This is a genomic window from Streptomyces sp. 3N207 (genome assembly GCF_052246355.1).
In the GTDB taxonomy this organism is placed as follows: domain Bacteria; phylum Actinomycetota; class Actinomycetes; order Streptomycetales; family Streptomycetaceae; genus Streptomyces.
The window spans coordinates 57,407-113,709 of sequence record NZ_JBQQBV010000020.1 but is presented as its reverse complement, the minus strand read 5'-3'; the positions used below and the strand labels follow the sequence as shown (position 1 = coordinate 113,709).

Below are 56,303 nucleotides of genomic sequence, written 5' to 3'. Positions count from 1 at the left end.
GAGGGTGAGGGCGTGCATGGCGGTGGCGGTCGGAGTGCGGGCCGCCATCTGTGCGACGGCGGTGCCCAGCCGGATGCGGGAGGTGTGCGCGGCGATCCAGGTGAGCGCGGTGAATGCGTCCGAGCCCCACGATTCGGCCGTCCACACCGAGTGGTAGCCCAGTTGTTCGGCCTGCCGGGCCAGTTCGAGATGGCGGGGGTCGGGGCCGCGCCCCCAGTAGCCGAGCGCCAGTCCGAGCCGCATCCGCCGTCTCCCCTCCACCGGCCGCTGAGCTGACGGGGTGTCAGTTCGCTGGTCCGGCAGCGTACGGCAACGGCCCCCCGCCCGGAAGGGCGAGGGGCCGCTGGGCTGCGGGCGGAGCCTGAGGGCTCAGCCGCGCTGAATGTTGGAGGTGTCCTGGAGGACGCCGCGGCGCCCGTCCTGCGTCTGTGCGATCAGCGTCTGACCGCGCTGCTCCACGGCCAGGTACCAGGTACCCGGCGCCAACTCGGCGATCGGCTGCGGCGAGCCGTCCTCCGGGAACAGCGGGCGCGCCATCGGGACGGCGAACCAGAACGGCTGGAAGTTCGGGTCCGGGGCGCCACCTGCGGCACCCTGCGCACCGCCCGCGGGCTGGCCGGGGCCGGGCTGACCGGGCTGACCGGCCTGCGGCTGGCCCGGCTGCTGGCCGTACGGCTGCTGGCCGCCCTGGGGCTGCGCACCGTAGGGACCCGGCTGGCCGCCCTGCGGGCCGCCCGGGTAGCCGTAGCCGCCGCCCTGCTGCGGGTACTGCTGGCCGTAGGGCGCGGCACCCGGGCCGGCGCCACCGGCGGGCACCAGCGGGGCCGCGAGGGCCGGAACGGCGGGGGTGACCATCGCGGCGGCTGCACCGATCAGTGCGGCGATCAGCCCGATGATGGCGCCGGGGCCCATGCTCGCCTCGTCCGGGGCGGACAACATCGACCACACCGCGGACCACAGCGAGATCACTATCAGGGTCGCGCCCGCTTGCGGTAGCGAGACGGCACCGAACTTGCGGCCCTCCGGCAGGAAACGGCCGGCGGCCACCAGTGCGGCCCCGAGGATGCCCGGCAGGAAGATCGTGGCCAGGACGAGCGGAAGCTTCTCTGCTTCCCAGGCGTTGGGCAGATCGATCTTGTCGCAGTAAGACGAGTCGCCGCAGTCGGCGGAGAAGTACTCGAGGAACGAAGCGATGAACAGCAGCACCGCTGCACCTATCACCGCGCCGTCGCCTCGGGTGAGCGAGCGGATGTTCACGTGGGGTCCTTAATCGGTCTTGTCATGGTTGAGGTCTGCCGGGGGTGAGCACCCCATCGTACGGATGACACTACGGGCCTCGCCGGGGGGTCGCCTGTCGGTTTCATCTTTCCCCGCCTCTCAGGCGAGGAATGCGGTGATCCCGTCCGCGACTCCACGCGCCGCCTTTTCGCGCCACTTCGCCGACGTGAGGAGTGCGGCATCGGCCGGGTCACGCATGTTGCCGCATTCGAGGAAGACTTTGGGAACTTTACTGAGGTTGAGACCGCCCAGATCGCCTCTGGTGTCCAAACCGTTGCCGTCGCCCAGGTAGTTGGAGGGCGGCACGTTGGCGGCCTTGCGGTACGCGTCACGCAGGTCGGTGCCCAGGCGCCGGGAGGGCCCCACGATCTTGCGGGTGTCGGCGTCGCCCTTGTGCACGGATGCGGGAAGAATCACATGGAAACCGCGGCTTCCGCTGGGTGCGCCGTCCGCGTGGAGCGAAATGGCGGCGTCCGCTTGTGCCTGATTCCCTTTCTTCGCACGCTCGTCCACACACGGTCCGTACGGGGCCTCTCCGTCATGGGTGAACTTCACGGTCGCGCCGCGTTCCCGTAGCTGTGTGCGGAGGCGGTGCGCCAGATCGAGAGTGAACTCGGCCTCGGAGTAACCGGAATTGGTCGAGGTGCCCGTGGTGTCGCATTCCTTCTTTCCCGTGCCGATATCGACGGGCCGGGAAATCTTGCCTGGCTGGTCGCGATTGTGCGGATTGTGGCCCGGATCGACGACGATCACCTTGCCCTTCAACGGCGACTTGGCGGGCTTGTGCGTCCCTTGCGGCCCGTCGTGGTCGCTGTTGCCGTCACCGTCGCCGTTCTTGCCGCCGTCCTCGCCGCCGTGCTTGCCGCCGTTCTCGTCGGCCCCGGCGGACGAGGAGCGGGACGGCTTTCCGCCCTCGTTCCCCTTGCCGTCGTCGTGACCGCCACCGAACGCCCCGCATCCGGCGGCCCCCAGCCACAGGGCCCCCGTGACCAGCACGGCCGCTGCTCGTCGGGCTGTCCGTCGCCGCGTCGCGAAGCATTCATATGACACGTGCGTAGATGCTAGGGCCTCCGCACGCTGCCGCATGCGGCCGGTTCCCGGATCGTCAGCCACGCCGCAGCACCCGCAGCGACCCGGTGGCGGGGCCCGGGGTGTAGTCGCCCGAGGCCAGGGCGCGTTCGTGGATGTGGTGCGGGGCCTGTCCGCCGTCGGCCGGGTCGGCGAAGACGTCGTGGATGACCAGCAGCCCGCCCGGCGCCAGGTGCGGCGTCCAGCCCTCGTAGTCCGCGGTGGCGTGCTCCTCGGTGTGGCCGCCGTCGATGAACACCAGCCCCAGCGGTGTGCCCCACACCGCCGCGACCTGGGGCGAGCGTCCCACCAGCGCGACCACATGCGCCTCCAGGCCCGCGGCGTGCAGCGTACGGCGGAACGTGGGCAGCGTGTCCATCCTCCCCACGACCGGATCGACGACCTCCGGATCGTGGTACTCCCACCCCGGCTGCTGCTCCTCGCTGCCCCGGTGATGGTCGACGGTGAGCGCCGGAACGCCGGTACGCCGCGCCGCGTCGGCCAGCAGCAGGGTGGAGCGCCCGCAGTACGTCCCCACCTCCAGCAGCGGCAGCCCGAGCGCACCCGCCTCGGCAGCCGCCGCGTACAGCGCCAGCCCTTCGTCCAGCGGCATGAACCCCTTCGCCGCCTCGAACGCGGCGAGCGTACTCGGATCGGGGGCCGGAGGGTTCATCGCTCGTTCCTCTGCTGTCGTCGGCGCGCTCCCGCATGCCGGGGCCGCTGTTCACCTGGGGCCGGTGGGCTGCTGCCATGCTGCCCTACCGATGTCCTCCGCCCGGGTGGCAGGTACCCTCACCCGAACTGCTACGGGTACGACGGGGGAGCGGAGTGACGGGAAGCGACAAGTCCGAGGCGCCCGCCACCTTGGCGCCCCGCCGCCGCAGGACCCTCGCGGTCCTGCTCGGCCTCGCCGTACTGGCCGGCGCCGGCCTGGGCACCTGGGCCACCGACACCTGGCCGTTCGCCAAGCAGAGCTTCTGCTGGGGCGCCTGGGAGGAGGGTGCCGGGAAGGACGTTTCCGATTTCCTCGCCGAGGACACCCACGGCGCCGACCGTACGAGCGAGCAGTCGGCCGCCCCGCGCAAGGGCAAGCGCGCCACCTGCTCGGTGACGCTCCGGACAAAGAGCGCCAGCTCTTCGGACACCGATGACGCGTACGGCGGGTCCTCCGATGCGGCCGACTCCTACGAGCAGACGGTCACCGCCGAGGTCGCGCCCGTACCGCGCGGTGCGGAGGCGCGGCGCGCCTGGCTGAGCAGCTTCCTGGACGCCCGGTCGGCGCCGCTGCCCGACGGACTGCCCGGCCTGGTGGGCAACAGCCGTGCCGCCTTCGTCCTCCCGGAGAAGTGCGATACCGCCGACGGGCGGCCCACCGTGGTGACCGTCGAAGGCTCCACGGACTCATCTCTCGGCGCGGCCGCTTTCGTGGGTTCCGAGAGGGAGGTCGCCGATCTGCTGCTCTCCCTCGCGAACAAGGCCGCCGGGCAGGCGGGCTGCGCGCCCGGCAAGCCGTTCGAGGCCGCCTCGCCGCTCGCCGCCGCCGACGGGGACGACAACCTGTCCGCACAGGGATCGGAGTTGTGCCGGATTCCCGGATTCCGGTTCGACCTGGGCAAGGACGACCGCTACCGGGCCCGGGTCGGGACTGTCGGTGACGAGCTGCAGACCTGCTCGGTGGCCGACGAGACGGACGTACGGAACCCCACCGAGGCCGCGCAGTTCGTGATGACCTCCCAGCCGAGGCTCGCAGCCCTCTTTGCGGGGCTGGCACACGACACGTCCCCGGGCAAGGGCTGGCGGGGCAAGGGCGAGGTCGGCGATGAGCAGGGGCTGCTGACCGCTTCCTGCGACGGCACGCCGACCCTCTTCTTCATGCAGCTCGACGACCTCGCGGCGGACCGCGCCGACCCCGACCCGCGCCGGGTGTTCGCGGCCACGGCCAACTCCGTCGCCGACCGCGTCGGCTGCCCCCCGGTGGCGCCGCGATCATGACCGACGAACAGCACAGCGAGAGGGACCAGATGCCCGAGGAGGAAAGGGACCCCGCCCAGGCCCCGAAGCCGGGTGCCACGGCCCCGAAGTCCGCTGCCACGGCCCCGAAGTCCAGCGCCACGGCCCCGAAGTCCAGCGCCACGGCTCCGAAGTCCGGTGACCCGCAGCGGCGGGGGCGGCTGCGGCGCTGGGTGCGGGGCAAGCCGGCCGTGGCCGTCGTCGGCGCCGTCGTGGGGGCGCTGCTGGCCGGGGGAACCATGGCCTGGCGCGCGGGGGAACTGCCGCTCCTGCCCCGGGACATGTGCTGGGGCTCGCTCTCCTCCGGCACGGTGGACCGCCTCTTCTCGGACGGGGACATACGGGCGAAGGAGACGCCGCTGGAGTCCGCGCTCAGCAGGGAGCGGCGCGCATCCGAGTGCCGCCTCCAGCGGTGGGAGGACGACGAGCTCAAGTGGGAGATCTCGGCCGAGGTACGGGATCTCGACTCGTTCCAGGCGTGGGACGCGCGCGAGTGGACGCATGAATTCCTCTCCCCGACGATGGCCCCGCTGGGCGGTGAGACGCCGGGCATGGTCTCCGCCACCCGTGCGTGGGTGGCGCTGCCCGCGAGCTGTACGGGCGGCAGGGCCGGTCACGAACCGCCGACGGTCGTCTCCCTCTCCTCCGGCTCCCTCGAATCGCACGAGGACGACGCCGCCGAGGAGCGCGGTTACCGGGCGGCGATGGCCGACGCCGTCGTCGAGCTGACCAACGGGGTGCTGGCCGAGAAGGGCTGCAAGGGCCGCTTCCCCGACCCGGGCGAGCTGCCCCGGACGAAGCAGCCGAAGGTTCTGGACGAACACGGCACGGCCGAGCTGTGCGGACTGAAGGGCACCCGGCTGCCCTCCTGGATGAAGGGCTCGGGCGACTACCCCCGTGCCATGCGCTCCACCCCCGGCACCTCGGGCCCCGCGCACTCGTGCGAGTACGGCCGGAACTTCGCCCTGGACGCGACCCGCTTCACCACCATCGAGGACCCGCGTCTCGCGCATCTCGTCGAGCCGCTGGCGCGCCGCAGTCCCGTGCGGTTCCGCGGTGACGGCTACGGCACCGTGTCCGGCGACCTGAGCGTCTACATGGCCAAGTGCCAGACCGGCGAGGTGGCCTTCCTGGCGCAGGAGGAGGACTTCTACGAGGAGCACGCGGCGACGATCGAGCTGCTGCCTTCCTACGTCGCCGCCGAGGCGAAGCGGATCGGCTGCGGGAAGGTGAAGGTCACGGGGCCGAAGCTGACCTCGTAGCCGGAGCCTTCCGCGCCTTCCCTCCCGCTGGAACGTGTTCTACCGTGCCCGCATGGGAATGGGCATCGGGATCACACAGGAACAGCGAGAGTTGGCCGATTCCGTGCGGGGCTGGATGGCGTGGGCCGTACCGGCCGAGGAGCGGCGGAAACTCCTGGAGAGCCCGCCGGGGCAGGGCCGGCCCGGCTTCTGGGACGGCCTCGCCGGGCAGGGGCTGTGCGGGCTCCAGCTGCCCGAGGCGGACGGTGGCGCGGACGGCTCGCTGCTGGACCTGGCCGTCGTACTGGAGGAGACCGGCCGCGCCGCTCTGCCGGGCCCGTATCTGCCGCACGCCCTCGCTGCGGAGCTGCTGCACACCGCCGGTGCCGAGGGCGAGCTGGTCCGTGCCCTCGCCACGGGTGAGCGGATCGGTGCCGTCGCCCTCGCCGCGGGCTCCCTCACCGCACGGGAGGGCGAGGACGGCTCGTGGACCCTGGACGGCACAGCGCCGCCCGTCCTCGGCGGCGCCCAGGCCGACCTTCTCCTGCTCGCCGCCGCCCGGACCCAGGGCGCGCCCGGCGGCCCCCGGTGGTTCGCCGTCGACGCCGCCGCGCTGGACATACGTACGCAGGAGAGCGCCGACCCGCTGCGCCCCACGGCCGAGGTCGCAGCGCACCGGGTGCGGGTCCCGGGCAGCCGCGTACTGGAGCTCGACAGCGAGCGGGTGGCCGACCTCGCCTGCGTCCTGTTCTCCGCCGAGGCGTGCGGCGTGGCCTCCTGGGCGCTGGAGACGGCCACCGAGTACGCGAGGACCCGCGAGCAGTTCGGGCGGCCCATCGGGCAGTTCCAGGCCGTCAAGCACCTGTGCGCCGACATGCTCGTCCGCGTCGAGCAGGCCCGCGCCCTGTCCTGGGACGCGGCGCGTGCGGCCCGCGAAGAGACGGCCACCACGCCAGTACGGGGCCTGACGGCGGCGCTTGCCGCCTCCGCCGCGCTGGAGGCGGCGTACAGCTGCGCGAAGGACTGTGTGCAGATCCTCGGCGCCATCGGCTTCACCTGGGAGCACGAAGCACATCTGTATCTGCGGCGGGCCGTGGTGGCGCGGCAGTTGCTCGGCACCGGTACCGCGCACCGGCTGCGCGCCGCCCGGCTCGCCCACAGCGGCGCGCGCCGCGAGGTGCGGATCCAGCTGCCGCCCGAGGCGGAGGCGTACCGCGCCGCAGCCCGCGAGGCCATCGCCCCCGCGCGGGGCCAGGACCCGGCCGCAGCGCGCCGCACACTGGCGCCCACCGGCTACGCCTCCCCGCACCTGCCCGAGCCGTACGGGCTCGGCGCGGGTCCCGTGCGCCAACTGGCCGTGCAGCGCGAGCTGGAGGAGGCCGGGGTGAAGGTCGCCGACCTGGGCATCGCCACCTGGGTGGTGCCCTCCCTGATCACCTACGGCACCGACGGGCAGCGCGACCGGCACCTCCTCCCGACCCTGCGCGGCGAGGTGCAGTGGTGCCAGCTCTTCTCGGAGCCGGGCGCCGGCTCCGACCTGGCGTCGCTGCGCACCCGCGCCGAACGCACCCCGGACGGCGGCTGGCGCGTCGACGGGCAGAAGGTGTGGACCTCGGCGGCGCAGTGGGCGGACTGGGGCATTCTGCTGGCCCGCACGGACCCGGAGTCGCCCAAGCACGAGGGGCTGACGTTCTTCCTCGTCGACATGAAGCACACCTCGGGCATCGAAGTACGCCCGCTCAAGGAGATGACCGGGGACTCCCTCTTCAGCGAGGTCTACTTCGACGACGTGCAGCTGCCCGCCGACGCGGTGGTCGGCGAGGTGAACGACGGCTGGCGGGTGGCCCGGCACACCCTGGGCAACGAGCGTGTCCACATGGCGGATCAGCTCACCTTCGGCACCGGCCTCGAAGCGCTGGTCCAGGGGCTGGAGGGCGCCGACGACACGGTGCGGGAACGGGTCGGCGCGCTGGCCGCCGAGGCGCACGCGCTGTCCTGTATCTCGCTGCGCACCACGCTCCAGCGCGTCGAAGGGCTGGACCCGGGCGCGGGCGCCAGCATCCGCAAGCTGATCCAGACCCCGCACCAGCAGAAGGTCGCCGAGCTCGTCCTCGAATTCCTCGGCCCGTACGGCGCGGTGCGCGAGGGTGCGGGCGAGCAGGCCGTGCACGGCCTGTTGATGTCCCGCTGCCTGACCATCGCCGGCGGCACCACCCAGGTCCAGCTCAACGTGGTCGCCGAGCGCCTGCTCCGCCTGCCCCGCGACCCCGAGCCCCGTCCCCTCATCTGACCTGACTTCAAGTCCCGACAGTCCTGACAAGTTCCGACAAGGGCCGGCACCCGGCGCCGCGGTGGTCACGCTGCCGCGTCGCTGACATGGCCCCTACAGGTGTCACACTACGCGCATGCCGCAGACCGCCCAGCCTGAGAGCTCCCGCTCCATATCCGGCTCCGCCGCCAAGACGCCGCGCCTGTGGGCGGTCGTACTGGCCGCGTGTGCCGGCCAGTTCCTCGTCGTGCTCGACGTGTCCGTCGTCAACGTCGCCCTGCCCTCGATGCGCGCCACCCTCTCCCTCTCGGAGACCGGTCTGCAATGGGTGGTCAACGCCTACACCCTCACCTTCTCCGGTCTGATGCTGCTCGGCGGCAGGGCGGCCGACCTGTTCGGGCGCAAGCGGGTCTTCCTGGCGGGGCTGGCGCTGTTCACCGCCGCGAGCCTGGCGGGCGGCCTCGCGCAGGAGCCCTGGCAACTGCTGGTGGCCCGCGGTATCCAGGGCATGGGCGCCGCGATCCTGGCACCGGCCACCCTCACGCTGCTGACGACATCCGTGCCGGAGGGCCCGGCCCGTACCAAGGCCATCGCCACCTGGTCGGCTGTCGGCGCGGGCGGCGGCGCCGCGGGCGGGCTGGTGGGCGGGGTGCTCACCGACGCACTGTCCTGGCGCTGGGTGCTGCTGATCAACGTCCCGGTGGGCGCGCTGGTACTGGTGGCGGCGGCCGTGTGGCTGACGGAGAGCCGCGAGGAGTCCGTACGCCGCCTGGACGTGCCCGGCGCGCTGCTGGTGACGCTGGGCCTGGGCGCTGTGGCGTACGGCATCGTCCGGACGGACAGCGCGGGCTGGACCGCGCCCAGCGCGCTGGGGCCGCTGGGCGGCGGGCTGGTGATGCTCGCGCTGTTCGTCGCCGTGGAGGCCCGGTCGGCGGAGCCGCTGGTGCCACTGCGGCTGTTCCGCAGCCGCGCCGTCTCCTCGGCGAACGTCGCCATCTTCATCAACGGGCTGGCGATGTTCGCCATGTGGTACTTCCTGTCCCTCTACACCCAGAACGTGCTCCACTACACCCCGCTCCAGGCGGGCTTCGCCCTGGTCCCGCACTCGCTGACCATCGTCCTCGGCTCCAAGATCGCGCCGTTCCTGATGGCGCGGATCGGCGACCGCCTGCTTGCCGTCGCGGGCGCCGCCATGGCGGGTCTCGGCTATGTGTGGCAGGGCTCCATGGAGGCCGACGGCGCCTATATGACGACGCTTCTGGGGCCCGGTGTACTGATGGCGCTCGGCGCCGGGCTGGCCGCGACGCCGCTGGCCACCATCGCCACGGCGACCGACGACCCGGGCGAGGCGGGCCTGCTGTCCGGGCTGTTCGGCACCGGCCGCACGATGGGCGGCGCGCTCGGCCTGGCCGTACTCTCCACGGTCGCCGCTGCCCGCACCGACGGCGCCGAGGACCCGGCCTCACTGGCCGCCGGATACGGCATGGCCTTCTACGCGGGCGCCGTACTCCTCGGCGCCTGCGTGCTGTTCATGCTTGTTGCGCTGCCGCGCACCGTGAAGGACTAGGCAGTCTCGTTCGGATCAGTCGGCCGTTGGTCCGGGTGTGTGTGCCGTCAACTGATGTGCCTCCACGCACTGCACGCACTGCACATGCACTGCACCGGACTCGGTCGCCCACTTCCCCTCTTGGCGCCGCGCAGCATCCGCGGCGGGGGTGGGCACGACCGTTCCAGGCCCCCGCCGCGTCGGCATGCCGCGCGTTTGCCCGGCTAACCCTCTCCGGCCTCGCGGTTCGCGCCTATGCCACCGTGGTCGGCGGCATAGGCGATACGCGCCCGCGCGTCTTCCTTCTCGTTGTAGTCCGGGTACATGACCTGGCCCTCGGGCGTACGGGTCCGGGCGAAGGACTTGTGCTCGTCGTACCACAGATCCGAGTACGCCCTGAGCTGCCTGTCGCGCAGCTCGCTGGCGCTCTGGTTGCTGAGAGTCGCCTCGTTGGCGATGCGGTCCTCCTCATCGAACTGCCACGCCTTGCTGGTCATCCACGCGACACGGTCGACGACGTTGGCCGCGTGGGTCGGCAGGAAAGAGGCGGCGGGGGCGGCGACGCTGATGAAGCCCACCGTGCTCTTCCAGCTCGCCTCCCTGTTGTCCGCTGCCTTCTTGTCGTCGACGGCCTGGAAGCGGGCCTCTTCCAGGAAACCGATGGTGTGCCCCGTGCGGCGCAGGGCCCCCGTGGGGTCACTTTCGGGCGCGCTCATGATGTCGTGCACCATCGCCCGGTTCATGGACTCATTGAGCAGGGCGTATCCCTCCGGATCCCGGGACACCTGCTTGCTGACCTCCAGCAGCTTCCTCTCATCGAGCGGCCCGCCCCCCAGCGGATCGCTCATCGACTTGTGTACGTCGTCGCCGTGGTTGCCCATCAGCTTCGCCATGTCGTCCCGCAGTTCGGGCATCATGTCGTCCCCCTTCGCCGCGAGACGGTTCAGGGCGCCCTTGAACACCGCGTCGTGCTCGGGCCGGTGCTCGACGAACTTCGCGTCCGTATCGTCGGGGTTCATGCCGCTGCCGGCTGCGAAGAGCGCGTCTCCCAGGGCCTCGGCCCCGCGGTTCTTGCTGCCTTCGAAGGCGTCCTCAGGTTCGTAGGCCCGGTCGGTGAGGTAGTAGTCGGCCGCTTCCTTGTCCTTGAGCAGTTCGGTCGCGAACTCCGGGTTGTGGCTGGCCGCCTTGAGGAAGCCGGTCATCGGGTCTGCGCTGCGTTCCCCCTGGCGGGCGGGATCGAGGTCGGTGTTCTGATTCATCGCGAGGGACCACTCCCTGCCCTTCCCATGCGCTTTGTCGAAGGTGCGGAGCTCCTTCTCGTAGTCACGCAGGAAGTCCGTGTCGAACTTGCCCTTGCCCATCAGGCTGCCCATGACCTGGAAGCCGAACGGGCCGTTGGGGAGGTCCTGGCCCGGGCGTCCGATCGGCTTGCCGCCCAGGTTGATGAGGTCCTGCTTCCACGCCATCATCTCCGAGCTCTTCTCCCGGGACGCGGTCGCGAGCGTCATGCCCAGGTTGTCCCGCAGCCGGGCCAGCTCCTTGCCCTGCGTGCTGTCGGCTTTGACCTCGATGCCGTCGCCGGGCATCATCCGCCAGAACTGCAGGATGCCCTTCGCCTCCATCTGCGTCGCGAAACGCTCGGCGTAGGCCGGGTTGGTGCGCTGGAGCAGGGCCAGGTCGTTGAGCTTGGCGAGCTTGGTGGGGCTGATGTCGCCGTTCTCGGCTCCTTTGGACAGCTCCTTGGCCAGGTCGACGGCTTTGTCGGCGTCGGCCTTGCCGACTGCCTTCCGGGCATCCTCGTAGCTGTCGTAGTCGGCGCCGGAGAAATCGTGCGGGGACTTGACCAGCAGGCGCAGCGCCTCGGCGAGGTTGTGCTCCGTGCGTGCCGCCGCCAGCAGGATCTTCTCGATCTCCCGCTTGAGCGCGTCGACCTTGCGGTCCGCTGCCTTCTGTTCGGCCTCGTCCTCATAGCACTGGGTGGCCGTGATGGAGCCGTCGCTCTGCACTATGACACCCTTGGCGTCCTCGACCAGTTTGTGCAGGTCTGCCTGATGTTTGTGCATCCGCGTACGGGAGAGCTTGATCATTCGGTAAATGCTCTTCGCGGAGCGCGCCGCGTCGTGGAATTCGCTGGCCACCTCGGTGACGAACTCTTTACCGCGGGTGGCGCCGACGCCCGACCAGTTGGCGCTTTTGGCCCGCGCCTCCAGGGTGGGGACGTCGGCACCGTCTCCCTCGCCCGTCGAGATGTCGCCGAACTCCTTGCTGATGCTCTTCCACTTCTTGATGGCGGCGTCCAGCGTGGCGAACTTCAGCTCGCTCAGGTCGCGGTAAGACATCATTGTCTTGGCCATGGGTACCCCGTTCATGCCGCTCTTTTGCGTCATCGGTGTGTGCTGATCGGAGGTCCTGGATGCATCGTCGCGTGTTCAGCGGCATCGTTCATGCCGAGGACTTTGTCCGCGCCTTGTGAGCGTGACTCCTGCGCGAGATGTCCAGGTGGCTGGAGATCGGTCCGAAGCCCTCCTTGAGGGTGCCGACCCGGTCGTCGTTCACCTTCAGGAGGGCGCCGGTCAGTCCGCCGAGACTGCCCTCACCGAGAAGACGGACCGCGATCGTGCGTATCCGTCACGAGCGCCGTCCGCCTTCTTAAATCCGGTCGTGCAGGCAGAAGGCAAATGTCGGCGACCGTCCCCAACTCGCCGACGTGTACAACGAGATCGGCCTTCAAGGCCCCGCTGCTGAGCATGGTGGTTCCTGTGGTTGCGTTCAGTTGCATCTGCGGTCGACTGCTCTGCTGCGGCCCCATGTTCTTCCCGCTCGTCCTTATGGGAAGAGCACTGCCCCTGACGTGCCCGCACGGGCAAATCGCGCACGCCGCGACAAGCCTGACGGCCTGCCAGGACAATGCTGTTTGGGGGAGTGCCGCTATATCTGGTTTCTCTGTTTCGAGCTCCGTTGGGATCTGTTGGGCCCAACGGCCTCAATTCCTCCGACGTCCCGGTGGAACGGGTCGAACGGGGTGACCACTGTGCCGGACGTGAGAAGCGGTGTCGAGCGGATCGAGGTTCCGGATTGTCTCTGCTTCGAAACGGTCTCGTCGGCGCCGCGCAACAGGGCGGATATTCCGGACGGGGCCATCAACGGGGCCCGCCCTGCGTCTTCGGTGAGCCCGAAAACCTACTGGCGGGTTGCTATTTCCCTGGTGTCCGGTCCAGGGCTGACAGGGCCTTATGCAACTGCGCTTGACTCCGCGGTGGACAGTTGCCGGTTTCGTTTGAATTAGTCGGTCATTGGTATAGGTGTGCCGTTAACTGATGAGCAATGGGCGCGAACCGAGCCGTTGTTCCCGGACCGGACACCGAGGCGGGGCTCCCATGGGCGCGCTCACCCGTGTCGCCCTCCGTGCCTGGCTTGCCGAGCGGCGGACACGCCGGCTGCACACCCTCAACCGGCACGTCCTGATCTCCCGGCAGACGGCGAACGGCACCAGTCCGGTCAGCGTGTACTTCCGAGACGGCGGAAGCGCTCGCTGCCCATCGCAGCTCGCCGATGAGCGAGGCCAGGCGGGGGTCCGTGATCAGCGCGGGTGCGTCGGCGACCAGGTCGAGGCACCCGCGTTCGGTCCCGTCGAGGCAGAGGCCGAGGGCGCGGGCGAGCGCGTCGAGGACCTGCTCGGAGGGCTGGGTCGCGCAGACCTGCTTCAGGCGTACGTAGTAGTCGACGCTGACTCCGGACAGGTGCGCGACCTCTTCGCGGCGCAGCCCTTCGATCGGGCGGCGGCTGTCGGGGAAATTCGGTGACTTCGAGATCCCCTCGCTGCGTCTGAAGGAGGGACTGGAGCCCGAGGGTCGTGGCGACGGTGCAGGTGAAACCCTGCACGCCTTGTGTCCCAACTCGCCAAGGGTCCTCGGCATACCGACCCTCCGGTATGGGCCGAGGCCGGGGGCGCAGCGGGCCTTCTCGGCCCCCTTCTCCGGTGTCGCCGGCACCCCGGGCCGAGCGAATGTCACGGGTCCGGGTCACAGGTTGCTGACGGTACGTCAGCTCTTCCCTTGCCCGGGGGTCTGCGTTATACAGGTAGCCGATCGGTTAGAACGTGTTTCATTACCGCCTCGGTTCGCGGGCGGCGTCTGGCCGGTCCCCAGCGGCCCTGGCCCGGCCGACGGTGCGGACGGCCGGGCCAGGGTCTTCGCACACTCCGGCCTGGAAAGCACCCGGGAAAGCCCGAGACGAAGCCCGAGAAGAAGCCCGAGAAACAAGGGAGCCCAGCCCCCGATGCCCATCGACGCAGCGAAGGCCCTCGCGGCCGAGCCCCGTAGTACCGAGATCTCCTGGGGCCACAAGGACGTCCAGCTCTACCACCTCGGACTGGGCGCGGGCGTGCCCGCCACCGACCCGGCCGAGCTGCGCTACACGCTGGAGAGCAAGCTGCACGTCCTGCCGTCGTTCGCCACCGTCGCGGGCGCCGGCATGGGAGTGGTCGGCGGGCTCTCCGCACCCGGTATCGAGGTCGACCTGGCCGCGGTGCTGCACGGCACCCAGTCCGTCGAGCTGCACCGCCCGATCCCCGTCGGCGGACACGCCACCGCCACCGCCCGCGTCGCCGACATCTACGACAAGGGCAAGGCCGCGATCCTCGTGCTGCGTACGGACGTCGCCGACGAGGACGGCCCGCTGTGGACCAGCGAAGCGCAGATCTTCGTCCGTGGCGAAGGCGGCTTCGGCGGCAAGCGCGGGCCCTCCGGACGGCTGGAGACGCCGGGCCGGGAGCCCGACTTCGCCACCGAGCGGCCCATCCGCGAGGAGCAGGCGCTGCTGTACCGCCTCTCCGGCGACTGGAACCCCCTCCACGCCGACCCGGAGTTCGCCAGGCTCGCCGGGTTCGAGCGGCCCATCCTGCACGGGCTGTGCTCGTACGGGATGGCGCTGAAGGCCGTCGTCGACGGCGTACTCGACGGCGACGTCGCCCGGGTCTCCTCGTACGCGGTGCGGTTCGCCGGTGTTGTCCACCCCGGCGAGACCCTCCGGATCCGGGCCTGGCGCCTCGACGAGGGCCGCCTCCAGTTGACCGCCACGGCGGTGGAGAGGGAGGACGCGGTGGTGCTGGGGGACGGCGTGGTGACGCACACGTAAGCCGCACCCGTACCCGCACCCGCACACGGCAACGCACCGCACTCATCAACCAGCGCTTCCGAAGGGAGCCGACGTGCGCGCAGCGGTACTGCAAGAGACCGGCCAGGACAAGCTCGAAGTCCTCGACGACATCGAACCGGCCGGGTTCGGACCCGGCAAGGTGCGGGTCCGCATCAAGGCGACGGGGCTGTGCCATTCGGATCTCTCCGCGATGAGCGGCGTACTGCCGCAACCCGCCCCGTTCGTGCCGGGCCATGAAGGCGCGGGCGAGGTCCTGGAGGTGGGGGAGGGGGTCACCCACCTCGGGCAAGGGGACCGCGTCGTGGTGTGCTGGCTGCCCGCGTGCAACAGTTGTCCCGCCTGCCGCCGCGGCCAGAGCCATCTGTGCCTGACCGGGTTCATGAACGCGGGCACGCCCAACTTCCGCCGCAGCACCGGCGGCAGTGAGGTGTTCGGCTTCGCCGGCACCGGGACGTTCGCGGAGGAGGTCGTCCTCGACGCACCCTGCGCGGTGCCCATACCCGACGACGTACCGTTCGAGATCGCCGCACTCATCGGCTGCGGCGTCACCACGGGGCTGGGAGCGGCTTTCAACACGGCGCGGGTGGAGGCGGGTTCGTCGGTTGCCGTCATCGGCTGCGGCGGCGTCGGCATCAGCGTGATCCAGGGCGCGCGGGCCTGCGGCGCCGCGCAGATCGTGGCGGTCGACCCGGTCGCCGGACGCCGCGAGGCCGCGCTGCGGTTCGGCGCGACGGAGGCGGTCGCGCCCGGCGAACTCGCCGACGCCAAGCGGCGGATCACCGCAGACGAGGGGTTCGACCACGTCTTCGAGGTCGTCGGCAGATCGGCGACCGCTCGCACCGCCTACGAGACCACCCGGCGCGGCGGCACGCTGTGCGTGGTGGGTGCGGGCGCCATGGACGACCGGCTCCAGTTCAACATGTTCGAGCTGTTCTTCGACGAGAAGCGCATCCTTCCCTCCCTGTACGGCGGCGGCGACGTGCTGCGTTCCTACGACCGTGCGGTGGCGCTGTGGCGTGCCGGGCGGATCGATCTGGAGGGGCTGATCACCCACCGGGTGCGACTCGGCGAGATCAACGAGGCCATCGACCAGATGCGCACCGGGGAGGCGCTCCGCACCAGCATCTCCCTCTAGCGCAGTGCGCCATCGAGGACGATGGCGAGAGAGGACCCGTATGTCTGTGCAGGGCTGTTTGCAGGGCAGGACCGCCGTCGTCACCGGTGCGGGACGCGGGCTGGGGCGTGCGGAGGCGCTGGAGCTGGCGCGGCTGGGTGCGCGTGTCGTCGTCAACGATGTCGCAGTGTCCGGGACGGAGGTACCTCCCGGGCGCCCAGGGCCTGGGGGAGGGGGCGGCGAGGCATCGGCGACGCCCGCCGAGCAGGTTGCCGCCGAGATCCGCGCCGCCCGAGGGGAGGCGGTCGCCCACCACGGCGACGTGGCCGACTTCGAGCGGGCCCGCGAACTGATCCGACTGGCGCTGGACACCTTCGGCTCGCTGGAGGTGCTGGTCAACAACGCGGGCATCCTGCGGGACCGGATGGTCTTCTCGATGACGGAGGAGGAGTGGGACACGGTCGTCCGCGTCCACCTCAAGGGCCACTTCAACACCACGCACTTCGCCGCTGCGCACTGGCGCGAGGCGTCCAAGGCGGCGGGCGGTCCCGTCTACGGGCGGATCGTCAACACCTCCTCCGAAGCGTTCCTGGCAGGCTCCCCCGGGCAGCCCAACTACGCGGCGGCCAAGGGCGGCATCGTCGGGCTGACCACCTCCACGGCGGGCGCGCTGGCCAAGTACGGGGTGACGGTGAACGCCATCTGCCCGCGTGCGCGTACCCGGATGACCGAGGACGTCTTCAAGGACTTCGAGGTACCGGCGGACGGTCCCGACCCGCTGGCGCCCGCCCATGTCTCCCCGCTGGTGGGCTATCTGGCCTCCCCGGCGGCGGCCCGGGTCAACGGGCAGCTGCTGGTGGTGCACGGCGGCATGGTGGCGCTGCTGGAGCGGCCCAGGGTGGCGGCGAAGTTCGACACCGCCAAGGACGTGTTCACCGTCGAGGAACTGGACGAACAGCTGACCCCGTTCTTCGCCGAGCGCTCCGCGCAGGAGAGCTTCGCAGCGGTCGAGGTGCTCGGCCTCAAGAAGGGCTGACACAGAACGGCTGACACAGAACGGCTGACACAGAACGGCTGACACAGAACGGCTGACCTACGGCGAAGCCCCGGCCGCCGCTGGTCAGGCGGTGGCCGGGGCTCCTGTGGGCAACTCGCCGTGCGTGCCCGGTGCGGGCCGGCGGCTACTGCTCCTCGGCTGCTGCTGTGCGTTCTCGGCTACTGTGCGGGCTCCGGGCGGCGGTGGCGGCCCTGCGCGGGTACGGTCTGCTCCTCATGTGCGGCGGCTTCCCCCCTGTGCTTCCCCCGGTGAGTCCCCTCGCCGGCCGTCTGCGTGTTGCTGGGCGTCTCGGTCTGGGTGTCCGACATCGTGATGTCACTCCGTCAATCTCTTGCTCTGCCGTCGTACCCAGCGGAGTTTATCGATTCGAAGTGACGCCGCTCGGACCGTTTTACCGGCCGGTCACGCCGTTCCGCTGGCCAGCGGGGCCTGCTGCAACGGGACCGGTTTCGGGACCGTTTCGCCCGCGGTCCCCAACGACCCTTCACTGCCTGCGGAAACCCTTCTGCGCACCATGGAACCCAACAGTCCGGAGGGCGGCACTCCGTGATCGTGATGTTGTAGAGCCGTGACGTCACTGCTGGTCGGAGCCGATGCTTCCGCCGGTTCGACCGGCCTGGGCGGCGTCCCCGGCGACGGACTCGAAGGTGCGGCAACAGCCGCCCCCCTCCCCACAGACGCAGGCCCGGGCCCAGACACGGCCCCGGGCGCGGACCCGCGCACCGGCCCCGAACGCGAGACCGGCCCCGGCCCCGACATGTCCTCCCCCTCCGGCAGCGGACTCCGCATCCGCGCCAGCCCGCACGGGTTGTGCGCCGTCGAGTAGGGAACGCACAGATCGCCCTCGGACGTCCACATCCCGTGCCCCGTCAGCCATCCCGGCGGGCTCGCGACATGCCGCAACTCCCGCATCCCCGGCCGCCATACGGCGAGCCAGGCGCCTCCGCCGGGCCCTGGAGCGCCAGGGGGCACCCTGAGCGCGGCGTCCACGCGCAGCGCCACGCCGCACCGCTCGGGCAGCAGTGTCTGCCCCGGCTGTACGGCGATCGGCGTCAGCCGGGTGTCCTTGGGGTGCAGCGCCTCGGGGAACCGGACCGGGCGGTGGCTGCCCAGCACGCCCCAGCCCAGCCGCTCCTCGCCCGGCGCGTTCGAGCGGACGAGCAGCAGGCCGCTGTCCCGGTCGGCCAGCAGCAGCCGGTCGTCGCTGTCCTCGGCGATCTCCAGCAGCGGTGAGACCTCGCCGCCCGCTCCGAGGTCCACCGCGACCGTCTTGGTGGGCCCCTCACCGTCCGGGCCCGCGGTGTCGAGGGCGAGCAGCCGTCCCTCCCGGTCCAGCCAGGCGCCGCCCGAGCACCGGCCGCTCAGCTGTGCGACCCGCACGGGCGGACGGGAGGAGCCGTCGGTCACCAGCCAGACGCCGGTGCTGCGGCCGTCCCGCTCGCGGGCCAGGGCGAAGGCGCGCATACCGCAGGGCGCCGGGGGCAGCAGCCGCAACTCGTCCGTCTCCACGGAGCCCAGCCGCCGCTCGCCGGTCTCCGGGCCCGAGGGGTAGAGCAGCGCCAGGGAGTAACGTCCCTGCGCCCGGCGGGCGATCAGCACCCGCCCGTCGGCGAGCGGCAGCACACCGCTGTCGGCGTCCTCGGGCTGCTCCACGGGCAGTGGTACCGCGTACGGCTCCGGGCCGCCGAGCGTCCAGCGCTCCGGGTACCAGAGCTCCGTGCCGGCCTGCGTGGTGAGCCTGGCGGCGTACGAGCCGTCCGCCGCGACCGTGAAGCTCTCGTTCATGACCCTGGCGACACTCGCAGTCATGCCTCGATCACCTCCGGTGATGAAGCTAGGCGTCGTATTCACAGTCGAACCACGAGAGTTGAACCGCTTCACGCGTACGGGTGACCGAATACGGCGTTCGCCTGCGGGGGCGCCGAGAAGTGTGCTGGCGGCCTCGGGGGCCCGGCGCCGTAGGCCCCGGCGGGCGCCGACCGGGCCGGGAGCGCCGCGGCCGTGGACAGGTAGCCTTGCCCCCGTGCCAGCACAGCCCACACTCTCCGAAGTCATCGCAGCGCTCGACACCCTGTGGCCGCGCGACCGCGCCGAGCAGTGGGACGCCGTCGGCACGGTCTGCGGTGACCCGACCGACCCGCAGGCGCGCGTCAGCCGGGTCCTGTTCGCCGTCGACCCGGTGCAGCAGGTCGCCGACGAAGCCGTCAGCAAGGGCGCCGAGCTCCTGGTCACCCACCATCCGCTCTATCTGCGCGGCACCACCACGGTCGCCGCCGACACTTTCAAGGGCCGCGTCGTCCACACCCTGATCAAGCACGGGGTCGCCCTGCACGTCGCCCACACCAACGCCGACACCGCCGACCCCGGTGTCTCCGACGCGCTCGCCGGAGCCCTCGGGCTGCGGGTGCTGCGCCCCCTGGTGCCCGATGCCACCGACCCGAGCGGGCGCCGCGGCCTGGGCCGGATCTGCGAGCTGGAGCGTCCGCTGCCGCTCGGCGACTTGGTCGAACAGGCCGCCGCCTCGCTGCCCGTCACCGCACAGGGCATCCGCGCGGCGGGCGACCCGGCCATGACGGTACGCACGGTCGCCGTGTGCGGCGGCTCGGGCGACAGCCTCTTCGACGTCGTACGGGACGCGGGCGTCGACGCCTACCTCACCGCCGACCTGCGCCACCACCCCGCCTCCGAGGCCCGCGAGCACTCCCCGCTCGCCCTCCTGGACGCCGCACACTTCGCCACCGAATGGCCCTGGTGCGAGCAGGCGGCGGCCCAGCTCGACGCCGTCGCCGAACGGGAGGGCTGGGACCTGCGCACCGAGGTCTCGCGTACCGTCACCGACCCGTGGACCGCGCACGCCCCCTCGCTGCCGCAAGCTTCCCCGCTGGCGCAGCAGGACACGGCCCAGCAGACCGCACTGACCGACAACGACCTCACCCCGGGAGCCCCCAACTGAACGCCGCGCCCGCCGATCAGATCCGCCTGCTCGACGTCCAGGCACTCGACACGCGCCTGACGCAGCTCGCGCACAAGCGCAACACCCTGCCCGAGCACGAGGAGATCCAGCGGCTGGACGCCGACCTCGCTCAGCTCCGCGACCTGCTCGTGGCCGCGCAGACCGAGGAGAGCGACACAGCGCGCGAGCAGACCAAGGCGGAAGCGGACGTCGACCAGGTCCGCCAGCGCGCAGCCCGCGACCAGCAGCGCCTGGACTCCGGCGCCGTCACCAACCCCAAGGACCTGGCGAACCTGCAGAGCGAGATCGCCTCCCTCGCCAAGCGCCAGAGCGACCTGGAGGATGTCGTACTGGAGGTCATGGAGCGCCGCGAGTCCGCCGCGGAGCGCGCCGCCGAACTGGGCGAGCGCGTCGAGTCCGTCAGCACCAAGGTCCAGGACGCCACCGCGCGCCGGGACGCCGCGCTGGCCGAGATCGAGGCCGAGCTGGGCAGCGTCCGCAAGGAGCGGGAGACCATCGCCGGTGCCGTCCCCGACGAGCTGCTCAAGCTGTACGACAAGATCCGTGCGCGCGAGGGCGGCGTCGGCGCCGCCAAGCTCTACCAGCGGCGCTGCGAGGGCTGCCGCCTGGAGCTGAACATCACCGAGCTCAACGAGGTGCGGGAGGCGCCCGCCGACACCGTGGTCCGCTGCGAGAACTGCCGCCGCATCCTGGTGCGCACACCGGAGTCCGGACTGTGAGCTGGGCGTACCCCCGGCCGAAGGCTGGGGGAGCGAACGGAGAAAAGCAGTGAGTGGAGCCCAGGCGCGCCGCACCTTCGTCGTCGAGGCGGACGGTGGCTCGCGGGGCAACCCGGGGCCGGCCGGATACGGCGCCGTCGTCAAGGACGCCGCCTCCGGTGAAACCCTCCGCGAGACCGCGGAGTTCATCGGCAAGGCCACCAACAACGTCGCCGAGTACCGCGGTCTGCTCGCCGGGCTGCGCGCCGCGTACGAGCTCGACGCGCACGCCGCGGTGCTGGTGCGGATGGACTCCAAGCTCGTCGTCGAGCAGATGTCGGGCCGCTGGAAGATCAAGCACCCCGACATGCGCCCGCTCGCCATGGAGGCCGCCGCCGTCTTCCCGCCGGACGCCGTCAGCTACGAGTGGATCCCGCGCGAGAAGAACAAGCACGCGGACCGTCTCGCCAACGAGGCGATGGACGCCGGCAAGCGCGGCGAACGCTGGGACGCGGGCGCCTCCCGCGCGGAGCTGGACGCGGCACCGGGCACCGGGACCGTCGATGCGGAGCCCGCCGCCGCGACCGACCCAGGGCCCACGGCGCCCGCCGCCCGCGTGGGCTGGGGGCCCGACCTGGGCACCCCCACCACCTTCGTACTGCTGCGGCACGGGGAGACGCCGCTGACGCCGGAGAAGCGGTTCTCCGGCAGCGGCGGCTCCGACCCCGAACTCTCCGCGGTGGGGCGGCGGCAGGCCGCCGCCGTCGCCGAGGCGCTTGCGGCGCGCGGCACCGTCGAGGCCGTGGTCTCCTCGCCGCTGCGCCGCTGCCAGGAGACCGCCGCCACCGTCGCGGACCGCCTCGGGCTGAGCGTCCGTACCGATGAGGGGCTGCGCGAGACCGACTTCGGCGCCTGGGAGGGCCTCACCTTCGCGGAGGTCCGCGAGCGCTACCCGGAGGACCTGGCCACCTGGCTGGCCTCTCCCGCGGCCCGGCCCACGGGCGGCGGCGAGTCCTTCGAGGAGGTCGCCCGGCGGGTGGCGCCGGCCCGCGACAAGCTGCTGGCCCGCTACCCGGGCCGCACGGTGCTGCTCGTCACCCATGTGACCCCGGTCAAGACCCTGGTCCGCCTCGCCCTGGGCGCCCCGCCCGACTCCCTCTACCGCATGGAGCTGTCCGCCGCCTCCCTGTCCGCCATCGCCTACTACGCCGACGGCAACGCCTCCCTGCGCCTCCTGAACGACACCGGTCACCTGCGGTAAGACCTGTCTCTTCCCGCCGCAACGGCGCGCACCACAACGGCGAGAGTCCGGCGGAAAGGGAGCAACTACCCCGCGGGGCGCACCCCCGACGCCTCGGCCGCAATGGCCCGTACCCGCTCCCAGTCCTTGGCCGCCAGCGCATCGGCGGGCAGCATCCAGGTGCCGCCGACACACGCGACGTTGGGCAGCGCCAGATAGGTGGCAGCGTTGGCTGCCGTCACACCGCCGGTGGGGCAGAACCGGGCCTGGGGGAGAGGCGAGGCCAGCGACTTCAGATAGCCGGTGCCGCCTGCTGCCTCCGCCGGGAAGAACTTCATCTCCGCGATCCCGCGCTCCAGCAGCGCCACGACCTCCGAGGCCGTCGAGACGCCGGGCAGGAACGGCACCCCGGAATCACGCATGGCCTCCAGCAGGGTGTCCGTCCAGCCGGGGCTGACGAGGAAACGCGCCCCCGCAGCCACGGCCGTCCGTACGTGCTCCGGGCCGAGCACCGTGCCCGCGCCGACGACCGCCTCGGGCACGGCGTCCGCGATGGCGCGGATCGCCTCCGGCGCGGCTTCGGTGCGCAGCGTCACCTCGATCGCGGGCAGCCCGCCCGCGACCAGCGCCCGGGCGAGCGGTACGGCGTCCGCCGCGTCCTCCAGCACGACGACCGGGATGACAGGGGCGAGGTCGAGCACGGAGGGCGCGGGAGGGGGCACGGGAGTCATGCCCGTATCGTGCCCGCGAGCCACACAGCACGCAACAGGCGTTGCACCCTGCGCAATAGCGCTACAGCTCCGTCACCACCACGTCCAGCGCCGTGGCCGCCGGCTCGTCGTCACCCTCCACGACATAACCCAGCTCCCGCAGCGTCCTGGCCAGCTGAGCCGGGGTCTTCGGCGCCGCACCCGCCTCCAGCAGCGCCCGTACGAGGCGGCCCTTGGTCGCCTTGTTGAAGTGGCTGACGACCGACCGCTTCTCCACCCCGTCCACCAGCCGGGACTGCAACACCCGCACGGTGGCGGTGCGCCGGGCCTGCTCGCCCTTGGGCTTCCACATGTTCGCGTACGCCGACGAGCGCAGGTCCAGCACCAGGCCGCCGCCCGCCGCCTCGGGCAGCACCGACTCCAGCGGGCCGCGCCAGAAGCGGCCCAGCGCTCCGGTGCCCGGCAGCTTCACGCCGCCCGAGAGCCGGTAGGAGGGGATCCGGTCCTTGATCCCGACCGCGCCCCACAGCGCCGAGAACACCAGCAGGGAACGGCCGGCGCGCCGTTTGGCGGCCGGATCGAGGGTGGCCAGGCCCAGCGCGTCGTAGAGCACCCCGGTGTAGATCTCGCCCGCGGGCCGCGTCGGCGCGGTCCGCAGCTGCGCGTTCTTTTCGACCTCGCCGCGCAGCCCCTCGCTGAGCCCCAGCACCTCGCGCGCCTTCTCCTCGTCCGCGCCGCAGAGCGCCACCAGCTCGTCCAGCACCGTCTCCCGCGCCTGTGTCAGGCCCGGCAGCGAGAGCGCTTCCAGGTCCACCGGACGGCCCTTGCCGCCCTCGGCCTTCCCCTCGGACGGCGGCAACAGCACGAGCACGGTACTTCTCCTTGGTACATCGCGGCGACGGTGCGCTGGCCAGCGTACGGGTCCGCCGCCTCGACGCCGCCGTGGGGCACTCACACGGCGTGCGGAAAGCTGAAGACCCGGTCCGGGTCGTACACCGTCTTGACCTTGGCCAGCCGCTCGGCGTTGCTGCCGTAGTAGGCGTGCCGCCAGTCGCGCAGCGCGGGGTCGGGGTAGTTCTGGTAGGCGAAGCCGCTGGCCCACCGGCGCATCGCCGTATGGGTGGCATCCAGCCAGCCGCGGTGCCCCGCCACCGTCTCCGGGCCGGCGGCGTCCGGCCAGGAGATGATGTACTGCGCCAGGAAGCGCGCGTCCCGGTGCACGAACGCCGTCGCATCCGGCCGGGGCCGGTTCGCAGCGCCGCCCAGCGCGTCGAACGCGACACTTCCGGCGCCGCCGCCCCGCAGCCCGGACAGCCGCTCGACCCTCTCCAGCAGAGCCCGTATCCCGGCGGGCGGCAGGGAGCGGGTATAGAAGTCGGAGCGGGCGGCGTACGACTCGCGGGCGGCCTTCCCCCGCTTCGTACGGCCCGGCAGCGTGCCCCGCTGGTGCGCCTGGGCGAGCGTCCAGCCGGAGACCCCGCCCATCACCTTCATCGCGTCCAGATACGAGTGCCGCCGCAGTGAAACGTCCGACGCCGGCGTACCGCTGCGGCCCGCCAGCCGGTCGAGCTGGTTCTCCAGTTCCCGGCGCGCCCCCAGCGACAGCCCGCCGACCCGCACACTGCCGGGACGGCCACCGGCCGGCGCCGACAGATGGAGGTTCGCCCAGATCTCCTCGGGCGCCACCGGCGCCCACCGCTGCCACTCGCGCAGCACGGCCGCAGCCCGCGACCAGGGCCAGGAGAGGAAGAACGTCTGGCAGGTGGGCGCCACATGGGTCTGGAAGTCCAGGGAGGTGACGACGCCGAAATTGCCACCGCCCCCGCCGCGCAGCGCCCAGAAGAGTTCCCCGTCGCTCTCCTCGGTCACCTTGCGCAGCTTGCCGTCGGCGGTGACGATCGTGGCGCCGGTCAGGCTGTCGCAGGTCAGCCCGTAGGCCCGGGCGACGACGCCGATCCCGCCGCCCAGCGTGAGACCCGAGACCCCGACGGTGGGGCAGGAGCCCGCCGGTATGGTCCGCTTGTGCGCCGCCAACCCGGCGTAGACGTCGATGAGTTTGGCCCCCGCGCCCACCGTGGCACTGCGCCCGGACGCCTTGACCGCCGCCATCTTCTGCACGTCGATGGTGAGCCGCCCCTTGCCGCTGGACCAGCCCGCGTACGAGTGTCCCCCGCTGCGCACGGCCACCGGTATCTCGTGGCGGCGCGCGAAGGACAGGCACTCGGCGATGTCACCGGGTCCCGCGCAGTACGCCACCGCGGCGGGGCGCACCGCGTCGAACCGCGGGTTGAACAGCTTGCGGGCCGCCGTGAAGTCCCGGTCCCCGGGCCGCAGCAGCGTTCCGTCCAGCCCCTTGCCCAGCGCCGCCCACGCCGCGTTCGTGCCGTCCCCCGCGAAAGCCCTGCTCCCCGTCATCCACGTCCCCCCGGCCGCCGCCGCGATCCCGGCGGCAACCCCGCCCCGCAACAGCCCACGCCGTGTCGTCCCCGCCCCTGTCCTTGCCATTCCGGTCGCCGCCCCCTGCTGTGCCGCTGGTCCCACTGGTCGTCGACGAAGATCGACTCCGTCGTGGGAGGGGACGGATCTGCGGGTAAGGCGGTTCCGTGCGGTGGGCGGCCTCGTTGCACTTTGTGTGCCACGATCGAGTGATGGGCAACCCGTCCCCCGGCGCCGACGCGTGCGGCAGCCGAAACTGATGGCGACCAAGGAAAGGGTGTGACATGACAGCCATGGCACACGAGCCGCTCTCTCAGGAAGAGCAACTGCTGGAGAGCTTCCTGGCACTGGATACGCCTAGGGGCTACCGGGCAGAGCTCGTTGAGGGGGAGATCGTTGTGACGCCGCCGCCGGACGGGGACCACGAGGACTACATCGGTCTGCTGGTTGACCAAGTGGGCGCGAAATCGCAGACACGCATGCAATTCGCTGGAACGAGAGGGCTCACAGTGCCCTCGCCGAGCGGAGGTCCGGATATCCATGTCATTCCGGACGGAACGTGGGCTCCGCTTCAGCGGCGTCTTTATCGGGGAACTGGGAACTGGATGCCCTGCGACGGGGTGTCGATGGTGGCCGAGGTGACGTCGACCCGCCCCGACCGCGACCGGGACGTCAAGCGCCGAACCTACGCGCGGGGAGGCATCCCGCTCTACCTGCTCGTCGACAGGCAACGCGGGTCGGTGACCCTCTTCAGCGAACCCGACAACGACGACTACCAACAGGTCGTCACCATGCCGTTCGGCAAGGAGATCGAGATCCCCGCACCCTTCTCCATGACGCTGGAGACAACCGACTTCGCCTAGCGGCACAGGGACTTCCGGGGTGACGGTCACCCCGGAAGCCAACCAGCAGCACCGCAGCCCCGCCAGCCAATTCTGGTTACAGTCGGCGGCATGACTGATGTGACCGGATTTTCTGCACGCGGCGATGTACGGCCCCCCGATGTGGCGGGCGGCGAGAAGGAGACCCTGACGGCGTTCCTGGGCTATCTGCGGGAGGCGGTGATCGCCAAGGCGGCCGGGCTCACGGACGAAGTGGGCCTCGCCCCCGGCGTCCCCTCCGGCACCAGCCTGCTGGGCCTGGTCAGGCATCTGACCCGGGTGGAGCGCAACTGGTTCAGCTATGTGTACGCCGGACGCGACGAGCGGCTGGACGACGACGAGCCGCCCGCGTCGGGCGAGACCGGCGCCTCGCTGATCGCCGCGTACCAGGAGGCGATCCGCGAGTCGGACGAGATCATCGCCGGCTGCGACGACCTCGGCCGCCCCGGCGTACGCTCCATGCGCGAGACGGACCCGCCCACGATGCGCTGGGTCCTCGTCCACATGATCGAGGAGACGGGGCGGCACGCGGGCCACGCCGACATCCTCCGCGAACAGACCGACGGCGCCACCGGGCGTTGAGCGACCGGCTCTTCCGAACGAACCGAACGTCTCAGAACGACCCGAACGTCGGCCGCCCGGCCGGGGTGTAGGTCTGCATCGTGACACCCGAGGGGAGCGCGTCGGTGGCCTCCAGCCGGAGCGCTGTGGGCACGGCGCCCTCCGGGAAGAGCCGGTGTCCCTTGCCCAGGATCACCGGATAGACCAGCAGCCGGTACTCGTCGATCAGATCGTGCGCCATCAACGACTGGGCCAGCACGCCGCTGCCGTGGATCTGCAACTCGTCGCCCGGCTGCTGCTTCAGCTCGCGTACGGCGTCCACCACGTCGCCGCCGAGCACCGTGCTGCCCTGCCAGTCGGCGTGCTCCAGCGTGGTCGAGGCGACGTACTTGGGCAGCGAGTTCAGCCGGCGGGCGATGACCGGGTCCTCCTCGTCGCTGACCTGCGGCCAGTACGCCGCGAAGATCTCGTAGGTGCGCCGCCCCAGCAGAAAGGCGCCCGCGCGCTCGAACCACGTACTGACGTGATCCCCCATGGCCTGGTCGGCGTAGGGCACCACCCAGCCGCCGAGGTCGAAGCCGTCGCGCGGATCCTCCTCGGGGCCGCCGGGTGCCTGCATCACACCGTCCAGCGTGAGGAAGGTGGTCAGTGTCAGCTTCGCCATGGTCCTCGCCTCCTTGTTCCCCGTAGTTCCTCGCACGGAAGGGCTCCGGTCCCTCCCGTTTGAAGAGACCGGAGCCCTCAGGAGAACTCATCGGCGGCGAACCGCCCGGTTCATGCGACCGGCGCGCCTTCTTCCGCCGGCAGCGTGTCCATGAAGGAGCTGACGGAGAAGACCGCGCGGCCCGCGCCCGCCGGGCCGTATCCGGGCGGCGAGGACAGCCCGTGCCGCTGCATGGCCGCGCGGTAGGCGTCCAGCAGCCGGATGTGGTACTCCAGCGGGGCGCCCTGCGGATTCGACTTGCCCAGCGGCGTCGTCGGCTCCGGGCACCAGGTGGTGAAGCGCGGGGTGATGCCGTGGGACATGAAGAAGTCCAGGCCCTCGGTGGTGGAGGCGATGGCCTCGTCCACCGAGCCGAAGCCGAACGGGGAGGCCATCTCCACCCCGGCGACGAAGTTCGGGATCACGTTCCGCGGCCCGAAGATCTCCGCCGAGTCCAGGATCCGGCGGTGCCACTCCTCGCGGCCGACGTAGCGCTCCTTGCCGGGGCAGTACAGCTCGAACAGCCGCTTGTCCCACACCTCGAAGTTGGGGTGGTAGATGCGGATGCCGTAGTCGTGGAAGCGCTGGACGTCCTCCTTGGGCAGCGCCTGCGCCACGACCTTGCCGGTCCAGCGGCCGGGGAAGCGCTCCTCGATGGCCTTGGCGTACTGCCCGTAGAAGTCCGCCTCGTCCTTGCCCTGCACCTGCGAGGTGATCGAGCCACCGGTGAGTGTGTACGCGTGGGAGGCGCCGAGGGTGTCGTGGTCGGAGATGATCTGGAGCGCCTCCAGGACCTCCTCGACCGGCTTCACCCCGGTGTACGGGCGCCCGGCGGCCTTGTGCTGGCGCCAGTTGTGGTTGATGTCGCAGTACTGGCACTCCTCCTTGGCGCCGAAGTACTGGCACACCCGGAAGACCGTGAGATAGATCAGGTAGCCCCACTGGATGGTGGGCGCCACCTCCATCACGGACTTCCCGTTGGCGAGCGTGTGCCGGTAGTAGTCCGGCATCGGCGGCAGACCGACGTCGGCGATCCGCCGCCCGTCCAGATAGAGGCCGAGGGCGCCGTCCTCGCCCGCCCGGACGCGGTACGGCGAACCCGGGTTCACCCGTACGGAGACGACGGTGCGGCTCAGGTCGTACGGGCCGCCCGTCAGGACGATCTCCTCCGGTGGCCGCCGCAGTGCGGCCTCGCCCAGCTCGGGGAGGGTGCGGTGGTCGAAGGAGAAGATGAAGTACGACTTCGGCTTGATCTCGCCCGTCGCCTTGTCGGCGGTGTCGCTGAGTGCCGAGTCGTCGAAGGCCATCCCACCCCGGAGCAGGTCCTCCTTCAACACGGCCTCGCGCGGGATGTGCGGAAAGCGCTCCATCAGGTCCTCGACCAGTGCGGTCCGGTCGGCCCCTTCCCGGGGGTCCCGCTGGTCCTGCCGGCCCCGTCCCGACGGTACGGGGGACGGCATCGGCAGGGGAGTCGGCGTTGGCGGCATGGTGTGATCAAGCTCCTCACTTCGCGGCCCGGGGGCACACCTGACGGTACTCCCGCGCCCGAAAGAGCCACACACCTGCCTCTTGTTCCGTACGTCTGGCCCCGGCGTGCCGGGGCTCACCCCCACACGTCGGGGCCACCGCCGCGCCACTCGATGAGGTTGGGATCGTCCAGCTGGATGTCGGCAGGATCGAGACCGGCGCGGCGCAGGAACTCGACGACGTCCTCGGGCCGGTGTGCGTACCCGAGGCTTTCGGTATGAGCGGTCACTTTCCGTCCGCTGGTGCCGGACGGAGGGTGCACGACGATGGGTGGGGTCATAACTCCAGCGTGCAACTGTGGCCAACGGTCCGCACCTGTGGAGGGTGGTACGGGAGGGTCAGGGGTTCCGTCTGGGTGACGGACCATCGAGTGAAGTGCGGATATGTTCCGAATGACCGGTACGCGACCGGGGCAGCCCGCTCCTGTTCGGTGGTCCACCAGGCCCACCGGGGCAACACGAGAAAGGCACCCCCCATGCTCAAGCGCACAGCCTTCGGAGCCGTCGCACTGACCGCCACCGCCATCCTCGCCGCCGCGGGTCCCGCGGTCGCGTGCCCCGAACACCAGCAGGGCCGTGACCAGCACGGCACGGCTCAGCCGCAGCAGGCTCCGGAGCCCCAGGAGCAGCAGCAGTCCAAGGAGAACCAGGGCGCCATGGACCCTGCGGCGGACCAGGGCGCCCAGCCCCCCGCGGGCCAGCAGGAGGCCACGCCGCCGCAGCAGGGCCAGGGCCAGCAGGAGGCCATGCCGCAGCAGCAGCACGAGGGTCAGCAAGAGGTCGCGCCGCAGCAGCACCAGGGCGAGCAGGAGGCCGCGCCGCAGCAGCAGGGTCAGGGCGAGCAGGAGGCCGCGCCGCAGCAGCAGGGTCAGGGCGAGCAGGAGGCCGCGCCGCAGCAGCAGGGTCAGGGCCAGCAGGAGGCCGCGCCGCAGCAGCACCAGGGTCAGCAGGAGACCATGCCGCAGCAGCAGGGACCGATTGCCGACCAGGGCCGGATGAACGGGATGGGCCCGATGGGCGGCATGCAGGACAACATGCGGCCGATGGGCCTCGGGCACATGCCCGGAATGTGACCTCCGGCTGCCCCAGGCAGCCGCAAACAGCCGAAGGGCGCGGCCTACGTGGGAGCCGCGCCCTTCCTGTGTGCCGAGGCCCCGATCCTGTGTGCCGGCCCCGACGTGGCGACAGCCCTCATGGCCCCACGGTGCCGAAGCCCCTGAAATCCGGTTGGCGCCCTCGCATACAGCGCCTACTGTGCGCCCCATGTCGGCCTGTTCCTGCGCCTGCGCGGCCTGTTCCTGCGCCGCGTGCTGCGCCATCACGCGGATCCGCCGCCCCTAGCGGCGGACCACTCTCCGATGCATTCGGGAGGACCCCGCCGCTTCAGCGCGTCAGCGCCGGGCGGCCCGTCGTGCTGCCCGGCTTCCCCACGAAGCCGCGGAGAACCCGTTGCCCAGGCACAGCACCCGACACCACGAAACCCGACACCACGAAGCCCATCACCACGAAACCCACCACCACGAATCCCGTCATCACCGGACCCGCCTGCACGAAGGCCGTCACGAGCTCGGCCAGAACTTCCTCACCGACCCGGCGACGATCAGCACCTTCGTCTCCCTCGTCGCGCGCACCGAGGGCCCGGTCACCGAGATCGGCGGTGGCGACGGCGCACTGACGCTCCCGCTGCAACGACTCGGCCGGCCGCTGACCGTTCTGGAGGCCGACGCCCGTACGGCCGACCGTCTCCGGCGGCGTACGGCGGCCTCGACCACCGTCCTGCACGCCGACTTCCTGCGCTGGAAGGCGCCACGGGCTCCGCACATCCTCGTCGGCAACCTTCCGTTCCACCGCACCACCGCCATGCTCCGCCGCATCCTGCACGCACCCGGCTGGACCGAGGCGGTGCTCCTCGTCCAGTGGGAGGTCGCCCGGCGCCGGGCCGGTGTGGGCGGCGCGACGATGATGACGGCGCAGTGGTGGCCCTGGTACGACTTCCGGCTCGTCCAGCGCGTACCGGCGACGGCCTTCCGGCCGCGGCCCGGGGTGGACGGCGGACTCATGACGCTCACCCGCCGCGCCGAGCCGCTGCTGGAGGCCCATGAGCGGCACCGCTACCAGGACTTCGTCCACCGTGTCTTCACCGGCCCCGGCCGCGGCCTGGCCGAGATCGTCCCGCTGGCCGTACGCGAGCGACAACGTGGCCGCGGACGTGGCGCCCGACCCTCCCGGGGCCGGGTCGTGGACTGGCTGCGCGGCCAAGGCATCCGGCCGGGCGCACTGCCCAAGTCGCTGACGGCGGCGCAGTGGGCGGAGCTGTTCCACCTCACGGAGCGCCCGGCGCCCCGGTGACCTTCGGCCCCGGCCCGGCGGGCGGCGGCCGCTGTCAGTGCCTGGTGCCAGACTCTGGTCATCCGTAACCATCATGCTGGCTGCGTGTGGACGGAAGGCCCCGCCGACAGCGCGGCGGGGCCGCTCAGCGAACGGAGGAACGGGATGACAGGCGACGCCGGCCATGAGGGCGGACGGAAGTTCCGAGCCGTCACGGCGCTCCAGCGCCGGGTGGTCAACCCGCTCACCCGCCGGCTGCCGGGCCAGATCCTCCTGGAGACCACGGGCCGCGTCTCCGGGCAGCCCCGCCGCACCCCGGTCGGCGGGCGCCGCGAGGGGCAGCACTTCTGGCTGGTGTCCGAGTACGGCACCAGGTCTCAGTACGTCCGCAACATTCAGGCCGACCCGCGGGTCCGCGTCCGTCTCTCCGGTCGCTGGCACACCGGCACGGCCCACCTTCTCCACGACGACGACCCGATCGCCCGCCTCGCCACCCTCCCCCGCGGCAACAGCACCGTGGTCCGCGCGGTGGGAACGCAACTCCTCACGATCCGCGTCGACCTCGACGACGACTGAGCCGCGAGGCGCCCGGCGAGCGGGAGGCGGTAAGAGCCGAAGGGCGGACGAGTCGGCCTGTACGCCGGGTTCTGTCACCCGGTGCCTTGCGGCTGCCGGGGTGGCGGTCATCCATCTAGGGCCGGTGTTGCCACCGGCCTCCTGCGGTCTACCCGCGGACTCGGGCGGGCCGCCCTCGGTCGTCCGCGCAGGGCCGCGACCGCGGCCCCTCTTGACCTTGCTCCGGATGGGGTTTACCGAGCCGCCCAGGTCACCCTGGGCGCTGGTGGTCTCTTACACCACCGTTTCACCCTTACCGAGGCCCGCCCTCTTTCAAGAGCACAGCCCCGGCGGTCTGCTTTCTGTGGCACTTTCCCGCGGGTCACCCCGGGTGGGCGTTACCCACCATCCTGCCCTGTGGAGCCCGGACGTTCCTCGGCGAGAGTGCGAAAGCCCCCTCGACGCGACCGCCCGGCCGGCTCGTCCGCCGTGCGGCCATCGTACCCGCCGGGCGCCCTGCGACCGGCCCCGGCCGCCGGGCACCCGGCCGTCAGCTCAGCGCTGCCACAGGTCGTCCGGGGACAGCTCGTCCGGTGTGCGGTGCCCTGTCAGGCCCAGGGTGAGGTCGAGGTCGGCCAGGAGGGAGCGCAGGACATGGCGTACGCCCTCCTCGCCGGCGTGCGCCAGCCCATAGGCGAAGGGGCGGCCGAGCAGCACAGCGCGGGCGCCGAGGGCGAGGGCCTTGAGGGCGTCGGAGCCGGTGCGGACGCCCGAGTCGAACAGCACCTCCAGCTCCGTGCCTTCGACGGCCCGGACGACTCCGGGCAGAGCGTCGAGCGATGCCATCGCGCCGTCGACCTGGCGGCCACCGTGGTTGGAGACCACGATCCCGTCCATGCCGGCGTCGGCGGCGCGGCGGGCGTCATCCGGGTGCTGGATGCCCTTCAGGGCGATGGGCCCGTCCCAGTGCCGGCGCAGGAACGGCAGCCGGTCCCAGGACTTGTCGGTCCCGGTGAACATCGGCACCCAGCGCAGCACCGCCGCGCCCAGGTCCTCCTCCGGTGGCCGCTCAAGGCCCGCGCGGAAGGCCGGGTCGGAGAACGGGATCGCGGTGCCGACGCCGCGGATGAACGGCAGATACGCCTGGTCCAGGTCCTGCGGGCGCCAGGCCAGGGTCCAGGTGTCGAGGGTGACGACGAGCGTGCTGTAGCCCGCGCGGCGCGCCCGCTCGAGGATGCTGACGCACACCTCGTCGTCGTTCGGCCAGTACAGCTGGAACCAGCGCGGGGCGCCCTCGCCGCCCGCCTCCGCGACCTGTTCCAGGGTGTGGGACGAGGCCGTGGACAGGGTCGTCGTCAGACCGAGCGAGGCCGCGGCGCGGGCCGTTGCCGGCTCGCCGTCCGGGTGCACGATCGACTGGACGCCGATGGGCGCGAGGACGACCGGTGCGGGCATCGGGGTGCCCAGCACGGTCCTCCGCAGGTCGCGGTGGGTGGCATCGGTGAGCATCCGCGGGATCAGACGGTACCGGTCGAACGCCTCGCGGTTGGCGCGGTGCGTGGCGCCGGAGCCCGCCGCACCGGCGACGTAGCCGAAGGCGCCCGCGTCGAGAAAGGCGCGGGCCGAGGCGCCGAGGCGGGTGGCGTCGGTGGTGAAGGGCGGGACGCGGTCTTCCAGGCCGTGCAGATAGATCTCGCTCTGGTACGAGGCGAAGTCGGCGTACGAGGCGAAGTCGGCGGCGGGCGCCTGAGAGAGCGGCGGACGTGCTGGCTCGGTCACCGTGTGGGCTCCGTTCGCTGTCGGTGCGCGGTGGTCTGCTCGGCGGCGGCGCTCAGCCCCGCCCGATGTACGGCATCTTCGTCGCCAGCACCGTCGCGAACTGGACGTTGGCCTCCAGCGGCAGGGACGCCATGTGCAGCACCGTACGGGCCACGTCCTCGGCGTTCATCGTCGGCTCCGGGGCGCGGCTGCCGTTCGCCTGGGAGACGCCCTGGGACATGGCCGCTGTCATCTCGGTGGCGGCGTTGCCGATGTCGATCTGGCCGCAGGCGATGTCGTACGGGCGGCCGTCCAGCGAGAGGGACTTGGTCAGACCCGTCATCGCATGCTTGGTCGCGGTGTAGGCGATCGAGCCGGGCCGCGGGGTGTGCGCCGAGATGGAGCCGTTGTTGATGATGCGGCCGCCCCGCGGCTGCTGATGGCGCATCAGCCGGAAGGCGGCCTGGGCGCAGAGGAAGGCGCCGTGCAGATTGACGTCCACGACGCCGCGCCACTCCTCGAAGGAGAGCTCCTCCAGCGGTACCGCAGGACCGAACGTGCCCGCGTTGTTGAACAGCAGGTCGAGGCGGCCCTCCTGCTCGCGTACGGCGTCGAACAGCGCCGTGACCGCGGCCGGTTCCGTGACATCCGTGGGTACGCACCGGGTGGCGGCGCCCCCGGCAAGCTGCGCGGTCTGCTCCAGCGTCTCCGGGCGGCGGCCAGCAAGGACCACCGTCCAGCCCGCGTCGGCGAGGGTGAGGGCGACGGCGCGGCCGATGCCGGAGCCCGCACCGGTCACCACGGCGGTACCGGGGACCCGGGCCCCCGCTGCCGTTCCGTCCGCGGCCCGCGCCTCTTGCGTACCGGGCGCCGAACCGGCCGTGCCGGACGGACCGGCAGGATCCGCCGTACCGGTGGACTGCCCGTGTGCCTCGTCGTACTGCTGCGTCATGAGCGCAGCGTACGTGCGGCTTCCGGTGGCCGGGAACTGTCGTCGCCGGAGGGCGGAATGCCATCCCGGACGGCCGATCGGGCAACAAACGTGTGGGCCATTCCCGGAATTACTGGGAGAATGTTCGGGCCCGTGACAATCTCCTGGAGAGGTGCATGACCAAGCCCGGCCCCCAGCAACCGGCCGCACTGCCCGCCGACCCCGCGCAGCATCCGGAACCCGCCGCGCAGCCCGCCGCGGAAACCACCGCCCCCGCACCCTCCCGCAGCCCCCGGCCGGGAGAGGCGCCCATGACGCCGCGGCGCCGCGCGGGGCTGCTGCTCACCCTCATCCTCGGCGGGCTGACGGCGCTCCCGCCCCTCTCCATCGACATGTACCTCCCGGCACTTCCGGAGGTCAGCGAAGCGCTCCACGTTCCCGCCGCCAGCGCCCAGCTCACCCTCACGGCTTGCCTGATCGGGCTGGCCGTCGGGCAGCTCGTCGCCGGACCGATGAGCGACCGTTTCGGAAGGCGCCGGCCGCTGCTGATCGGCATGGGCTGCTACATCGTCGCCGGCGTCGCCTGCGCGCTGGCGCCCACCGCCGCCACCCTCACCGTCTTCCGGCTCGCCCAGGGCCTCGCGGGCGCCGCCGGCATCGTGATAGCCCGTGCCGTCGTCCGCGACATGTACGACGGGCTGGCCATGGCGCGGTTCTTCTCCACCCTCATGCTGGTCTCCGGCGTCGCGCCGATCCTCGCGCCGGTCCTCGGCGGCCAGGTGCTGCGCTTCACCGACTGGCGGGGCGTCTTCTGCGTCCTCGCCGGGATCGGCCTGCTGCTCACCCTTGTCGTTCTGCGCAAGCTGCCCGAGACGCTGCCGCCCGAGCGCCGGCACCGCGGCGGGCTGCCCGACGCGCTGCGCACCATGCGCGGACTGCTCGCCGACCGCGTCTTCGCCGGCTATCTGCTCACCGCGTGCTTCGCGTTCGCCGCGCTCTTCTCCTACGTCGCGGCCTCGCCGTTCGTCGTCCAGGAGATCTACGGCGCCTCGCCGCAGACCTTCAGCCTGCTGTTCATGGTCAACTCGATCGGGCTGGTCGCCTTCGGCCAGTTCAACGGGAAGATCCTGGTCGGCCGCGTCGCGCTGGACCGGGTCCTGGCCTTCGGGCTGTGCATGGCCGGCGCCGCCACCGTGGCGCTGCTGCTGATGACCAGCGGCGTCTTCGGACATGTCGGGCTGGTGCCGCTGGCCACCGGGCTGTGCGTCATGATGTCCGGCATGGGGCTGATCATGCCGAACGCCAACTCCCAGGCTCTGCTGCGGACCCCGCACGCGGCCGGCTCGGCCTCGGCGCTGCTGGGCACCTCGCAGTTCCTGACCGGTGCCGTCGCCTCCCCGCTGGTCGGTGTCGCGGGCGAGCGGACCGCCGTACCCATGGCGCTCGTCCAGCTCAGCGCGGTGGCCCTCGCCGCGCTCGCCTTCGTGGGACTCTGCCGTCCATGGCGCGTACGCGACTGAGGAGCGTGGCCTCGCTGGACGGTGCCGAGGCGCGGCGCCGCTTCCGGAAGAAGGCCGGGCTCGACAGCGACCAGCTTGCCGCGCTGGCCGACGAGACCGACGCACTGCCCGGCGCGGGCTGGTGCGCCGGTGCTGTCGCGCTGGCCGGCCGCGGCCCGTACATCGCGCTGGAGCACGCCACCGGGTGGGCGCTGCGGTACGCCGCGTGGGACCCGGAGGCGGGGCTGCCGGTCGAGCTGCCGCGCGAGAAGTGGCTGCCGACGCGCGCTGACACCGTCTTCGACCTGGCCTCGCTCACCAAGCTGTTCACCGCGGTCGCCGCTCTCCAGCAGGTCGAGCGCGGAGCGCTCGATCTCGACGCGCCCCTCGTCGACCACGCCGACCCGCGCGCAGGACTGGTCACCGACCACGGCATCACCGTCCGCCACCTGCTCACCCATACCTCTGGGCTGCGCGCCGAACTGCCGTTCTACGAGTACAACACCGCCGAGCACCTCGCCCTGCTGTGGGCCGAGAAGCCGCTGACCGAGCCGGGCTCCACGTACCTCTACTCCGACCTCAACCTGCTGCTGCTCGAAAGCGTGCTGCGGCACGCGACGGAGCAGCGGCTGGACGTGCTCGTACGCGAAGGCATCACCACGCCGCTCGGTATGGACCGCACCCGCTTCAACCCGCCCCGCTCCTGGCGTTCCCGTATCGCCGCAACCGAGGACCAGCGCAAGCCCTGGGCCAAGGTCAACCGCGGACTGATCCACGGCCGCGTCCACGACGAGAACGCCTACGCCATGGGTGGCGTGGCGGGGCACGCCGGGCTGTTCTCCACAGCGCGCGACCTCGCCGTCCTGTGCCGCACCCTGCTCGCGGGCGGCGCCTACGGTCCCGCGCGGATACTGGCCCCCTCCTCGGTGGCCGAGCTCCTCGGCCCGCCGGGGCTCGGCTTTGTGACCGGCGCCGCCTGGTTCATGGGCGAGCTGGCCGGGCCGGGCTCCCGCGCCGCCGGGCACACCGGCTTCACCGGTACCAGCCTGGTGCTCGACCCGGCGACCGACACCTTCTTGGTGCTGCTCGCCAACACCGTCCACCCCGTACGCCGGCCCGCCGACAGCCGCCCCCGCGCCGCGGCGGCCACCAGGCTGGCCCGAGCCGTACTGTGAGTGCCGCCGGCCCGAGCCGGTGCTGGGACGCCCCCCTCGGTGCGGCGTCCGGTTTTCCTACACTGTCGAAGTGATCGAGCAAGAACTGCGCGGCGCGCTCGCCGCAGCGCTGGACGGGCTGCCCGCGCGGCAGGCGTCGGCCGCCGTCGAGCGGCTGATCGCCCACTACCGGGGCGAGACGCCCACCGGCGCACCCGTGCTGCGGGACGGCGCCGACGCGGCCGCGTACGCCGCCTACCGGATGCCCGCAACCTTCGCCGCGGCCTCCGCGGCGCTGGACGCGCTGGCCGAGCGCGCCCCGGACTGGACGCCGGCCAGCCAGCTGGACGTGGGCGGCGGTACGGGCGCCGCCGTGTGGGCGGCAGCACAGGTATGGGATGCGGCACCTGCAACCGTCGTCCTGGACTGGGCGGAACCCGCCCTGGCCCTCGGTCGCCGGCTGGCGGCCGGGGTGGACGCGCTCGGTGAGGCCGAATGGCGTCGCGGGTCGCTGCGCGGCGGCACGGCGCCGGAATGGGAGCCCGCAGATCTGGTGACGGTCTCCTACGTGCTGGGGGAGCTCGCGGACGAGGACCGGCGCGCCGTCGTGGAAGCGGCGGCGCGTGCCGCGCGGGGTGCTGTGGTGCTGGTGGAGCCCGGTACGCCGGACGGCTATCTGCGTATCCGGGAGGGCCGTGACGCCCTGATCGCCGCGGGGCTGCGGGTGCTCGCGCCCTGCCCGCACGACGCGGCCTGCCCGATCGTGGCCGGGCAGGACTGGTGTCACTTCGCGGTGCGGGTCGCCCGGTCCTCGCTGCACCGGCGGGTCAAGGGCGGTGAGCTGCCGTACGAGGACGAGAAGTTCAGCTACGTGGTGGCGGTTCGCGATGTGGTCCCGGGTGCGCCCTCGAAGGCCCGCATCGTGCGGAAGCCGCAGCTCCGTAAGGGGCAGGTGCTGCTGGACCTCTGCGAGGACGGCGGCTTGCGCCGCCGTCCCGTCACCAAGCGGGAGGGCTCCGCGTATCGCGCTGCGCGCAAGGCTGTGTGGGGCGCGCCTTTCCCGCCCACCCACCCCTGACCCCACAACGCATCGGTGTGGGCCCGCCCCTGTCCCGCCGTCGTGGTCGCGCTCCTTTCACCCACCCGCCCACCCGTCGTCCCGCAATGCGGGTGGGTGGGGCACCGAGCATCCTTCGGGCGCCGGGGCCGGGCCTCTGTCCGTGGCCCCTGTCCGCAACCGCGGCGTCCGGCTCCTACAGCCGTAGCTCCGCGGTCACGCATTTGACGCTGCCGCCGCCCTTCAGCAGTTCCGTGAGGTCGACGGGGACGGGCTCGTAGCCACGGTCCCGCAGGGGGGCGAAGAGGCCGGTGGCGGCCTCGGGCAGGAACACATGGTGGCCGTCGCTGACGGCGTTGAGGCCGAGCGCCAGGGCGTCGGACTCCTCCGCGAGCAGGGCGTTCGGGAACAGCCGTGCGAGTACGGCCTGGCTGCCGGGGGAGAAGGCGGCGGGGTGGTACATCACGTCGTCCGTCTCGGCGTCCAGCACGCACAGGGCCGTGTCGAGGTGGTAGTAGCGCGGGTCGACCAGGTCGAGGCCGATGACGGGGCGGCCGAAGAACTCCTGGGCCTCGCCGTGCGAGAGCGGGCTGCTGCGGAAGCCGCGGCCGGCCAGCAGCCACGAGGAGGTGACGGCGAAGTCGCCTTCGCCCTCGTTGATGTGGGCGGGCTCGGCGACGTCGGTGAATCCGTGCGCGCGGTACCAGTCCCGGTGTGCGGCCGCCTCCCCGGCGCGTTCGGGGTGGGCGAAGCGGGCGCCGAGCACTCTCCCGTCGACGACGGTCGCACCGTTGGCGGCGTAGACCATGTCGGGCAGCTCCGGGACCGGGTCGAGGATCTCGACTGTGTGGCCGAGCGCCCGGTAGCGGTCGCGCAGCGCTTCCCACTGGGCGAGCGCGAGGGGGAGGTCCACGGGTTTGCCGGGGTCCATCCAGGGGTTGATGGAGTACGTGACGCGGAAGTGGGCCGGAGGGCACATCAGATAGCGACGGGTTGCGTACATCTCAGGCTCCTCAGGGAACGTGCGTGATGCGGTGTGCCCATAGTGCTCCCTGAGGAGCCTGTCTGTATGGATTGCCGGTCAAGTGCGGGGTACCGCACCGGAGCCGTCCGTCCTAATCGCGTGACTCCCGCAGCCTGCGGAGCAGTTCGCGCTTCTGGGCGAGCGGGTCGGTGCCGCCGCCCGGTCCGTGTCCGCCGCTTCCGCCGGTGCCCCGCAGCTGCTTGCGGGACAGGTGTGCGCGGGTGCCGCCGACGCCGAGCATTTTTCCGCCGCGTCCTTTGCTCATGAACGTCTCCTCTTCTGTTGCTGCCGGACCTGTTGCCGGTCTTGCTGCCGGTCCTGTTTGCCGTAATACGCGGAGCTGCGGATCGAGACGTACCGTCTCGCCGCGGCCTCTCAAGAGTGCGGCGAGACGTATCGTCTTGTCAAGACGGTTCGTCTCGTCTCACTCCGCTGCTAGATTTGTGCCATGTCACCCACGACCGCGAAGAGCCCCGATGTCTCGCGCCGCAGCGAGCGCTCCCGTAAGGCGATCCTGCAGGCCAGCATGGAACTGGTCGGCGAGGTCGGTTATCCGAAGCTGACCATCGAGGCGATCGCCGCCCGGGCCGGGGTCGGCAAGCAGACGATCTACCGCTGGTGGCCCTCCAAGGCAGCGGTGCTGCTCGACGCCTGCACGGAGGTCGTCCACGACGAGGGTTACGACGCCGGTCTTCCCGACACCGGTGACATCGAGGCCGATCTGAAGGCAGTGCTGCGGGCCACCGCCGACGAGTTCTCCGACGCCGCGTTCGAGGCGCCCTACCGTGCGCTGGCCGTCGCCGCAGCCGCCGACGCCGCGCTGGCGGAACAGTTCGTCACCCGTCTCAACGAGCCGGGCCTCAAGGTGTACGAGGAGCGGCTGCGTGCCGGGCAGGAAGCCGGGCAGATCGACCCGGACGTGGATCTGAACCTCGCCGTCGAGCTGCTGCTCGGCCCCTTCCAGCAGCGCTGGCTCAACCGTTCGGGGTCGCTGACCTACGAGTTCACCGACCGGCTGGTTGAGCTGGTGCTGCGCGCCCTCGCTCCCCGCGGCGGCACGCACTGAGCCGGGCGGCGCCGGTCGTCCCAGGAGTACTGCCGCCGGCCTACGGCAGGACGCCCGTGAACGCCAGGCTGCCCGGCCGGTCGGTGACGATGCCGTCGCAGCCCAGCTTCAGCATCCGGTCGCGGGTCGCGCGGGTGTTGACGGTGTGTGACCACACATAGGTGATGCCCGAATGTACGGCCTTGCGGATGTGCTGCTTGGCCGTCCGGTGGTCGACGCTGAGCATCGTCACGTACTTCTTCCACCGCTTCGGCTGGTCGTCGGCCAGTTGGTGTGCCGAGCGCCACACGGCGGTCAGCAGGCCCCGCTTGTGGGCTCTGGCCGCCACCTTCGGATCGTTGGACTCCACCAGGACGGAGCGGGCCAGATGCCGGTCCCGGATGAGCCGGGTCAGCCGGGACAGCCCCGCCGGGTCCTTCAGCTCCAGCATCAGCAGGGTGTGGCCGCCGAAGCGGTCTAGGATCTCCCGGGCGGCCGGGGGCCGCTCGCGCCGCCACTGTCCCGGCAAACTGCGCTTGGGGGTGAGCCGCACCTTCTGCCACGCCTTCCAGTCCAGCGCGTCGACCGGGCCGTGCTTGTTCGTGGTGCGGTCGAGCGTCGCGTCGTGTATCGCCACCAGCGTGCCGTCGCGCAGTCGGCGGATGTCGGCGTCCAGGACGCGGGCGTATCCGCGCCGCTGAGTCGCCCTCAGCCCCTGCATGCTGTTCTCCGGGACCTCCATGGAGCCGCCCCGGTGCGCGGTGAAGGTGGTGCCGGAAAGCCGGGCGCCTTGGGGTACGCCCTCGCGAGAAGCCTCCCCCGGTCTTCGGCCGGGTGGTGCCCCCGGTTCGGCGAACGCCGGACCGGCGCGGCTGGCCGCACCCGCCGATGTCGCCGATGTCGCCGGTGTGGCCGGTGTGGTCGGGGCCGTGGCGAGGGTCAGGGCGATCATCGGGGCCATCGGTACAAAAACCGCCTTTGTGACCATAGCCCCAAGCTAGGTGCGAGTGGGGCGATGCGCCGGGCGGGACGTCCGGCCGGGTGGCCCTCAGGAGTGACGCACCCGACCCCGCGTACCGGACCGCCCAAGGGGGAGCGCAGGATAGAGGAGAGACATCCGTGATCCGTGGATTCCCCCTCAGCGCGCCGCAGGGCTGCGTACCCTCGGAGTTCATGGTTCTCGGTCGCGGAGTGAGGCGGTAGATGGAACGCGAGAGCAGGATCGCCCAATGGCTGCGCCGTCGGGCCGAGCGCGCCGCCGAGCGCGCACAGGGCCCTGAGGCCGCACGGCCCGGTACGGGGTCCGAGGTGCGGTCGGCCTCGGCCCGTGGCTCCGGGGGACGGCGCTGGGGCGGACGCGGCGGCCAGCCGGCCGCCGAGGCCGCGGAAGCGGCCCGGGACCGCGAAACTCTCCTGCTCACGGCTGCCGAGGCCGGGTTCCCGCTGGCCCCCGCCGCTCATCCGTCGGGGTACGGCTGCTCCTGCGTACGGATCGGCTGCCCCACCCCCGGCAGGCACCCCGTCTCCTTCGCCTGGCAGACCCAGGCCACCACCGAGCGCGCCCAGATCGAGCGCTGGCTGCGGGCCGAGCCGGACGCCAACTTCATCACCGCCACCGGCCGCGCCCACGATGTGCTGGACGTGCCCGCCGAGGCGGGGTATGCGGCGCTGGCCAGGCTGGAGGAGCAGGAGGCTGCCGCCGAGCCCGGCGCCGAGCCGGCGCTGGGACCCGTCGCGCTGCTGGGCGGGGACCGGATGCTCTTCTTCACCAAGACCCGGGGCACGCCCGAGGACGAGGACGAGTGGTGGCCCTGTGAGTTGGACAGCCATCCCGAGACGATGGAGGAGCACCCCGGCCTGCGCTGGCACTGCCGGGGCAGCTATGTGCTGCTGCCCCCTTCGCGGCTGTCCGACTCCGCCGAGGGAGTCCGCTGGCTGCGCCTCCCGCGCCCGGGAAGCCTCCTCCCCGAACCCCTTACCCTGCTGGAAACCCTCACCGATGCCTGCGCGGAGTACGCCGTGACGGTGGAGGGTCTGGACGAACCCGCACCCTGGCCGGTGCGCTGACAGGCCCTGCCGACGAGGCCCTCCCCGCGAAGGGGCGGGCCCGTCAGCTATGAAGGACGGGCCTCGTCAGCTGCCGCGTGCCGCCGTGAGGCCCTCGATGCGGCTCAGGAAGGTGACCTTGCCCTGCTTGCGCTTGCCCGGAACGGTGACGGCCTGTTCGGAGACGCGCTCGAAGGTCACCGACTGCTTCGGGCTGCCCGACATCAGCGCCTTGACGAGCGGGTCCTTGATCTGGGGCTTGTAGCCGCGCGGCAGCGTCTGCTTGTGGTGGTGGTGCGAGGTGAAGAACACCAGCGCCCCGCCGTCCTTGGTGCGCAGCCCGAACGGTGCGAACTGCGGCGGCTGCGCCGTCTGGTCCGCGAACTCGTTGCGCACGCTGGTGCGCTTCAGCGCCTTCTCGCGCTTCTCGCGCAGCTCACTCGTATGCGGCCCCGGGGCGAAGTCGGTGCCCGAGCCCTCCTGGAGATAGCGGGTGTAGCGCTCGCTCAGCCGGTCCGGCGCCACGGTCAGCCCCGAGGCGCCGCCCACCGGCACAGCCTTCACATGGCCCTGCTCGTCGCGGGTGAACCGGGGCATCTCGTCGGGGCCGACAACTGCCAGGTACGACGCCTTCCACGGCCCGTCGGCCCGGTCCCGCTGGAAGACGAACAGCCAGCGGCCCTGCCCCTTGCGGTTGCTGCGGGAGTCGGTGACGAAGAACTTCGGCCAGCCCGCCTGCTCGGGGATCAGATAGCGGGTGTCGGACAGCTTCAGCGGCTTGTAGTCGGGGTTGCCCTTGGGGTCGATCTCTTTGCGGGACTTGAGCCCCGCCTGGTCGATGGCGCCGAGCGCGCCCGACTCGATGGTGGCGTTGAGCCGGGCGTCGTAGGCGGTGTTGGCCCGGTTGTTCTTCGCGACGAAGGAAGTGAGGACCTTCGCCGCCTCCGCCTTGCTCAACGCGGGGACCACGGCGCTCTCGCCGTGCACGGTCACACAGCCCGTGAGCGAGACGAGCAGCGCCCCGGCTGTCACGGCCGCTGCCAACGGTATGCGCGGGGGCTTGCCAGCCCTCAACCCCTTCACCTGTTCCCACCCTCCCGGTGCTGTCGGCGAACGCACCCTACCCTGCGCGGTCTGGCGCACCGCGTGCTGCCTGGCACAGTATGCGCGGCAGGACGATCGCGGCAGTGCGATCAAGGGGCTCAGGGGGGCTCATGGCTCGGACCACGGAACCGGCCACGGAACCGGCCACGGAACCGGTCACGGAACCCGCGGCGTTCAGTGAGGCGCTGCGGCGGTTACGGGCGGCGCAGAAGACGGCCAAGGGGGTCTCGCTCTACTCGCGGTACGTCAACCGGCCGCTCGGCCGCCTCTTCGCCGCCGCAGCGCACCGGGCCGGGCTCAGCCCGAACCAGGTGACGCTGGCCAGCGCGGTGTGCAGCTTCGCGGGGGTGGCGGCCGTTGCGCTGGTACGGCCGTCGTGGACGCTGGGGCTGTGCGTCTACGCCGTGCTCGTCGTCGGTTTCGCGCTGGACTCCGCCGACGGGCAGCTGGCGCGGCTGCGGGGCGGTGGCAGCCCGGCGGGGGAGTGGCTGGACCACGTCGTGGACTGCGCCAAGATCACCGGGCTGCACTCGGCCGTGCTGATCTCCTTCCACCGCTTCGCCGAGCTGCCCGGCGAGGGCTGGCTGCTGCTGCCGCTGGGCTTCCAGCTCGTGGCGGTGCTGATCTTCTTCGGCGGTCTGCTCACCGATAAGCTCCGGCCCCGGCAGCCCGGCGGGGGCGCCCCCTCCCGCCCGTCGCCGCTGCGGGCCCTCGCGCTGCTGCCCGTCGACTACGGAGTCTTCTGCGCCGTCTTCCTGCTGCTCGGCGCCCCGGGGCTGTTCCGGGTCGGGTACGCCGCCCTGTTCGGCTGCTACGCGCTGTTCCTCGTGGCGTTCGCCGTCAAATGGTTCCGGGAACTGTCCGCGCCACCTCCGAAGTGACCGACTCCGGCGGGCCCGCGGGCGCGGCGAGCGCGTCCAGTGCGCGCCGCAGCTGAGTGCTGGACGTATGCATGGTGTACGGGAAGTAGACGACCGCTACGCCGACGGTGCGGAAATCCGCCTCCAGCTTCTCGCCCTTGGGCGTACCGCGCCAGTCGTCCCCCTTGAACAGCACATCGAACCTGACCTGCTGCCACGTCTCCAGTTTGTCGGGCACCGTCTCCACGAACGCGGCGTCCACGAAGCGGATGCTGCGGACGATCTGCAGCCGTTCGACGAGCGGTATCACGGGCGGGCGGCCCTTGGCGCGCTCGGCCATCTCGTCCGAGACGACGCCCGCGACCAGGTAGTCGCACCGGGAGCGGGCGTGCCGCAGCAGATTCAGATGGCCGATGTGGAATAGGTCGTAGGCACCGGGCGCGTAGCCGACGGTGTGAGTCATGCGAAATCCCCCCAGGGCGAGTGCCGTTGGATGTGCGGCGGCCCTCCCCGGCCGCCGTACATCGCTGCATGCAACCACAACCCGCAAGAAACTGGGACAGGTTGGCGAAAGCGTGTACGACAGGCGCTACGCTGCACACGGGGAATCCTGGGGGGATCTATGGTGAACAGCGATGCTGTGCCCGGAAACGACACCGTGCACCGAAATGGCACAGTGCCCGGACAACGGCGCACGGGGGCGCCCGGGCGCCGCGTGCTGCTCGTATCGACCAACTACGCACCCGAGCAGGCCGGCATAGGCCCCTATGCCGCGCAGCTCGCCGAGCACTGGGCAGCACAGCCCGGGTGGGACGTCCACGTGCTGGCCGGTATGCCGCACTACCCCGCCTGGCGTACGGACCCGGCCTACCGGGGCATCTGGCGGGCGACCGAAGAGCGGGCCGGAGTGCGGGTGCACCGGCGCAGACACACCGTGCCGCCCCGGCAGACCGCCGGGCGCCGGGCGCTGTACGAGGCGTCCGTCCTCGGCCACGGGCTGCTGGCTCCGCCCCGCCTGGGCGGGCGGCCCGACGCAGTCGTCGCCCAACTGCCCAGCCTCGCAGGCGGGGTGCTCGGCGCGCGGCTGGCCCGTGCTGCCGGGGTGCCGTTCGTGCCCGTCGTGCAGGACCTGATGGGCGCGGCGGCGGCGCAGAGCGGCATCCGGGGCGGCGACCGGGCAGCCGCGCTCGCCGGTTCCGTCGAGCGCCGGGTGCTGGCGGCGGCCACGCTCGTCGGCGTCATCCACGAGAGCTTCACCGACCGCGTCGCCGCCATGGGCGTCCCCGCCTCCCGCATCCGTACCGTCCCCAACTGGACGCATATCGCCGCCCCTTCCCGGCCCCGGGAGGAGACCCGGGCCCGGCTCGGCTGGCGGCGGGACGAGACGATCGTGCTCCACTCCGGCAACATGGGCCTGAAACAGGGCCTGGAAGTGCTGATCGGGACCGCCCGGCTGCTCCAGGAGGGACCGCTGCCAGGGAAACGGTTACGCATCGTCCTGATGGGCGACGGCAACCAGCGGCAGCACCTCGCTCAGCTGGCGGCACCCCTGCTCGGCGTCGAACTGCTGCCGCCCGCCGCCGAGGCCGACTTCCCCGATGTGCTGGCCGCCGCCGACATACTGGCCGTCACCCAGCGCGCCTCCGTGCTCGACATGAGCGTCCCCTCCAAGCTCACCTCCTACTTCGCCGCGGGCCGCCCCGTCATCGCTTCCGTCGCCGCGGGCGGCGGCACCGCGGGGGAAGTGCGCCGCTCCGGCGCCGGAGTGCTGGTACCGCCGGAGGAACTCGCGGCGCTCGCCGCCGCCCTCCGCACCCTCGCCGCCGAGCCCGCCGCTGCCGCCTCGCTCGGTGCCGCGGGCCGCGCCTATGCCACCGGGCACCTCGGCCGTACGGCAGCACTGGCCCGGTTGACGGCGCTGCTGGAGGAAGCCCTCACGCTGCCCCCCGCCCCCGGGCGCCATCGGACCGGACCCCGAGCACGGCCCCGTCCCCGGCGCGACACCCGGCCCGGCGCGGCCCCAGGTGCGGCACGGCAGCAGGGCGGCGCGGCGTGAGCGAGCGCGGGGCACCACCCGCCGGGGCCGGGCGTGCCCCGGGCGGTCCCGCCCCCGCCGACGACGAACCCGATCTGCTCCGCGACCAGTTCCGCCAACTGCTGCGCTACCGCTGGCTGATAGCGCTCGGCCTCGTGCTGGGCGTCCTCGGCGGCTGCTGGCTCGGCGTACGCGGTGCCGACTCCTACACCGCCACCACCGAGATCACCGTCCGCCCGCTGCCCATCGACAGCAGCGGCGAGAAGACGGCCCCCGGCGAGACCAGCATGGGCTCCGAGCGGCGCACCGCCCTCAGCAGCGTCGTCGCCGAACGCGCCGCGCGCACACTGCACATGGGCACCGGCACCGGCGCCCAGCGGCTCGCGGCCGACCTCCAGGTCACCAACCCGCCCGAGACCCGGATGCTGCGCTTCGCCTACACCGCGCACAGTCCCAGGACCGCAGCGCGCAGCGCCAACGCTTTCGCCACGGCCTATCTCGACAACCGCGAGAAGGACGCCACCAGCCGCGTCACAAGCATGGTCGAGTCCTACGAGAAGCAGCGCGCCCCGCTCCTCAAGGAGCGCGACCGGCTCGCCGAGGAGATCGCCTCGTCCGGCAGGGAAGGCGCCCTCGACGGCACGCTCTCGGCGCACTCCTCCGTCGTCAACCGCATCGCCGAGATCAACGGCAGCATCAGCGACCTGCGTGCCGAGGACACCACCCCGGGCCGCGTCGTCACCAAGGCCACTCCGCCCGGCGCTCCCGCCGGGCCAGGGCTGCCGCTGATGCTCGGCCTCGGCGCGGCCGTCGGCGTCGGTCTCGGTCTGCTCGCCGCCTGGGTACGGCTGGTCTTCGACCCCGCCGTCCGCACTCCCGGAGATGTCGTACGCGCCCTGCACGCGCCCGTGCTGGGCACGCTGCCGCGTGGGCGGCGCGGCAGCGGGAAGCGTGCCGAACGGCACTCGCTGCTCGCCGGTGGCCGGCTCGCCGAGGAGTACCGCTCGGTCGCCTTCCGGCTCGCCTACGACGAGACGTTCGCGCGGCGCCGCCGCGTCCTGGTCGTACCGCCGCGCGGCAGCATCGGCACGGCGCTGGCCGCCTCCGTCAACCTGTCGGCGTCCTTCGCCGAGATGGGCAAGGAAGTGCTGCTGCTGGAGGCCGATCTGCGCACCCCCTCCCTCACCGAGCGGCTCCGGCAGGCCGACGGAGTCCAGCCCGGGTGGGCCCGCGCACCCGGTCACGGCACCATCGGCTGGCCCGCCGGGCACCGCGTCCCCATCGACGCGGGCGAGTCCGGCGTCTTCGACCTCGTGCCCGGCCACCGGGTCAGCAAGGTGCCGCGCGCGCTCACCTCGTCGGCCGTCACCCAGCTGATCGGGCATGCCGACGAGCACAACTCGGTGCTCCTGGTGCTCGCGCCCGCCGTGCTGTCGTACGCCGACGCGATAGCGCTGATCGACCGGGTCGACTGCGTGCTGATCGTCTGCGATCCGCGGGAGGTACGGCGGGACGACCTGGCCCGCGTACGGGAGTTGGTCGTCGGCGCGGGTGGTTGCGTGCTCGGTGCCCTTCTCCATGCGGAGGGCGCCGGTAGTGAGCCCAAGCGGCGTGCCGCGTCCGCCGGCCCTCCGGCCCCACCCGACCGCGGAGCCCCCGTGCAAGAGGGCGACGCCCTGCGCGTCATGGTCCGCTGAGCACAGTGCAGCGCACGCAGCCGATGAGCGAGGGGCAGGGGCACCCCCTGCCAGAACACGGGAGGGAGTCCATGCCACGGCGGCCAAGACCCCGTACGGCCCTCATATGTTCCGTCGCCGATCAAGGCGTATCCGCGGGGACGAACATCGCCGTACTGATCGTCGCCGCACGGCGGTCGGACGTGCACGCGTTTGCCACGTTCTCCCTCGTCTACACGGTCTTCACCGTCCTGCTCGGCCTCACCGTGGCCTACGTCGGCCAGGCCCTCGTCCTGGAGAAGGACGAGCCGGGTGAAGGGCGAACCGTCGCGAGGGCGTGCCGTTCCGCGGTGGTGTTCACCGCACTGGCGACGACCGCGCTGGGCGCGCCCACCGCCCTCGTGCTGTGGGCGGCCGGCGGAACAACGGCCGCAGCGCTGGCGGCCCTCGCGCTGGTGCTGCCGCTCGCGCTGACGCAGGAGACCACCCGCTACGCCTTCTCCACCCTTCAGCGGCCCCACCACGCCCTGACGGCGGACGCGTTACGGCTGGCCGCCGTACTGCCCGCGCTGGCCTTGCAGCCGCCCGGTGCCGGTGCGCCCAGGCTCCTGCTGGCCTGGGGCCTGTCCGCGCTGCCTGCGCTCGCGGTGGCGCTGTGGCTGCTGCGCCGGCATACCCGGGGTGCGGGCCAGGATCCGGCCCGCTATCTGCGCCGGGACCATCTGGGCCGCCGGTTCGCTGTCGAGTTCGGCGTCGGCAACGCGGGCAGCCAACTGGCCATCATCGGGCTGGGACTGATCGCCAACCCGCTGGCGGTGGGCGCGTTGCGCGGAGCCACCACTCTCTACGGGCCGATGAACGTGCTGTTCAACGCGGCCACCGGGTTCGGGCCTCCGCTTCTCAACCGCGTCGGGGACCCGCGCCGTGCTGCCCGTGCGGCGGGCGCCGCCGGGGGAGTGCTGGCCGGGATGGCCGCGGCGTGGACCACCGTTCTGCTGCTGCTCCTTGACGGTTACGGGCGGGCGCTGCTCGGCGACACCTGGGCGTCGGCCGCCCGCTTGCTGCCCGCCACCGGCAGCCAGTACGCGGCGATGGCGCTGGGCACCTGCGCGCTGCTGACCCTGCGCGTGCTGCGCCCGCGGACGACGCTGCCGATCCAGCTCGTCTTCTCCCTCGTATCCGTCGGCTGCCTGCTGGGCGGCTACGCGCTGGGCGGGGTGCTCGGCGCGGCCTGGGGGCTCTGCGTGGGCTCGGCGGCGAAGGGCGCCGCGAGCTGGCTCCGCGCGGCCCGGCTGTTGGGTGCCCCGCATGAGGGGCTGCGCCCCGTAAGGGGCGCGGGGAACTGCGCGAGCAACCACAACGCACCCGCAGTCCGCGACGGACAAACAGGGGCACCCCCTAACGCCGGTCCGGGCGGCCCCGCCGAAACGTCGTGACAAACCCCACGCACAGCACCGCGATCGCCACCCGCCCCATGCCCTGGAGCAAAGAACCCCGCAGCAGGATGAAGCTGTAACCGGCGACGAGCGGCACCGCCACAGCGGCGACGCTGCCAGGGCCCGCGGAGGACTCCTGCGCCGTACGCCGCGCATGGCGCGCATAGCGCCGGTCCGCGCGCGCTGCACCGTAGCCGACGGCGGCGAAGCCCAGCGCCATGCCCAGCGGCCCGAAGTCCAGCCACAACTCCGCCCACAGCGGGGAGGAGAGGTTCGGATACGGCATGCCCATCCACTCGCCCACCCGGGTGCCCGGGTCGTGCGGCTTACCGGTCCACACCGACCGTGGCACGAAGAACAGGGCGGTGCCCGCCAGTTGACGCCCGTAGCTGTGACCCTCGCCGGAGCCGACGAACGTGACCGTGTTGGCGAGCATGCCCGTCTGGTCGTAGTCCTTCATCGTCAGCGGTTCCAGGATCGAGCCCGTCGACTGCTGGGGCCGGTCGGTGCCTTCCTCGTAGCGGAACCGGTCCGCGAACGGGAACACCACGAGCGCCACCGCCACCCCTGTCGCCAGCGCGGCCCGGTACATCACCGGGCTGCGCGGGAACGCGGTGAACAGCAGCGAGAACAGCACCGTCAAGAACCAGTACCGGGGGTTGGAGACCGGGTTGTTGACGACGACGTTGAGCGCGAGCATCGCCAGCCACAGCACCGGAACCAGCGGCCTGCGCCGCGCCGCCCGGGAGACCACCAGCCAGCGGGTGAGGAACAGCAGGGCCAGCAGCGCGGGAACGGTGCCGAACCCGCGCAGGAACGCGGAGCCCGCCTGCGAGGCCGCCTCCGCGCCTGCCGCACCCGCCGCGCCCTCGATCGACTCGCTGATCTCCTGCCGGTTGCTGAAGAAGACCCCGGGGCCGCCCAGTTCGGCCGCCAGCAGCCCGCTGCCCGCCAGCGCCAGGATGCACAGCACATACAGCCGCCGCGGGTGCACGGCCGCCGTGGGCCGGTGACGCTCGTGCATCCGGCTGCGCAGCGGCGGCCGGTGGCGGGCCAGCAGCGCTCCCACGTCGAACGCGACGATGCCCGCCAGGACCAGCGCCGAGGCCAGCACGGTGTCGGACCGCGGGCCGACCACCGGCGTCGGTGTGCTGTCCAGCACCGTCTGCGCCAGGGGTGCGATGCCCATCGCGATGTAGCAGAACAGCCAGAACGCGCCCTGGATGAGGCGGCGGTGCGGGGTCAGGACCATGGCGGCCAGGCGGGTGCCCGCGTATGCGCAGGTCGCCAACTGGAGCCAGTACGCGGCGTCGTGTGGACCCGGCCCTGGCTGTGTTGCGACCGTCGCGGGCAGCACGGCCACGAGGGCCGCCACCAGCGGAATCGCCAGCGCCCGCGACAGCACGGCCCTCGGGGCGGAGCCCCGGAACGCCGCCGTTGTCGGTTCGGTGGCCGTGTTCATGCCCTGCCCTGCCTTGCTTCGGGGAGGGGGTGCCCCTTCTTCTCCGTCGCGGGCTGCTGGTGCGTTGTGGCTGGGCGCGCAGTTCCCCGCGCCCCTTCGGGGCGCACGTCCCTTCTGCGCCAGAAAGGGGAAAGGATGGGGCAGAGACGGAAAAAACAGCTAATGTCTCCACAAGTATCAACTGAGGGGGCACAATTGAAGGCGCTGCACATCGTTACGCTGCACACGCCCACCCACGACTTCGGCGGGCCCACGAGGGTCGCGCTCAACCTGTGCCGGGGATTACGGGCGAAGGGCGACCAGGCGGTCGTGGTGGCCCTGGGGGACGGCTTCCCCGAAGGGACGGCGTTCCCGCGCATGGTGGACGGCGTTCCGGCCCGCCTCTTCCAGGCCCGCCATGTGCTGCCGCGTTTCGAGGTCAGCGGCATCACCTCCGCCGCCCTGCTCGCCGCGGCCCCCCGGATGCTGCGCTCCGCGGACGTCGTGCACGTCCATCTCATGCGGGATCTGGTCACCCTCCCCGTCGCGCTGCTGGCCGCCCGGATGGGCCGCCCTCTCGTGCTGCAGACGCACGGCATGATCGACCCGACCGAGAAGCGGGTGGCGCGCGCCGTGGATGTGCTGGGCCTGCGCCGGGTGCTGAAGCAGGCCGACGCCGTACTCCATCTCACCCCGCGCGAGCGTGAGCTGACCGAGGCGGTGGTGGCGCCGGAGCCGATGGGCCCGGCGTACCGGTTGGTCAACGGTGTCGCCCCGCAGCCGATGCGGGACACCACCAGGGAGCCGGGCCGCCCGCCCACCGTGCTGTACTGCGCCCGCGTACAGGAGGGCAAGCGTCCGCAGGACTTCGTCGGAGCGATACCGACGGTGCTGGACAAGCACCCCGAGGCGCGGTTCGTCATGGCCGGGCCGGACACCGGCGCGCTGGCCGGCGAAATGCTGGCGCTGGCCCGTTCGCTGGGGGCCGGGCATGCGCTGGAGTACGTCGGGGCGCTCGACCACGCGGGCGTCGTCGAGCGGCTGCGTACCAGCGACGTATACGTCCTGCCGTCCATCAAGGACGCCTTCTCCGTCTCCGTGCTGGAGGCACTGTCGGTGGGGCTGCCCGTCGTCGTCACCCGGACCAGCGGACTGGCGCCGGACGTGGCGGCGGCCGGTGCCGGACGGCTGGTGGACAGCGCGCCGGCCGACCCGGAGAACGCGGCCCGGGTCGGCCGGGCGGTGCTGGAGCTGCTGGACCCGGCGGCCAACGCCGCCGCCTCGCAGGCGGCTCGGCGGCTGGCGCAGGACAGCTTCACGCTCGATGCGGTGGTGGACACCTTGCGGGACATATACGCGAAGGTGCTGCGGGACCGGGTCAGTGCAGACCCCTCCCGAGGCCCCGCTGCCCGGAGGACGCCTCGCGTGCCTTGAGCCCGATCTGCCAGCGGTAGAAGCTCATCGCCAGCGCATAGTCGAGCCCGGCGCGGCCGTCGAGGAAGCCCCGTTTCCAGCCGTAGGCGTAGGCGAAGGACACCAGCGGCTTGAGCGGGGCCCGGTGGAAGACGCGGCCCTGCCGGGTCTTGGTCTGCCGGATCTGTTCCCGTACGGCCGGGTGCTGCTCCAGCCACGCCTCCCAGTCCGAGTAGCGGTTGTGCCGCTCGAACCAGGTGCGTACCGGGTCCAGGTCCTGGTGTTCGATGGGGGAGTGCAGGCGGACCACGGGGTCGGCCAGTGGCTGGTAGTGGCCCTCCTGCTCGCCCATCCCGGGTGCGGCCAGATCGTCCGGTTCGGGGAAGCGGCAGCGGGTGCGGTCCAGCAGCACCCGCTTGACGATGGTGTACCCGTGCCGGAGCCTGCGCCCCGCGAACCAGTAGCCGAGCGGGATGTCGAAGGCAGCCGGGCGCACTGTGTGGCCGGGCGGCGGGCGGAAGATGTGCCGTATCTCGGCCAGCAGTTCCGGGCTGGGTGTCTCGTCGCCGTCGAGGAAGAAGACCCAGTCGATCTCCGGGTGGACGTTCTCCAGACACCACTGCTTCTTCTTGGGATACCCGCCGTCCCAGGTGTAGGGCAGCACTTCGGCGCCCTCGGCCTTGGCGAGCGCGCGGGTGTCGTCCGTACTGTCCGAGTCGACCACGACGACATGCGCGAAGTGGCCGATCACGGACCGTACGGTCGACTCGATGTTCTCGGCCTCGTTCTTGGTCGGTATCGCGACGACGACGGGCAGCTTCTCCACGAGGGTCCTCTCCGGGTTCGGGCGTCACCCCTTCGGGGTGTCACGTCTTTCGGATGTCACTTCTTGCCCGCCGCCTTGAGCAGCGGCTTGAACTTCGGGCACAGGTGCTCGACCGCGGGCCCGGCGTTGTCGATCTCACCGGCCTTCAGCGCACTGATCGCGTCCTTGCGGCTCGCCTCGGCCGTCGTCCGCAGCCGCGCGCAGGCGGTCCGGCCCGCCTCCAGCACGGTGGCGGGCTCCAGGCCCTCGGGCACCCGGCCGACCAGATATTCCTTCTCCTTCTTGGTGAACGAACCGGTGCCGGGGGTGAGTTGGGCGCGGGGCACCTTCGGTGTGGCCTTGTCCTCGGTCTGCCGCTCCTGGCCGTCCCGCGGCGGCGGTGGCTCCCTGCCCGGCGACGCGGGGGCGCTCGCGCCGGGCCGCCCGCCGTGGTGGCTCTCCTCCGACCCGTTCTGCTTGTCCCCACCTGTGCTGCAGCCGGCCGTCAGCGCCAGGGTGGCCGCCACGAGGGCGGCCACCGTGGCTGCGGCCTTACGGACGCTCACGGCTTCCGGTAGGTCAGCGTGAGCTTGGGGCCGGTGCCCCCGGACTCGCGCGCCAGCAGCCACATGCTGTCGCTGCCGGTGCTGGTGAGCGCCAGATCGAGGCTGTCACCGGCCGCGGCGCCGACGGCGCTCTTGCTGAGCGGGATGTCGTAGGCCGAATCCGACTCCGCCGCGCCGTCCAGCGAGCCCAGCGCCGTCGCACCCAGGGCGGGCCGCCCGCCATACGTCACCCCGGACTCCGACCAGGAGCCGGTGACCGGGCGGACGCTGACCGTGTCGGTACTCGGCGCATAGCTGTCGCCGCTGGTGGTGACCGTCAGCTTGGCGTCGTCCAGCACCATGCCGCTGGGCGGCGACGGCACACTGAAGCGCATATAGGTCTCGTACGGGGACGAGCCGCGCACGGCCAGCTGCTGGTGGGTGCCGTAGTTCGAGGTGACCGAGGACCCGTTCACATAGGCGTCGCCGGTCGCCTCCCGCTCCACCGTCGTCTCCGTCGGCGTACCCGGCGTCCGTACCGTCGCCCCTTCCGAGCGGGCGCTGGTGTTGGCGTCGTCCGCGTCACCGGCGGTGATCCGGTAGGTGTAGTCCGTACCGGGCTTGACGGTGGTGTCGGTGAAGCTGACCGTGGGCCGGTCCCAGAACGTGGAGTTGGCCCGGACTGTTCCCACCGGCTCCGACGCGCCGTTGCGGTAGATGCGGTAGGTGAGCGTGCGGTCGTCCAGGTCGGTGCTGGCGGGCCAGGTCACCCGTACGCCCGAGATGACGTTGGCCGCGTTCACCCCTTCGGGGACGGTCGGGTCCCTGGTGTCGGGCCCGTTGGAGAAGCGCACCAGACCCTGCTGCGGCTTGTTGCCGTTGCTGGCGATCCGGGAGAACGAGCCGCCCACCCACATGTAGTCCCTGCCGCCGCTGGCGGAGACCACCATGGCGCGGGGACCCACCTGCTCCACGTTCGCCGGGCCGTCGTCGGTGTCGGGGAACCACGACAGCAGCGGTGTCGGGTCGTCCACCGACTCGGCCAGCAGATGCTGGCGCTCGTACAGCTCGCCGAACTGGCCCATGCTGGAGCAGTTGTGCGCGTGCGAGCTGCTGTAGAGCACGCCCTGGTAGACGGTGACGTCCTGGGTGGCGCCCAGGCAGGTGTCCCGCCAGCGCTGGGAGAAGTCGTCCAGATCCAGCGCGATCCGCCCGTCGAACACCCCGCCGCCGGTGCCCTCGTTCGCGGTGTAGATGCCGGTCTCGTCCACATGCAGGCTCTTGACCACGGAGTTCCGCGGTACGAAGGTGCGGCCGTAGGCGCGCTTGAGTGCGCCCGACGCGGAGTCGACGACGGCCAGCGCGTGCGAGTCCGTACCGCGCACGCGGGCGAAGTCGCCGCCGAGCACCACGCTCCGCCCGTCCGGGGTGACCTCCACGGCGCGCCCCGTCAGGTCCGCGTCCGCCCTCCAGGACCGCAACTCTCCGCCGGTGCTCAGCGCCGCGAACCGGCTGCGGCTCTGGCCCTCCACCGAGGTGAAGTCCCCGCCCAGATAGACGGTGTCGTCGGTGGCGGCGAGCGCGTGCACGGTGGAGGACACCGACACGTTGAAGTCCGGCCTCACCTTGCACGTCGCGATGTCGATGGCGGCCACCCGGCTGACGTGGGTGCCGTTGACGGCGGCGAAGTTGCCGCCCGCGTAGAGGGTGTTGCCGTCCGGGGAGACCGTCAGCGCCCGTACGGTGGCCGCGCCGCTGCCCACCGTGAAGTTGAGCCGGCAGTCGGTGGGCGCGCCCGTCGCCGCGTCGAACGCCGCGAAGTTGACGGCCTGCCGCTCGCCGGTGCCCGGATCAGCGCCGGGCGGGCGGATGGCGGAGAACGTGCCGCCCGCGAAGACGACTCCGTCGGACTGCGCCATCGCCCATACGACGCCGTTCGTCTGCCATGTCGCTAAGTCGTCCGCCGTCATCGCCACCGGCGCGGTGAGGGCTTGCGCCTGCTGGGCGCCGCGCTCGGTGAGGGCGGGGCCCGCCAGTGCGGTTGCGGCCAGGGCCATGACCGCTCCCGCGGTTGCCGCCTTGCGGCTTTTGCTGCGTTTCATTTGCTGTCCCCCATTGTTTGGTGCCGCGTCTGTGCTGTTCCGGTGAGGGGTTGCCCCTGCAGGGCCCGTGCGGGCTACGGCTTCGTTGTGGCTGGTGGGGGCACCTCCCGGCCGGAGTCCCCCAGCCTCCGGCCGGGCGGTGCCCCCAGGGGAGCAGTTCCCCGCGCCCCTGACGGGGTGCGTCTCCCCTCTCTGCGCAGCCCCCTTGCGGGGTACGCAATTGGGGCCGTCAGCCATGATCGATGCGGACCGCTGCGCCCGAGAGCTCCGCCTCCAGAAGCGAGATGTCGGCCTCGACCATGATCCGGGCCAACTCTCCCCACATCACCCGTGGTTTCCAGCCCAGCCGGGCCTCCGCTTTCGCCGCGTCGCCGATCAGTGCGTCGACCTCGGTGGGCCGCTCGTACGCGGGGTCGAAGCGGACGTGCTCCTGCCAGTCCAGCCCGCCGGCCCGGAAGGCTTCGTGCAGGAACTCCCGTACTGTCGCCGCGACTCCGGTGGCGACGACGTAGTCGTCGGGCTCGTCGGCCTGCAGCATCAGCCACATCGCCTCGACGTATTCGGGCGCGTATCCCCAGTCGCGTACCGCATCCAGATTGCCCAGGTACAGATGCTGCTGCAGTCCGGCCCTGATCCGGGCGACGGCGCGGGTGATCTTGCGGGTCACGAAGGTCTCACCGCGCCGCGGGGACTCGTGGTTGAACAGGATGCCGTTCACCGCGAACAGGTCGTACGCCTCGCGGTAGTTGACCGTCGCCCAGTAGCTGAAGACCTTCGCGCAGCCGTAGGGGCTGCGCGGATGGAAGGGGGTCGCCTCGTGCTGCGGGGGTGGGGCGGCGCCGAACATCTCGGAGGACGACGCCTGGTAGATACGGGTGTCGATGCCGCTGGCCCGGATCGCCTCCAGTAATCGCATGGTGCCCATCCCGGTCACGTCGCCGGTGTAGAGGGGGGAGTCGAAGGAGACCCGGACATGGGACTGGGCGCCGAGGTTGTAGACCTCGTCGGGCCGCAGGTCAC

At 71.8% G+C, this 56,303-nt stretch carries 50 protein-coding genes, 1 other RNA gene and 1 pseudogene (2 of these 52 running past the window's edge); 25 read left to right on the top strand and 27 right to left on the bottom strand.

Translation table 11 applies throughout. The features are described 5' to 3' along the window. From ACTWP9_RS27380 to ACTWP9_RS27365, 4 genes are all read right to left on the bottom strand, one after another. A protein-coding gene (locus tag ACTWP9_RS27380; protein WP_443248948.1) for an LLM class F420-dependent oxidoreductase crosses the window boundary here: on the bottom strand, positions 1-243 show its 5' portion. 765 nt of this gene lie to the left of the window's left edge; the window shows 243 of its 1,008 coding nt (coding positions 1-243); the start codon lies at positions 241-243; its stop codon lies off the left edge, out of view. Positions 244-369: 126 nt separating this feature from the next. Next, positions 370-1,257 carry a DUF5336 domain-containing protein gene (locus ACTWP9_RS27375; protein ID WP_443248947.1) on the bottom strand — a complete coding sequence of 296 codons (888 nt, stop codon included), beginning with the start codon at positions 1,255-1,257 and terminating at the stop codon, positions 370-372. Between the two features lie 120 nt (positions 1,258-1,377). Then, complete coding sequence (locus ACTWP9_RS27370) at positions 1,378-2,274, bottom strand: N-acetylmuramoyl-L-alanine amidase (protein WP_443248946.1); 897 nt, start codon at positions 2,272-2,274, stop codon at positions 1,378-1,380. 109 nt (positions 2,275-2,383) lie between these two features. Then, positions 2,384-3,019, bottom strand: coding sequence for a class I SAM-dependent methyltransferase (locus ACTWP9_RS27365; RefSeq protein WP_443248945.1), 636 nt, complete (start codon positions 3,017-3,019; stop codon positions 2,384-2,386). A gap of 155 nt (positions 3,020-3,174) precedes the next feature. Between ACTWP9_RS27365 and ACTWP9_RS27360 the strand changes: the two genes are divergently transcribed. The 4 genes from ACTWP9_RS27360 (at position 3,175) to ACTWP9_RS27345 (ending at position 9,433) form a co-directional block, all read left to right on the top strand. Next, entirely contained in the window at positions 3,175-4,338 is a 1,164-nt protein-coding gene (locus ACTWP9_RS27360; RefSeq protein WP_443248944.1) for a hypothetical protein, read from the top strand. Next, positions 4,335-5,618 carry a hypothetical protein gene (locus ACTWP9_RS27355; protein WP_443248943.1) on the top strand — a complete coding sequence of 428 codons (1,284 nt, stop codon included), beginning with the start codon at positions 4,335-4,337 and terminating at the stop codon, positions 5,616-5,618. Before ACTWP9_RS27360 ends, ACTWP9_RS27355 begins: the two co-directional genes overlap by 4 nt. A 58-nt stretch (positions 5,619-5,676) precedes the next feature. Beyond that, entirely contained in the window at positions 5,677-7,887 is a 2,211-nt protein-coding gene (locus ACTWP9_RS27350; RefSeq protein ID WP_443248980.1) for an acyl-CoA dehydrogenase, read from the top strand. A gap of 115 nt (positions 7,888-8,002) precedes the next feature. Continuing rightward, a complete protein-coding gene (locus tag ACTWP9_RS27345; protein ID WP_443248942.1) occupies positions 8,003-9,433 on the top strand; it encodes an MFS transporter in 1,431 nt (476 codons plus the stop codon). Between the two features lie 203 nt (positions 9,434-9,636). Here the strand turns inward: ACTWP9_RS27345 and ACTWP9_RS27340 are convergent, their stop codons facing one another. Together ACTWP9_RS27340 and ACTWP9_RS27335 are read right to left on the bottom strand one after the other, a co-directional pair. Beyond that, positions 9,637-11,781: a hypothetical protein gene (locus ACTWP9_RS27340; protein WP_443248941.1), complete on the bottom strand. Its 2,145-nt coding sequence runs from the start codon at positions 11,779-11,781 to the stop codon at positions 9,637-9,639. 1,179 nt (positions 11,782-12,960) lie between these two features. Continuing rightward, positions 12,961-13,329 (bottom strand): annotated as a pseudogene (locus tag ACTWP9_RS27335) (helix-turn-helix domain-containing protein); the annotation flags it as partial. Positions 13,330-13,690: 361 nt separating this feature from the next. Between ACTWP9_RS27335 and ACTWP9_RS27330 the strand changes: the two are divergent. The 3 genes from ACTWP9_RS27330 to ACTWP9_RS27320 all read left to right on the top strand — a co-directional run bounded on the left by ACTWP9_RS27330 (position 13,691) and on the right by ACTWP9_RS27320 (position 16,719). Next, positions 13,691-14,548: a MaoC/PaaZ C-terminal domain-containing protein gene (locus ACTWP9_RS27330; RefSeq protein ID WP_443248940.1), complete on the top strand. Its 858-nt coding sequence runs from the start codon at positions 13,691-13,693 to the stop codon at positions 14,546-14,548. Positions 14,549-14,621: 73 nt separating this feature from the next. After that, a complete protein-coding gene (locus ACTWP9_RS27325; protein WP_443248939.1) occupies positions 14,622-15,704 on the top strand; it encodes a Zn-dependent alcohol dehydrogenase in 1,083 nt (360 codons plus the stop codon). A 40-nt stretch (positions 15,705-15,744) separates the two neighbouring features. Beyond that, positions 15,745-16,719, top strand: coding sequence for a 3-oxoacyl-ACP reductase (locus ACTWP9_RS27320; RefSeq protein WP_443248938.1), 975 nt, complete (start codon positions 15,745-15,747; stop codon positions 16,717-16,719). Between the two features lie 179 nt (positions 16,720-16,898). Here ACTWP9_RS27320 and ACTWP9_RS27315 read toward each other — a convergent pair whose 3' ends face one another. Beyond that, positions 16,899-17,048, bottom strand: a complete 150-nt coding sequence (locus ACTWP9_RS27315) for a hypothetical protein (RefSeq protein WP_443248937.1) — start codon at positions 17,046-17,048, stop codon at positions 16,899-16,901. Positions 17,049-17,142: 94 nt separating this feature from the next. Next, positions 17,143-18,549, bottom strand: a complete 1,407-nt coding sequence (locus ACTWP9_RS27310; RefSeq protein ID WP_443248936.1) for a hypothetical protein — start codon at positions 18,547-18,549, stop codon at positions 17,143-17,145. A 214-nt stretch (positions 18,550-18,763) separates the two neighbouring features. Here ACTWP9_RS27310 and ACTWP9_RS27305 point away from each other — a divergent pair, with 214 nt between their 5' ends. Genes ACTWP9_RS27305 through ACTWP9_RS27295 form a run of 3 tightly spaced genes read left to right on the top strand, consistent with a single transcriptional unit; the run spans position 18,764 to position 21,673 of the window. After that, positions 18,764-19,693 (top strand): Nif3-like dinuclear metal center hexameric protein, encoded by a 930-nt coding sequence (locus tag ACTWP9_RS27305; protein WP_443248935.1) that lies wholly within the window; start codon positions 18,764-18,766, stop codon positions 19,691-19,693. Then, a complete protein-coding gene (locus tag ACTWP9_RS27300; RefSeq protein ID WP_443248979.1) occupies positions 19,690-20,433 on the top strand; it encodes a zinc ribbon domain-containing protein in 744 nt (247 codons plus the stop codon). Before ACTWP9_RS27305 ends, ACTWP9_RS27300 begins: the two co-directional genes overlap by 4 nt. A 49-nt stretch (positions 20,434-20,482) precedes the next feature. Beyond that, on the top strand, positions 20,483-21,673 hold the full coding sequence (locus ACTWP9_RS27295; RefSeq protein WP_443248934.1) for a bifunctional RNase H/acid phosphatase: 1,191 nt from the start codon (positions 20,483-20,485) through the stop codon (positions 21,671-21,673). Between the two features lie 65 nt (positions 21,674-21,738). Here ACTWP9_RS27295 and eda read toward each other — a convergent pair whose 3' ends face one another. The 3 genes from eda to ACTWP9_RS27280 form a co-directional block, all read right to left on the bottom strand. After that, a complete protein-coding gene (gene eda, locus ACTWP9_RS27290; RefSeq protein ID WP_443248933.1) occupies positions 21,739-22,383 on the bottom strand; it encodes a bifunctional 4-hydroxy-2-oxoglutarate aldolase/2-dehydro-3-deoxy-phosphogluconate aldolase in 645 nt (214 codons plus the stop codon). Between the two features lie 61 nt (positions 22,384-22,444). Next, on the bottom strand, positions 22,445-23,233 hold the full coding sequence (yaaA, locus tag ACTWP9_RS27285) for a peroxide stress protein YaaA (protein ID WP_443248932.1): 789 nt from the start codon (positions 23,231-23,233) through the stop codon (positions 22,445-22,447). Positions 23,234-23,313: 80 nt separating this feature from the next. Further along, positions 23,314-24,777, bottom strand: coding sequence for an FAD-binding oxidoreductase (locus tag ACTWP9_RS27280; RefSeq protein ID WP_443248931.1), 1,464 nt, complete (start codon positions 24,775-24,777; stop codon positions 23,314-23,316). Positions 24,778-25,082: 305 nt separating this feature from the next. On the opposite strand from ACTWP9_RS27280, the gene ACTWP9_RS27275 reads away from it, so the two are divergent. Continuing rightward, a complete protein-coding gene (locus ACTWP9_RS27275; protein WP_443248930.1) occupies positions 25,083-25,661 on the top strand; it encodes a Uma2 family endonuclease in 579 nt (192 codons plus the stop codon). A gap of 90 nt (positions 25,662-25,751) precedes the next feature. Continuing rightward, a complete protein-coding gene (locus ACTWP9_RS27270; protein ID WP_443248929.1) occupies positions 25,752-26,261 on the top strand; it encodes a DinB family protein in 510 nt (169 codons plus the stop codon). A gap of 31 nt (positions 26,262-26,292) precedes the next feature. Here ACTWP9_RS27270 and ACTWP9_RS27265 read toward each other — a convergent pair whose 3' ends face one another. The 3 genes from ACTWP9_RS27265 to ACTWP9_RS27255 all read right to left on the bottom strand — a co-directional run bounded on the left by ACTWP9_RS27265 (position 26,293) and on the right by ACTWP9_RS27255 (position 28,750). Next, positions 26,293-26,904, bottom strand: coding sequence for a dihydrofolate reductase family protein (locus ACTWP9_RS27265; RefSeq protein ID WP_443248928.1), 612 nt, complete (start codon positions 26,902-26,904; stop codon positions 26,293-26,295). A 110-nt stretch (positions 26,905-27,014) separates the two neighbouring features. Further along, positions 27,015-28,313: a radical SAM protein gene (locus ACTWP9_RS27260; RefSeq protein WP_443248978.1), complete on the bottom strand. Its 1,299-nt coding sequence runs from the start codon at positions 28,311-28,313 to the stop codon at positions 27,015-27,017. 233 nt (positions 28,314-28,546) lie between these two features. Further along, positions 28,547-28,750, bottom strand: a complete 204-nt coding sequence (locus ACTWP9_RS27255; RefSeq protein ID WP_443248927.1) for a hypothetical protein — start codon at positions 28,748-28,750, stop codon at positions 28,547-28,549. A gap of 195 nt (positions 28,751-28,945) precedes the next feature. On the opposite strand from ACTWP9_RS27255, the gene ACTWP9_RS27250 reads away from it, so the two are divergent. From ACTWP9_RS27250 to ACTWP9_RS27240, 3 genes are all read left to right on the top strand, one after another. Next, positions 28,946-29,542, top strand: coding sequence for a hypothetical protein (locus ACTWP9_RS27250; RefSeq protein ID WP_443248926.1), 597 nt, complete (start codon positions 28,946-28,948; stop codon positions 29,540-29,542). 472 nt (positions 29,543-30,014) lie between these two features. Further along, positions 30,015-30,818 (top strand): 23S ribosomal RNA methyltransferase Erm, encoded by an 804-nt coding sequence (erm, locus tag ACTWP9_RS27245; RefSeq protein WP_443248977.1) that lies wholly within the window; start codon positions 30,015-30,017, stop codon positions 30,816-30,818. 144 nt (positions 30,819-30,962) lie between these two features. Beyond that, positions 30,963-31,373, top strand: coding sequence for a nitroreductase/quinone reductase family protein (locus ACTWP9_RS27240; RefSeq protein ID WP_443248925.1), 411 nt, complete (start codon positions 30,963-30,965; stop codon positions 31,371-31,373). A 44-nt stretch (positions 31,374-31,417) separates the two neighbouring features. Here the strand turns inward: ACTWP9_RS27240 and rnpB are convergent. The 3 genes from rnpB to ACTWP9_RS27225 form a co-directional block, all read right to left on the bottom strand. Next, an RNA gene (rnpB, locus tag ACTWP9_RS27235) (RNase P RNA component class A) lies at positions 31,418-31,835 on the bottom strand. A 72-nt stretch (positions 31,836-31,907) separates the two neighbouring features. Then, on the bottom strand, positions 31,908-33,044 hold the full coding sequence (locus ACTWP9_RS27230; protein WP_443248976.1) for a lactate 2-monooxygenase: 1,137 nt from the start codon (positions 33,042-33,044) through the stop codon (positions 31,908-31,910). A gap of 139 nt (positions 33,045-33,183) precedes the next feature. Continuing rightward, the gene (locus tag ACTWP9_RS27225) at positions 33,184-34,062 is read right to left on the bottom strand and encodes an SDR family oxidoreductase (RefSeq protein WP_443248924.1); all 879 of its coding nucleotides are present in this window, start codon (positions 34,060-34,062) and stop codon (positions 33,184-33,186) included. A gap of 155 nt (positions 34,063-34,217) precedes the next feature. On the opposite strand from ACTWP9_RS27225, the gene ACTWP9_RS27220 reads away from it, so the two are divergent. The 3 genes from ACTWP9_RS27220 (at position 34,218) to ACTWP9_RS27210 (ending at position 37,772) form a co-directional block, all read left to right on the top strand. After that, positions 34,218-35,561, top strand: coding sequence for a Bcr/CflA family multidrug efflux MFS transporter (locus ACTWP9_RS27220; protein ID WP_443248923.1), 1,344 nt, complete (start codon positions 34,218-34,220; stop codon positions 35,559-35,561). After that, on the top strand, positions 35,543-36,715 hold the full coding sequence (locus ACTWP9_RS27215; RefSeq protein WP_443248922.1) for a serine hydrolase domain-containing protein: 1,173 nt from the start codon (positions 35,543-35,545) through the stop codon (positions 36,713-36,715). The genes ACTWP9_RS27220 and ACTWP9_RS27215 overlap by 19 nt, the downstream gene beginning before the upstream one ends. Before the next feature lie 70 nt (positions 36,716-36,785). Continuing rightward, positions 36,786-37,772 carry a small ribosomal subunit Rsm22 family protein gene (locus ACTWP9_RS27210; protein WP_443248921.1) on the top strand — a complete coding sequence of 329 codons (987 nt, stop codon included), beginning with the start codon at positions 36,786-36,788 and terminating at the stop codon, positions 37,770-37,772. A gap of 175 nt (positions 37,773-37,947) precedes the next feature. On the opposite strand, the gene ddaH is transcribed toward ACTWP9_RS27210, so the two are convergent. Then, entirely contained in the window at positions 37,948-38,754 is an 807-nt protein-coding gene (gene ddaH / locus ACTWP9_RS27205; protein WP_443248920.1) for a dimethylargininase, read from the bottom strand. A gap of 112 nt (positions 38,755-38,866) precedes the next feature. Next, a complete protein-coding gene (locus tag ACTWP9_RS27200) occupies positions 38,867-39,040 on the bottom strand; it encodes a DUF6243 family protein (protein WP_443248919.1) in 174 nt (57 codons plus the stop codon). Between the two features lie 183 nt (positions 39,041-39,223). On the opposite strand from ACTWP9_RS27200, the gene ACTWP9_RS27195 reads away from it, so the two are divergent. Beyond that, entirely contained in the window at positions 39,224-39,841 is a 618-nt protein-coding gene (locus ACTWP9_RS27195; RefSeq protein ID WP_443248918.1) for a TetR/AcrR family transcriptional regulator, read from the top strand. Between the two features lie 40 nt (positions 39,842-39,881). Here ACTWP9_RS27195 and ACTWP9_RS27190 read toward each other — a convergent pair whose 3' ends face one another. Beyond that, the gene (locus tag ACTWP9_RS27190; protein ID WP_443248917.1) at positions 39,882-40,772 is read right to left on the bottom strand and encodes a glycerophosphodiester phosphodiesterase; all 891 of its coding nucleotides are present in this window, start codon (positions 40,770-40,772) and stop codon (positions 39,882-39,884) included. 251 nt (positions 40,773-41,023) lie between these two features. On the opposite strand from ACTWP9_RS27190, the gene ACTWP9_RS27185 reads away from it, so the two are divergent. After that, positions 41,024-41,887, top strand: coding sequence for a bifunctional DNA primase/polymerase (locus ACTWP9_RS27185; RefSeq protein ID WP_443248916.1), 864 nt, complete (start codon positions 41,024-41,026; stop codon positions 41,885-41,887). A 66-nt stretch (positions 41,888-41,953) separates the two neighbouring features. Here ACTWP9_RS27185 and ACTWP9_RS27180 read toward each other — a convergent pair whose 3' ends face one another. Then, positions 41,954-42,898: a hypothetical protein gene (locus ACTWP9_RS27180; protein WP_443248915.1), complete on the bottom strand. Its 945-nt coding sequence runs from the start codon at positions 42,896-42,898 to the stop codon at positions 41,954-41,956. A 182-nt stretch (positions 42,899-43,080) separates the two neighbouring features. On the opposite strand from ACTWP9_RS27180, the gene ACTWP9_RS27175 reads away from it, so the two are divergent. After that, positions 43,081-43,851 carry a CDP-alcohol phosphatidyltransferase family protein gene (locus tag ACTWP9_RS27175; protein WP_443248914.1) on the top strand — a complete coding sequence of 257 codons (771 nt, stop codon included), beginning with the start codon at positions 43,081-43,083 and terminating at the stop codon, positions 43,849-43,851. On the opposite strand, the gene ACTWP9_RS27170 is transcribed toward ACTWP9_RS27175, so the two are convergent. After that, on the bottom strand, positions 43,811-44,293 hold the full coding sequence (locus ACTWP9_RS27170) for an adenylyltransferase/cytidyltransferase family protein (RefSeq protein ID WP_443248913.1): 483 nt from the start codon (positions 44,291-44,293) through the stop codon (positions 43,811-43,813). The genes ACTWP9_RS27175 and ACTWP9_RS27170 overlap by 41 nt on opposite strands. Positions 44,294-44,452: 159 nt before the next feature. On the opposite strand from ACTWP9_RS27170, the gene ACTWP9_RS27165 reads away from it, so the two are divergent. From ACTWP9_RS27165 to ACTWP9_RS27155, 3 genes are all read left to right on the top strand, one after another. Continuing rightward, entirely contained in the window at positions 44,453-45,886 is a 1,434-nt protein-coding gene (locus ACTWP9_RS27165) for a glycosyltransferase family 4 protein (protein WP_443248912.1), read from the top strand. After that, positions 45,883-47,562: a lipopolysaccharide biosynthesis protein gene (locus ACTWP9_RS27160; protein WP_443248911.1), complete on the top strand. Its 1,680-nt coding sequence runs from the start codon at positions 45,883-45,885 to the stop codon at positions 47,560-47,562. Before ACTWP9_RS27165 ends, ACTWP9_RS27160 begins: the two co-directional genes overlap by 4 nt. Before the next feature lie 71 nt (positions 47,563-47,633). Further along, complete coding sequence (locus tag ACTWP9_RS27155; protein ID WP_443248910.1) at positions 47,634-48,977, top strand: hypothetical protein; 1,344 nt, start codon at positions 47,634-47,636, stop codon at positions 48,975-48,977. Here ACTWP9_RS27155 and ACTWP9_RS27150 read toward each other — a convergent pair. Then, the gene (locus ACTWP9_RS27150; RefSeq protein ID WP_443248909.1) at positions 48,940-50,439 is read right to left on the bottom strand and encodes a hypothetical protein; all 1,500 of its coding nucleotides are present in this window, start codon (positions 50,437-50,439) and stop codon (positions 48,940-48,942) included. The two genes, ACTWP9_RS27155 and ACTWP9_RS27150, sit on opposite strands and share 38 nt — an antisense overlap. A gap of 195 nt (positions 50,440-50,634) precedes the next feature. Between ACTWP9_RS27150 and ACTWP9_RS27145 the strand changes: the two genes are divergently transcribed. Continuing rightward, a complete protein-coding gene (locus tag ACTWP9_RS27145) occupies positions 50,635-51,852 on the top strand; it encodes a glycosyltransferase (RefSeq protein ID WP_443248908.1) in 1,218 nt (405 codons plus the stop codon). On the opposite strand, the gene ACTWP9_RS27140 is transcribed toward ACTWP9_RS27145, so the two are convergent. From ACTWP9_RS27140 to gmd, 4 genes are all read right to left on the bottom strand, one after another. After that, entirely contained in the window at positions 51,797-52,657 is an 861-nt protein-coding gene (locus ACTWP9_RS27140) for a glycosyltransferase family 2 protein (RefSeq protein WP_443248907.1), read from the bottom strand. The two genes, ACTWP9_RS27145 and ACTWP9_RS27140, sit on opposite strands and share 56 nt — an antisense overlap. A 56-nt stretch (positions 52,658-52,713) precedes the next feature. After that, a complete protein-coding gene (locus ACTWP9_RS27135; protein ID WP_443248906.1) occupies positions 52,714-53,202 on the bottom strand; it encodes a hypothetical protein in 489 nt (162 codons plus the stop codon). After that, positions 53,199-55,283: a CBM96 family carbohydrate-binding protein gene (locus tag ACTWP9_RS27130; protein ID WP_443248905.1), complete on the bottom strand. Its 2,085-nt coding sequence runs from the start codon at positions 55,281-55,283 to the stop codon at positions 53,199-53,201. Before ACTWP9_RS27130 ends, ACTWP9_RS27135 begins: the two co-directional genes overlap by 4 nt. 229 nt (positions 55,284-55,512) lie before the next feature. After that, positions 55,513-56,303, bottom strand: the 3' portion of a protein-coding gene (gmd, locus tag ACTWP9_RS27125) for a GDP-mannose 4,6-dehydratase (protein ID WP_443248904.1). It continues 226 nt past the right edge of the window; the window shows 791 of its 1,017 coding nt (coding positions 227-1,017); its start codon lies beyond the right edge, outside the window; it ends in the stop codon at positions 55,513-55,515.

Bases quoted from the DNA above. Each gene is read 5' to 3' on its own strand.
- ACTWP9_RS27250 (WP_443248926.1), top strand. From the start codon at position 28,946: ATGCTCAAGCGCACAGCCTTCGGAGCCGTCGCACTGACCGCCACCGCC.
- ACTWP9_RS27170 (WP_443248913.1), bottom strand. From the start codon at position 44,293: ATGACTCACACCGTCGGCTACGCGCCCGGTGCCTACGACCTATTCCAC.
- ACTWP9_RS27200 (WP_443248919.1), bottom strand. From the start codon at position 39,040: ATGAGCAAAGGACGCGGCGGAAAAATGCTCGGCGTCGGCGGCACCCGC.
- ACTWP9_RS27315 (WP_443248937.1), bottom strand. From the start codon at position 17,048: ATGTCGGACACCCAGACCGAGACGCCCAGCAACACGCAGACGGCCGGC.
- ACTWP9_RS27265 (WP_443248928.1), bottom strand. From the start codon at position 26,904: ATGGCGAAGCTGACACTGACCACCTTCCTCACGCTGGACGGTGTGATG.
- ACTWP9_RS27165 (WP_443248912.1), top strand. From the start codon at position 44,453: ATGGTGAACAGCGATGCTGTGCCCGGAAACGACACCGTGCACCGAAAT.
- ACTWP9_RS27270 (WP_443248929.1), top strand. From the start codon at position 25,752: ATGACTGATGTGACCGGATTTTCTGCACGCGGCGATGTACGGCCCCCC.
- ACTWP9_RS27130 (WP_443248905.1), bottom strand. From the start codon at position 55,283: ATGAAACGCAGCAAAAGCCGCAAGGCGGCAACCGCGGGAGCGGTCATG.
- ACTWP9_RS27310 (WP_443248936.1), bottom strand. From the start codon at position 18,549: ATGACTGCGAGTGTCGCCAGGGTCATGAACGAGAGCTTCACGGTCGCG.
- ACTWP9_RS27220 (WP_443248923.1), top strand. From the start codon at position 34,218: ATGACCAAGCCCGGCCCCCAGCAACCGGCCGCACTGCCCGCCGACCCC.
- ACTWP9_RS27175 (WP_443248914.1), top strand. From the start codon at position 43,081: ATGGCTCGGACCACGGAACCGGCCACGGAACCGGCCACGGAACCGGTC.
- ACTWP9_RS27215 (WP_443248922.1), top strand. From the start codon at position 35,543: ATGGCGCGTACGCGACTGAGGAGCGTGGCCTCGCTGGACGGTGCCGAG.
- eda (WP_443248933.1), bottom strand. From the start codon at position 22,383: ATGACTCCCGTGCCCCCTCCCGCGCCCTCCGTGCTCGACCTCGCCCCT.
- ACTWP9_RS27185 (WP_443248916.1), top strand. From the start codon at position 41,024: ATGGAACGCGAGAGCAGGATCGCCCAATGGCTGCGCCGTCGGGCCGAG.
- ddaH (WP_443248920.1), bottom strand. From the start codon at position 38,754: ATGTACGCAACCCGTCGCTATCTGATGTGCCCTCCGGCCCACTTCCGC.
- ACTWP9_RS27240 (WP_443248925.1), top strand. From the start codon at position 30,963: ATGACAGGCGACGCCGGCCATGAGGGCGGACGGAAGTTCCGAGCCGTC.
- ACTWP9_RS27355 (WP_443248943.1), top strand. From the start codon at position 4,335: ATGACCGACGAACAGCACAGCGAGAGGGACCAGATGCCCGAGGAGGAA.
- ACTWP9_RS27225 (WP_443248924.1), bottom strand. From the start codon at position 34,062: ATGACGCAGCAGTACGACGAGGCACACGGGCAGTCCACCGGTACGGCG.
- ACTWP9_RS27280 (WP_443248931.1), bottom strand. From the start codon at position 24,777: ATGACGGGGAGCAGGGCTTTCGCGGGGGACGGCACGAACGCGGCGTGG.
- ACTWP9_RS27350 (WP_443248980.1), top strand. From the start codon at position 5,677: ATGGGCATCGGGATCACACAGGAACAGCGAGAGTTGGCCGATTCCGTG.
- ACTWP9_RS27365 (WP_443248945.1), bottom strand. From the start codon at position 3,019: ATGAACCCTCCGGCCCCCGATCCGAGTACGCTCGCCGCGTTCGAGGCG.
- ACTWP9_RS27345 (WP_443248942.1), top strand. From the start codon at position 8,003: ATGCCGCAGACCGCCCAGCCTGAGAGCTCCCGCTCCATATCCGGCTCC.
- ACTWP9_RS27255 (WP_443248927.1), bottom strand. From the start codon at position 28,750: ATGACCCCACCCATCGTCGTGCACCCTCCGTCCGGCACCAGCGGACGG.
- ACTWP9_RS27320 (WP_443248938.1), top strand. From the start codon at position 15,745: ATGTCTGTGCAGGGCTGTTTGCAGGGCAGGACCGCCGTCGTCACCGGT.
- ACTWP9_RS27275 (WP_443248930.1), top strand. From the start codon at position 25,083: ATGACAGCCATGGCACACGAGCCGCTCTCTCAGGAAGAGCAACTGCTG.
- ACTWP9_RS27195 (WP_443248918.1), top strand. From the start codon at position 39,224: ATGTCACCCACGACCGCGAAGAGCCCCGATGTCTCGCGCCGCAGCGAG.
- ACTWP9_RS27190 (WP_443248917.1), bottom strand. From the start codon at position 40,772: ATGATCGCCCTGACCCTCGCCACGGCCCCGACCACACCGGCCACACCG.
- ACTWP9_RS27330 (WP_443248940.1), top strand. From the start codon at position 13,691: ATGCCCATCGACGCAGCGAAGGCCCTCGCGGCCGAGCCCCGTAGTACC.
- ACTWP9_RS27150 (WP_443248909.1), bottom strand. From the start codon at position 50,439: ATGAACACGGCCACCGAACCGACAACGGCGGCGTTCCGGGGCTCCGCC.
- ACTWP9_RS27260 (WP_443248978.1), bottom strand. From the start codon at position 28,313: ATGGAGCGCTTTCCGCACATCCCGCGCGAGGCCGTGTTGAAGGAGGAC.
- ACTWP9_RS27155 (WP_443248910.1), top strand. From the start codon at position 47,634: ATGCCACGGCGGCCAAGACCCCGTACGGCCCTCATATGTTCCGTCGCC.
- ACTWP9_RS27340 (WP_443248941.1), bottom strand. From the start codon at position 11,781: ATGAACGGGGTACCCATGGCCAAGACAATGATGTCTTACCGCGACCTG.